We start from the raw sequence: 57671 nt of genomic DNA, 5'->3' as shown, positions 1-57671 counted from the left end.
TGACGAGCAGTGCGAGCGTGTAGCCCAGCAAGTCGGCTGCAGCGAGCGAGAACTTGTTCGCAAGTACAGGGAAAGGACGTACGCCCAGTCTGGGTAATAGCGGATACCCAATGCTAATGGTGGAGTTCACTTGGCATGTCCTCGTATGAAGTGCCGCTGACTTTTTTATATGAGCCTGCAAAACCGTTGCATCGTCGTGTTCGTTCGTGCGGGAAGGCCCGCTCCGTCGTTCAGGTGCGCGCTAGACAGATTGCATATCGATCTCTTCAAGGGTGCCGGACGCAGGCACATGATGCGCAGGCTGCATAAGCGACAGCCGGATCTTCTGCCACACCGGCAACTGCTGTCGCCCTTCCGCCGCCTTAAGCACCGCCGCCATGAAGCCCGCGCGGAAAGCGGCCTTCGAAAACCGTTCCGCGTTGGCCCGACAGTGTTCAGGCAGGAAGCGCTGCGCACGTTCCTCGAAATGTCTGACGGCGGCCTGCACCGCCTCGACGGTCTGCTCTTCGAAAAAGACGCCGGTCGGCATGGGTCGCGATGCGTCGATGACGGTCTCGAGCGCGCCACCCTTGCCGAATGCAATCACCGGTGTGCCGCACGCCTGCGCTTCGACAACCGAGATGCCGAAATCTTCCTCGGCGGCAAATACGAATGCCTGCGCGCGCTGCAGATAGTCCTTCAACACAGCGAAGGGTTGATGTCCCATGATCTTCACGTTCGCGCCAGCTTTGGCTTGCACCTTCGCCATATCCGGGCCGTCGCCGATCACAACCAGTGTGCGATCCGGCATGCCGGCGAATGCTTCGACAAGCAGATCCATCTTCTTGTACGGCACCATGCGCGAGACCGTGACGTAGAACGATTCCTTCTCCGTGCACAGCTGGAACGCTTCGATGTCGACCGGCGGATAAACGACAGTTGCCTCGCGCCGGTATACGCGCTGAACCCGACGGGCAATGAAATCCGAATTGACGACAAACGCGTCGACGCCGTTCGATGTGCGTGTGTCCCACGTACGCAGGTAGTGCAGCACAGCGCGCGCAAGCGTGGCGCGCACGCCCTTTGTCAGACCCGCTTCCTTCAGGTACTGATGCTGAAGATCCCACGCATAGCGGATCGGCGAGTGCACATAACTCACATGCAACTGGTCGGGGCCCACGATCACACCTTTTGCCACGGCATGCGAGCTTGAGATGATCAGATCGTAGGCCGACAGATCGAACTGCTCGATCGCGAACGGGAATAACGGCAGATAACCGCGATACCGCTTTTTCGCAAATGGAAGCTTCTGCACCAGCGAAGTGGTTGCCGTCTTTCCCTTAAGAAAAGTGCGATCCGACAGGAAATCGACAAGGCAGAAGATGTCCGCGTCAGGAAAGCATTCGACAATTTCTTCGAGCACTTTCTCGGACCCGCCGTAGGTAACAAGCCAGTCATGAACAAGTGCAACCTTCATCGAAAATCTCCCTGATCGGACAGATGCACCGCGGCTGGATATGATTGCCGCGCTGCGACATTAGTAACGATCCTAGGCGGGTGTTATCCCTGGTTCGGTTCGGATTCGCACAGAAGGCCGGCCGGGTGACGCGCGACCGGACGCCTCTTGCACGGGGTTATGCGGGGACGGCGAACGCCTCTTCGCTGGGCCACGTCACCCGGTCGGAGAGAAGGCTCAGAAGGTACTTTCCATAAGCATTTTTAGTGAGCGGTCCTGCGAGCATCTGCAATTGCTCCGCATCGATCCAGCCCTTGCGAAAAGCGATTTCCTCCGGGCACGCAACCATCATTCCCTGACGCTTCTGAAGCGTCGCAATGAAGCTTGCCGCGTCGATCAGCGAATCATGCGTGCCGGTATCGAACCAGGCATGGCCTCGCCCCATGATCTCGACGTGAAGCTGCTCGCGGTCCAGATAGCACGTGTTGACGTCGGTGATTTCCAGTTCGCCGCGTGCGGACGGACGGATATCGGCCGCGATATCGCAAACCTGTCTGTCGTAGAAGTAGAGACCCGTCACCGCATAATTCGAGCGTGGATTCGATGGCTTCTCCTGGATTGAAAGTGCCCTGAATCGCGGATCGAACTCGACGACGCCGTAGCGCTCCGGATCCTGCACGTGATACGCGAACACAGTCGCACCTTCGGCGCGCTGGTTCGCGCGCTCCAGCAGCGCAGCCTGATCGTGGCCATAAAAAATGTTGTCGCCGAGAATCAGTGCGCTCGGGCTATGGCCCACGAACGAGCGCCCGATCACGAATGCCTGCGCAAGTCCGTCCGGCGAAGGTTGCACCGCATACTGCAGGTTCATGCCCCAGCGGCTGCCATCGCCGAACAGCGCGACAAAACCGGGCAGGTCGCGCGGCGTCGAGACGATGAGCACGTCACGGATACCCGCCACCATCAGTGTCGAAAGCGGGTAGTAAACCATCGGCTTGTCATACACCGGCAGCAGCTGCTTTGAAACCGAATGCGTGATCGGATAGAGCCGGGTGCCGGAGCCTCCGGCCAGGATGATGCCTTTGCGCGTCATGATCGCCTCTTCGAAGGACGGTTTGTCTGCCTGGTGTTGTGTCTATGCTGCTGTGTCTGCCATTCGCACGCGCTAACAGCGTCGGCCCGACCCCTGTCAGGCGAGGCGCATCCCCGCCACGATTCCGCGTATCACGCTTTTGCGCCCGGCCGGCGTGAAACGCGGGCATTTCGCAAGCATGGCGATCAGCGAGTACCCCGCGGCAATCACGGAGTATGGAAAGCCCAGGTTCTTGCGGCTGAAATAGATACGATTGCGGGTGCAATAGAAGAGGCTGAAAGGCGTCTCGTCACCACCCGTCGAAAAACTGACCTTGTGCCCTACCTGCGACACGGGGACATAAAGCAGATGAATGTCGGCGTGGTTCATTCGCCAGACAAAGTCGGTGTCGTCGTAATAGACGAAATATTTTTCGTCCATCATGCCGACGCGCTCGAACACACTTCGATCAAGCATCATGAAGCAGGTCGGCGCGTACTCGGAGAACAGTTCATCATCGAACTGCCCGGTATCTTCATCGCCGTCACCGACATGCGCGGTGATTGCCTTCAGGCGGGAGATCGAACCGCCCGCGCACCAGATACGATTGGTGCCGTGGTACATGATCTTCGGGAATGTGGCCAGCGTCGTGCCGGCGGCAACGGGGGCGAGTAGTTTCGCGATCGTCATCGGGTCCCGAAACTCGACGTCGTTGTTAGCCAGCAGCACATAATCGCAGCCGTCCGCCAGCGCCATTTTGATGCCCTGGTTATTGCCCCGGGCGACACCGACATTCGCGTTGTTAAACACGATCTGGGTATCGATGCCGGCCTGATCGGCCATCCGGCGCGACGTGATGCTGCCGCTTTCAGTTGCGCTGTTGTCGATCACATACACCTTGAGATTGACGTGCTGCTGCACTTCAAGACTGGCGAAAAAATCTTCCAGCACACCATCGGACTGGTAAAGGACCGTCACGACGCCGATCAAGGGTCGCGCATACCCGGCATTGGCGTTCATATTCAGGCTCCCGTTCGTCACGCCGCTGCTTCCTGACTCGCCTGGTACAGTCCACGCGATTTCATTTCGACGATGCTCTGCTCGTAGTGATCCGGCTGCACTTCCTGCCCTTCTACCCATGCGGCGAAGCGCTCGATACCTTCGGCGAAACTCACCTTGGGTTCGAAGTCGAGCAGTTCGCGTGCCCGCGTGAGGTCCGCGTAGTTGTGCCGGATGTCGCCAAGGCGGAACGCGCCGGTCACCGCGATCGACACGTCACTTCGATACAGCGCCCGCAGTTTCCTTGCAACATCGATCACCGCCGTTCTCTGGCCCGAACCGATGCCGAACACGCGATCATCCGAATTCGCATTGAAGAGCGCCGCTTCTGTTGCATCGACAACGTCATCGATAAACACGAAATCGCGGCTTTCGAGTCCGTCTTCAAACACGCTGATGTCATTGCCGTTCTTGATGCGTGTCGAGAAGATAGACAGGATGCCCGTGTAGGGATTGGACAGCGACTGCCCCGGACCGTAGACGTTCTGGTATCGCAATGCGCTGGCGCCGATACCGATCGAACGGCACACGGTCATCACCATCATTTCCTGATCGTATTTCGTAATGCCATATACCGACGATGGATGGATCTTCGAGTCTTCGTCCGTCGGCAGGCATTCCATCGGCTCACCGGACTGCGGACACAGATAGTCGAATCGTCCCGCGCGCAAGTCCTTTTCTTCACGTGCATCGGGATAGACGACGCCAAGCGCGGGAGATCGATACTTGCCCTCGCCGTAAATCGCGCGCGACGACGCGACGACCACCTTGCGAACCGTTTTACTTTTGCTCTTCACAAGAATGTCGAGCATCAGCGCGGAACCGCCCACGTTGACATCCACGTAGCGGCTGACTTCATACATCGACTGACCTGTGCCTGTCTCCGCTGCAAGGTGGACGATCGCGTCCTGCCCCTCCATGGCACGCTCAAGCACAGCGCGATCGGCGACCGAACCCTCGATAAAGTGGACCTTTGGGTCGAGCGACAGGAATAGCGCCGACTTGTTATAGGGATCGTCTCCGTGAATCTGCGGAGAGAGATTGTCGAGCACGGTCACCGTCGCGTTAGCGGCCACCAGCTTTTTCGCAAGGTTCGAGCCAATGAAACCCGCACCTCCAGTGATGAGTACTTTCATGATTCGCACCGCTCCCAAGTTTGCGTTTGCCAGCTGTAGCGCTTGATTACCCTCGCCGGATTGCCAGCGACGACACAGTGATCGGGCACATCACGCGTAACGACGGAATGACTGCCCACCACCGAATGACGTCCAATCACGACATTCGGCAAAATCATCGAGCCGAAGCCGATAAAGCTGCCTGCGCCAATCACCACGCGGTTACCCTTCGTGCGGATACGCCGCCCGATCCGAACGGGGTCGTACACATCCTCATAGGGATGCTCGACATCGACGATTGCGCAGTTGCCGATGATGGTGACGTTGTCGTGGATCTCGATAGACGAGCCGCACACGATGTGAACGTTCTGCTCGATATTCACGTCGTTGCCGATCGTCAGCGAAGGCAGCCGATCCGGGTCGGTGACGATCAGTTCGATACGCGCGCCCTGCCTGATCAGCACGCGACTTCCGATCGAGGCATGGCGCACGTTCGAGAGCAGCATCGGCCGATAGATCGCCGTCTTCTCGCCGACCGAGGCGAATTCGTGCGCGTACCAGACGCGGGCCTTGATCCGGTACCAGGCAAGTTGCAGCAGATTCCATCGGTCAAGCCACTGCAGCCTGCCTATCCGCGTAAAGGTATCGGTGAGGACGCTCATACGCGCACCGTCGGAGTTCGGCCGAACATCTGCTTCGCGAAGGTGTACGAACGGCGCAGCGTGCGCGGCCAGTGCCGCATCGCATGCAATCCCGCCTGTTTCGAACTGATCCTGCCGAAGCGCATGCTGGTCGCGATGCAACGCTCGAATTCCGGGTAGTGGCCGGTTTCCAGATACATGATTGCCGAGCCGAGATAGAGGCGGGCCCGTCCGCGATCCACAACGCCCTTGTCCATGCCGAGGTCTTCAGCCATGCGGTACGTCTTCATCATGTCGCTGATATTGGTCTCGTGTCGCGCCGGATTCTTGATGACCGTCGACGTAAATCCTTGAGGATTGACACGGTAAAGCCCCATTTCCTCATCGAGATAGCGGGCGCGCGTTCCATAGAAGGACTGCATCAGGTTCGCCACATCGGCAACCGCCTTGAGATCCAGATTGACCGGATAGCGCCTGCGTAACTCGCCGCGAAACATCGCGGAGCTGGTAAAAAAGAACGGGCCGCGTTCGATCAGGTACTCGGCGTCGAAAACCGCTGGTTTCGCCCTGGGCAACGGGAAATCTACGGGCTCTTCCGTCTTTGAATTGATCGTGCGCATCTTGTGCACGACCATGCCGAAGTCCCGCTGGGTTTCGAGGAAATCGAGTTGTCGCGCGAGTTTTCCCGGCAGCATCATGTCGTCGCCGTCGATGCACGCGATGTATTCACCTGATGTTTCGGCAATCACATCTGCAAAGTTGCGCGAGTAGCCCACGTTACTTTCGTGCCGCACCAGTTTGATGATCCCCGGATAGCGTGCGCGGAACGACTCGATCACCTCGACAGAGCCATCTTTCGATCCGTCGTCGCCGATTACCACCTCGAACGGCACGTCGACCTTCTGGGTCAGAACACTCTGCAGACACGCGCCGATATAGTCTTCCTGGTTGTAACAGAGGACTACTATGGACAGAACCGGATTCGTCACGTGGGGTACGGAATTCGAAGCCATGTCTAGCTCTCAGTTGAAGACAAGTCGCCCCGCAAAATCGCGGGCCTTGCGTTGTGCGATTGGCGAAACCGCGACCGTCGCGGTCACCATGGCGAGCCACATGAAAAAGAGGAAAAAGAACAACACGATCCGTGGCGGATCCGACAGGTCGACGAAGTGAAAGGCATAGGCGACCAGCGCGGCAGCCGCGACCCGTGCGGCCATTCCCTTGTACCAGCTCAGATTGATACCCGGCAGGAACTGCCGGTGCACGATGCCAACCCAGACAAGCAGCTGAAAGACGTTCATCGCGAGCCATGCGTAGGCAACGCCACGCGCACCGCCGTGGAACGCCCCATACAGGATTGCGGGCACCAGCATGACGAGGAATATCAGGTTTCCCTTGATATGCAGCGACAGGTTTCCCTTTGCGTACTGCAGGAGAAACGACAGGCCGGCAATCGCCGAACAGGCGTTGCCGATCGCATAGCACTGCAGGATGCGCCATGCCTCCGGGGTCGACGGCGCAGACAGCGACCATAGCCGCAGGACAAGTTCAGGTACGGCCGCAAAAATGACGGCGACTGGAATCACGGCGATCATCGTGATCTCGCTCGCAAGGAAATAGCTCACGATCGCGCGCTCGCCATCGCCGATGCTATCGGCAGTAAAGCGTGGAATGAACGACTGCTGGATCGGATTGGCCAGCAGCAGGATGCCACCCGCCAGCAACGTCGCCATGCTGAACACGCCAAACGCGGGCAGCGTCAGCATCTTTGACAGAATCACCTTGTCGATCTGCGTCGTCGTCGCCCATACGAGCGCCGAGAATGCAATCGACAGCGAAAGTTTCGCGCGTGACATCAGGAGCGCGCGGGAGAACGTCGAGACCAGCATCGGGGCGTGGATGACGCGCCCCAGCAGGAGCCGCATCGTGAGCCCTTCGCCCACGATCGCGCCGAGCTGCCACAGGAAGAAGACCTCGACCCGCGGCCATATCATGATCACGGGCACGACCAGCACGGCCCGAACGATCGCGAAGGTCACGACGACGACGTTCAATGTCGCCTGCCGGTCGATGCCGACGAGCCCGCCTCTGTAGAGCGAAGACAGCCAGCGTGCCGAGACGGTCAGCACCATCAGCATGAATGCGATCTGTATCTCGCGATCGGGCAGCGCCTTCGCCTTGAGCCAGTCCTGCGCAAAGAACGGCGCCGCGAACAGGGACAGTACGATGAGCAGCACGCACATGCCGGCGACAAACTTTTCCAGCGACTGCAACAGCACCCGCACCTCTGCTCTCGCTGCATCGTCGCGCATCCGGGCGAGCTCACGGCACAGCGTTGGCGAGAGGCCCAGATCCAGCACCTGGACCCACGCAAGCAGCACCGCATTCAGCGCAATCAGCCCATACGCCTCGACGCCAAGATGGCGCACATACACCGGCACCATGACCATACCGAGCGCGACGGTGACAGTTTGCCCTGCGTAGTTGGCGAGTAAGCTGCGTTTTAGCATCGTCGTGGGTATGGAGGCTGAAAGTTTCGGGCCGCGCTGGCATAAATAAATCGACGGACCGCCGTGAAGCTGCTGCAAAGCAGCATTCCAATCAATTGCTAGGCGTTTTTCGTGCTGCTGCAGCTCACTACCCAACTTGTCGTCGTACCTGACGTCACCTTTCCGGCACACCTTGGTCCGCGCGCCGCCTGCCAGTCGCACAGGGCCACTCAGGCATTCGTCATACGGAACAGGTCTGGCGATTTTCGACGTACAGCGGTCCTGCCGGTGCACTGCGGCACGACGTGTTGCAATGCATCCATCAGGATCACTGTAGTCGGCACTAAACATGAGCAATGTACGGAGCCGAACACACACCCCGCCCAGCAAGCGCTGCGTTCGCGGTATCCTTGCCGTCGAGACCGGCGAAACGGGATAGGGAACGGCCACTTTCACCTGACCGCTCCCGTCGAAAGTGGGCTGACGGACGTCCGCATCACGGGAGCGCCCGCCCTCCAATTCGCCGAATAGAACCGCGCGCTGACTACTGTTCGGCGAATCGCGAGACAACGCATTGCGTCAGACTCCAGATGCAGGCCTGTCCCCGCTTCCGAACCGTGACTTCTTGCGAAAACCATGTACCTGTTGATCACCTTTGCCATCCTCGAAGTCATCGCTGTCGTCGTCGTCGCGTCGCTGTGCATCGCTGCGCGCCGCGCCGATGAAAGGACGGAGCGCGCTCTGACCCCTGACGAAATCAGCGCAAGGCGAGATGCCGCCGATGTGCCGCGACTTGCGACACTGGCCTCCGCGCGCGGGCGCGCGATCGGCCGGTGGTTCAACGCACTGGTGCGCGACAGCCGGCACGACGGCAGTAGAAGCTGATTCCATCCGCGCCCCTCATCTGCCTCTCTCGCGCCCTTCTTTTCCACTCGCATCCTCTCGACGAATTCATCTCTCGTCGCACAGTCCGCGCAACCGCTTCACCGACGGTCTTCATCACGTCAGTTGAGCGCACCGGCGGGCCGACCCTGTCCACTTCGCGACGAACCCCCTTTGGGAAAGCCAAAAACTTTCTCCAGCTGAAGTTTCTGCACGACAAGGTACAGAACGAGCGGAACCGCCAGACCGCAGATCACACCGGCAAACAGTTGCACGTAAAGATTGTCGACGTGCAGATGCATCAGCACGATGCGTGCCCCTGAGCCCGCGAGAATGTGCACAAGATAGATCGGCATCGAGGCCTGGCCTAGCGTCGTGAGTACGACCGATTCGCCAAAGCGATCCATCCATAATGCGAACTCGAATACCAGCAGAATGCCCAGCGCGGTGGCTGGCAACGCCCAGACGCTGTTGTATTCGCCGTGCGGACGGGCAAGATAAATGGCGACGCCGAGCGCGACTGCTGTCGCCAGCATCCCGGGCACCGTTGCCAAAGGCGACACCATTGCACGCACATGGCCTGCCAGCAGGACGCCCGCCGCAAAGAAGAGAAAGAACTTCAGTGACAACGCGAGAATCCCGATATCGAAGATGCTTCCGATTGCGTAAGCGACGAGGGCCGCACAAACAAGCCTGATGCGATGGGTCGTCGTCAGAACGATCAGGATGTGACACAGAAATAGTGCGTAGAGAAACCAGAACTGGCTGAAGGGATCCCAGAACATCCTCACGAGATCCGATGGATAGAACGGGTGATTTGTTTCGCCCGATGCGAACAGCAGCACCAGTCCCTGCACAAGCGACCACAGGAAATACGGATACACGATCGTCTGCAGCTTCGATGCCAGATACCCTGCCGCGCCGCGGCGCAAGCTGCGCTCCACGTGCAGGCCGGAGAGCACAAAGAAGAGCGGCATGTGGAACGTGTAGATCGCGTAATCGGACTGAAGGATCCAGTGATGCGACGGCACCAGGCCCGCACTCACCAGTCCGCGCAGTACATGCCCATACACGACCAGGACGATCCCGGCCGCTCTCGCATAGTCCTCGTAACCTTCTCTCAAGCTGACCTCTCCGGTATTGACGGGCGACGCGTGGCACGCCCGCCCGCCAGGGCCGCATCGCGCACGCGCCCGAGTCCGTCGTTACGCTGCCATGTGGTTATGATTCGAATACGCCGACAGGTAGCTATAGCTGCGTCGTTCGCTGCGGCGCAGTGGAACGGCGTTGAAGACTACGCCCACGACCCAGGCGCCTGCGCGCTCCAGCTTCGTGATCGTCTCGGTGATTTCTTCCTCCGTCTGCATGCCGGAGCGCAGGATCAGCACGGTTTTCCCTGCGCCATTCGCGATGATCGCCGCGTCGCTGACAGCGAGCAGCGGCGGCGTATCGATGATCACCAGATCGAAGCGATGGTTGAGGTGTTCGAGCAACTGCCTGAAACGCGGCATCATCAGCAGTTCGGACGGATTGGCGGGATACGCCCCGCACGAAATGAACGACAGCCCCGGTATGCCAACGTCGCGAATCGCATGCTCAAGATCGACCTTGCCCATCAGCAGTTCGGCGAGTCCACCTGAATTCGGCTGGTTAAAGAGCGGCGCAAGGCGCCCGCATCGCATGTCTGCGTCGATCAGCAACACCCGTTTGGTGGTTTCAGCCTCAAGCACGGCAAGATTGGCTGCGACAAAACTCTTGCCCGAACCCGGCGTGGGTCCGGTCAGCACAACCGTCTTGTCCGATGCCTCGCCGACGTTGAACTGGAGCGCCGTGCGAACGCCGCGCAACGCTTCGACCGATGAGTCGTGCGGCCCGCGTCGTGCAAGCAGGTAGTGCGCTTCAGGCGGCAATATCGAGTTCGCGCCGGCGTGGGTTGGATTGGCGCCTGCAAGCAGCATGCCCTCGCCGATATTGCCGGCAAAATTGCGGCGCGGAACCTGCCGGTCCAGCTGCGCCTGATGCGCGCTGTACAACACCGATCCGAGTACCGGCACGCTCATTTCGCGCTCGATGAAATGCGGATCGCTAACGCCCGTCAGCAACCGGCTGCGCGTAAAGACAAGCAGCGCGCCCAGCATGAGCCCCACACCGACGCTCGCGCCCATCACGAGGGGCACATTCGGCGACACAGGATCCGCGGGACGGATCGCGCTATCCACGATCTGCACATTGCCCGTCGTGCCCGCGCGGCGAACCGTCAATTCCTCGGCCTTGTTCACCATCGCCACATAGATCGATTCCGCCACTTTCGCGTTACGCGTGAGATCGACGTTCTTGCGTTCGGACACGGGCATGTTATTGAACCGCGCATCGAACTTGCTCTTTGCGTCATTCAGCTGGGCCAGCTGCTGGTCGATGTTCGCAACCGGCGGACTGGTCGGCGTGAAATGCTGGAGCAGTTGCGTGCGCTGCAACTGCAACGCGGCAATCTGCCTCTGGAAGTCGATACCGCCCTGCAAATACGACTGCGCTTCGACAGTCGGCTGCAGCGAACCCGCTTCCGACTGGTAGCTGGTCAGCTTTGCCTCCGTCTGGCGAAGTTCTTCGCGCAGACGCGGCAGTTCCTGATTGATGAAGTCGAGCGTCTTGCTATCGTTCATCCGATGGTTCGTGATCGTCGCCGCGACATAACCTTCCGCGATCCCGTTAGCGACATTGGCCGCGAGCATGGGATTGCTGCTGTCGAACGAGATCTGCACGACGCCCGTTTCCTTACCCTTTTCGAGCACCTTCACGTCGTGCGAAAACCGCTTGAGCGCATTGACCTTGTTCCAGGGCGTAACCTCGAATTCGGTACCCGGCCGCGCGACCAGCCGCGACACCAGCATCGATACATTACCCTCGGACGCCATTACACCGGTCTTGCCCGTCAGCAGCGTCTCTCCATCAGGATCGATCACCTCGTAGCGGTTGCCTTCCAGCGCACGCAGACGTAGTACTACGTTTTCCAGATCGGGCGGCACGTTCAACGTATCGACATGAATCTGCTCGCCGCCCCATGCATAGGTTTTCAGCCCGAACCAGGCGCGCGACGGACTGCCCGCCTTCGCGAACTTGCTTGAGATCAGACCAAGCAGCGGGATCGAGCGAGGCTTGACCGTCAGGTCGTAACCATACTTGTGCAGTACCGGCTCAAGCACCGTGCGACTTTGCATCATTGCCACTTCGGCGGCCGTGGGTGGCGCCGCCTTCTGCATCAGAACCTGTCCCTGCGGAGCAATGCCCAGCGCGTTTGGATCGGGCGCGTCTACACGCACGAGCGCATCCGCCGTATAGACGGGCGTCACGAGGAACACGTATGCCGCTGTGAGCGCCACGACCACCAGGGTCGTGGCGACGATGGTCCATACGTGATCCGACAACATGCGGATCACGTCCCGCGCGTGAAGCGCGCCGTCGTTCGTGGGGCTTAGAAATCTTGCGTCGAGGTTCGGCGTAGTCACGTTGGTGTCCCTATGAAGATGGACCGTAAAAAGTAACTGAGTGCGCGTCTGGTGTATTAGTGACCGACGGAATAGGCGAGGTACAGGCTCGTCACCGTAGGCAGCAACTGTTCGAGCAGACGGTTCAGACGCGCAATTTCCTTCGTGCCCACATAGACCACATCGAGCGGCTGCAGGTCGAACTGGGTCGAAAGCAGAATCGCGTCGACCTGCGTCATGTCGAGCCGGTAAATCAGCGGGCGGGTCGGGTCGTCGGGCGATCGTCGAATGACCAGCACCTGTCGCGGGTCCGCGCTACGCGAATCGAGACTGCTTGCCCCTGATATCGCATCGGCAAGCGTCAGCCTTCCCCTGTCCATGAAGAGCGACTGGGGTTTCCCGATCTCGCCCAGCACAAAAACGCGGCTTGCGTTGTGATCCGGAACGTAGACGATGTCCTCGCTGCGCAGATCGACGTTCTGCGTGATATCACCCCGATCGAGCGCACGCTGCACATCGAGCACATACGATTTGCCGCCACGTGTCAGTTGAACGCGCTGCAGATCGGCGTCGGCGAGCGTGCCGCCCGAGCGCGTAATTGCATCCACCACCGTGAGCCTCATATCGGTGACAGGCAGTGCGCCAGGATTCTTCACCTGCCCGGCCATGTGAACCTGCTGGCTGCGGAACTGCTGGACGCGTACTTCGAGTTGCGGCTTGACGGCATAGGAACTCAGGCCCTGCATCAGCAGACGACCGATGCTGGCGGTCGTCATGCCTGCCACGCGGACACGTCCCAGCACGGGAAAGTAGATCGTGCCGTCAGCGGCGACCTGCAGGCCGTTCGGATCGACCTGTGAGCCCGCACCGCCGGCGAGGGTCTGCGGATTCGCATCCGCGCCCCCGGGTAGCGGCGCTGGCCCGGCGGCGTTGACGGTCAACTCTGGATGTCCCCACACGGTAATGCCCAGAATGTCGCCGGGCCCGACCTTGTAGTCCTCGTATCCCTTCGCCGATTGCTGGGGCAACGGTCGGTTGGTCGCATCGCTCACTCGAACCTGGCTAGCGACAACCTTCGCATTGATCATGTGGACCGGGTATGCCGTTGCCTGCGAATTGTCGACCGGCTCCTCCTGCATTCTCGCCGGATCCAGATAGGGCCCTGGCGCGATCGCGCAGCCGGCAAAACCCGAAAACAGCAGCAAAGCGACTAACCTGCTTTTGATTGTCATGATGTCTCTTCCGGTATCGTTGCCCGCGATGAAACAGGGAGTGCGGTCGAGATCGACGATGTCGACGACCTGCTTCGGGCGGGGTGAAACCTGAGGGCGCGTTAGTCAAATGGGCGTGCCGGCCTGCTGGCCGCCCGTCTCACCGACGCTCTGGTTCAGCACTCGAGCACGCGCGTATGTCGCACCATTCCGCTCTCCCTCGAGTACGCGGACGAGGATCCCAGGTAGCGCCCTGTGCTGCTTTTTTCTACGGCGCTGGCACCAAGAAGCCGTTCGAATTCCCGCTTGACGATCCCATAGCATTCGCATGCGCGTGCTTCGAGACCTTCGCGGTCCAGGATCGTGATGTGGCCACGACGCTGGCCAATGAGACCTGCTTCCTGCAGCTTGCCCGCAGCCTCCGTCACGCCTTCGCGGCGAACGCCGAGCATCGTGGCGATCAGTTGCTGCGTGACAGCCAGTTCTTCGGACTTCAAACGATCCTGGGTGAGGAGCAACCAGCTGCACACCTGCTTGACGACGTGATGATGCCGGTTGCACAACGCGCTTTGCGCGATCTGCGTCAGGAGGGTCTGGATGTAAAGCAGCATGAGTTGATGGACGAACTGGCTGCGCTCGAACTCGTGCTTGAAGAGCTGCGCGTTCATGGCGTACGCGTAGCCGCCGCTGCGCACTTCGATGCGATTAGGCATCGTCGCGCCGCCCATCAGGATGGGTACGCCGATCACGCCTTCGTTGCCCACTGCCGCGACCTCGGCTGTCGCGCCGTCGGCCATCAGGTAGATCATCGAGATGATGGCGGTGGTTGGAAAATAGACGTTCTTGATGGATTCGCCCGAATCGGACAACAACTGCCCGGGCCTAAGCCGCTGGAGTTTGAGATTCGGTGCGAGCGCTGCCAGTTCCGGAACGGGGAAGGCAGCTAGCAAATGATTTTCGAGTTGATCGTTTGTCGCGTCGAGCATGATTGTTTCCGCCAGGGTCACCTCGGATACCGGACCGGTAAGCGAGGGGCATCGAAGCTGCAGGCCAGTTTTCAGAACACCTGCCGCGCTGCAGCAGGCCCGATTCTTTCTAGTTCCTGGGACGTAGCTTAAGACGTCCTTCATGCGATGCCCCTCTTAAGCGACTTCTGTGCCATGGACCTCAAACGTTTGATTTACATGACCTTTTGCTTCATATGGTTAACCCTGCAATGATTCAGGTGCGCAGAATGTCTCAGTTATGAACGGTTTATCGAGGAGGAAAAGATTTCGCCGCCGCGGCACGCAAAATGCTGCATCGCACGCTTAGCCTTGCTGAATATAGCCCTTAGGTAATTTCCCACGAACGAGTGAGGTTCGACTCCGGTTGAAGCACACGCCCGAGGCCGTCGGCGACCCCGCTCAACAGGCCGAAACTGTCTCATTTCTGATAAACGGCCGGTGCCGGCACTGATCGTTCGCGCGCGCGTCCATACACGCTTTCATTCCTTAAGCGACGCATTTCGATGTCGATGAACGTCGCGCCGCGACGTCTCATTGCTTCATCGCGATGGTCTCGATGCGCTTGATTGCAACTGTCAATCGGGCAACGCTTAAGCGCGTCTCCGAACAGAGCCGCTTAAAACGCGCACGTACGGTGAACCCATTTCCATTGCCCAATCGAAATGGAGTCGATCAATGCCCACCACACTCGTGCCGTATTCCAAGCACCCATCCTCCAGCGCCGATTCGACACTCGCCATTCAGCCCGTCATCCTTGCAGGCGGCGCCGGAACACGACTATGGCCTCTATCGCGTGAGCAATACCCGAAACAGCTCATCGAACTGCTCGGCGAGGAATCATTGCTGGCCGCTACGGCACGTCGACTCGACGGCCTCGAAAACGCGTGGCCTTTGACGGACGACCTGCTGCTTGTTTGCGGAGACAACCATCGATACATGAGCGCGGAACAGTTGCGGCAGTGCGGCAAGCCCGCCCGCATCGTGCTCGAACCGTGCGCGCGCAACACTGCGCCCGCGTTGACAGCGGCCGCGCTTGTGACGGTCGCGGACCGCAACGATGCGGTCCTCGTCGTGATGCCGGCAGATCACGCTGTGCCGGATAGCGATGCCTTTCAGGCGGCTGTGCTGCGCGCCGCACGCTATGCGGCGAACGGCGCCGTGGTCACGATCGGCATCGTGCCGCGACGTGCGGAACCGGGATACGGATACATCCGTGTCGGCATGCCGATCGGTCTGGACGGCGGCTTCACGATCGACCGGTTCGTCGAAAAGCCGCATCGCGAACTCGCCGAACAATACGTGCAGTCCGGCGAATACTGGTGGAACAGCGGGATCTTCGTGATGCGTGCATCCGTGTGGCTATCCGTCGTCAACACGCTCCGACCGGAAATCCACGCAGCCTGCGTCGCCGCGCATCACGACGGCACCACAGCTGACATGTTCATTCGCCTCGACCCGCACGCGTTCGCACTGTGCCCGGACGACTCCATCGACTACTCCGTGATGGAACGCCTCGGCGAATGCGGCAATGTGCCGGGCGTCGTCGTGCCGATGGACGCGTCATGGTCGGACGTCGGCTCGTGGGACGCCATCTGGGAAATCATGCCGAAGGACGCAGGCGGCAACGTTGCGCGCGGCAGAGTCATGTTCGAGGACACGACGAACACCTTCGCACATTCGCAGGGCAGGCTCATTGCGTGCGTCGGACTGCGCGACGTAGTGGTGGTCGAGACGCCGGACGCCATCCTTGTCGCTGATCGGCAGAACGCGCAGCAGATCAAGGCGATCGTATCGCGCATTCGCGCGGAACGCGGGCCGGAAGCGGACAACCATCGCAAGGTGCATCGCCCCTGGGGCTACTACGACTCGATCGATTCCGGGGAGCGCTTTCAGGTGAAGCGGATCGTCGTTAAACCGGGCGAGAGCCTGTCGCTACAGATGCATCATCACCGGGCAGAACACTGGGTCGTCGTACGCGGTACTGCACAGGTAACACGCGGAGAAGAGACCTTCCTGCTAAGCGAGAACCAGTCGACCTACATTCCAATTGGAACCGTGCACCGGCTTAAAAATCCGGGGAAGACGTCGCTCGAAATCATCGAGGTGCAATCGGGTGCCTATCTCGGCGAAGACGATATTGTCCGCTTCGAGGACAACTACGGCCGCATGGTTTAGGAGAACGTGGTGCACGACCCGCTTCGCGCCTTCGTCAGCGTCCGCTGCCCCGTCTTAGAACGGGACCGGCAAACTCTGTCTCATCGCGCGCGGGTGGCCCGACTGCAGGTGAGCGGCCACCCACCCGCCCCGCGGCGGACGGTAAGTCGACCGCAGACGTGTCGTTCGACCCGGGGCGGTCACGCAACCCGTAATACGCAATCAGCCGGTACAGCGTCGCCCGTGAAATACCGAGTTCGCGGGCTGCGAGATTGGGGCGATCGCAATGTCGCATAAGCGCCATCTCGATCGCATCGCGCTCCGCGGCCTCTCGCACCTGCATGAGTGTGCTGTCCTTCGGAAGCATGTAGAAATCCAGCTCGAGATCGGCCGTGCTCAATACCCGTCCTTCCGCGAGCACGATTGCCCTCCGTATGCGGTTCGAAAGCTCCCGCACATTGCCGGGCCAGGAATGCATGTACATCGCCTTGATCGCGCCGTCGGAAAAGCCGCGTATCTGACGAAAACCTTCCGTTCTGTAGCGGTCGAGGATGTAGTGCGCGAGCAGTTCGATATCCGTGCCGCGATCCCGGAGCGGCGGTTCCACGATACGAAGAACGCAGAGCCGGTGATAGAGATCGGAGCGGAACCGGCCCTCGTCCACCGCCCGTTCGAGCGAGACGTTGGTGGCGGAAATGATGCGGACATCGACATCGATAAACTCGTTCGAACCCAGACGCTGGATTTTTTTCTCTTCGAGAAAGCGCAACAGGATGGTCTGACTCTCGAGCGGCAGATCACCGACTTCGTCGAGAAAGAGCGTTCCGCCATGCGCCGCCTCGATGCGCCCTATCCTGCGCTCATCTGCGCCGGTGAATGCACCGCGTTCGTAGCCGAAGAGTCCGGACTGTTCGAGGTTGTGTGGCAGCGCACCGCAGTTGATCGCGACAAACGGACCGTGACGTCGTATCGAACGCCTGTGAATGGCGGCCGCGGTCAGTTCCTTGCCTGTGCCGGATTCGCCGGAGATCAGCACCGGTGCTTCGCTGTTCGCCACCTTGCTGATCGAGCGGAACAGATCCTTCATCGCCGGGCACGCGCCCACGATTTCGTCCAGCGCGGCAGAAGCTGCGGGCGCATCGTGCAGCGCGACCATACCGTGTTCGTGGCCGACGGCTTCGACGACACGGTCCAGCACACACGGCACGGTAAGAAAGCGGGAAAAATAGTTACGGATGACGGTGCGCAGGCCGTCGTTATCGATCTGATGGCCGGCAAGCATCCCAACCCAGCCAATATCTTTCGAGTTGAAGCACGGCCTGAACGTAGCGATTTCACGCGCCGTGAAGCCGCTGGCGAAATCGAAGATTCCCACGGTCAGTGCATTCTTCAGAAGATGACGCCGCACCGCGTGTGCGGTCTCAAGCATCACGACCTCCCAGTCGTGACTCTCAAGCATTTTTCGCAACTGCTGCTCAGGCCTGTGCGAAATATAAACAAGCGATCTGCCAGTTTTTCGGTCCATACGAGCGCCTCATATGGTTAACGTCAAGCCCCTTTAACACGGCGATATTTTGAGCACGTATCAAGTGCGGACTGTGACAAAGTTACCGATGTCGTCCGCCTGGAACGACGGCGCCTGAGCGCCGAAGCAGGTGAAACCGGCCACGACCGACGTCGCTGCCCGGGGAAGCGCGAACCCCGGTCGGGTGGCTCACGGTGATGCTGACTGAATTGTCGCATCATGATGTGCAAAAAAATAAGCATTTCTATGTAAGAAATCGTTTGTGTGTTTCCGCACATACGCCATTAAGAATGCGTGAAAAAAACGAAAAAGTGAATGCCCGCCTGCTTGCCGCGACGCCGCATCATCCAGCGTCATTCGTTCCATGTTGCATTCGCCTGAACATTAGTTGGCACAGCAAAGGGATTTCGATGACGCCCAATGATCAGACAAAAACCGAGTACGGGGCGCCCCCAGAAACAGCATCAACCCGCAACAGATATGCGTCCTTTGGCAGACCGCGCCCGTCGGCAGCACGGCCCGGCAAACCGCGCGACGGCCGCGATAGCGGCGCGTTCAGAGACCGCCGGCAGACGCCGGCGCGCATACCGACAGTCAGACGCCGCAACGCGCTGATTTATGTTGTGTGCGCGGTGGCCATGATGCTGGGCGTCGTCGTCAAGTCCGCGTTCGACCGTCTGTCGATGCCCGACCTCAACATGGCCAGCTTGACCACAACAATGGAGGCCCCGTTTAAGCTTGCCTTCAACGAACCGCACATTGCGCCGCCAGTCGCGGTACCCAGAAAAACCTCGGCGCTTAAACAACCCATCCCGCCCACTCCGGCCATCCGCAAGGATGGTGCCAGTGCTGACGCAGTCCGCAAGACACCCGTACGCAAGGATTCGCTTGTTACCGATACGGTTCATCATACGAATTCATGCCACACCAGCAGCAGGCGGCACGGATGCCAGAATGCTGGCGCCAGCGACGCAAAGCGTCGCCCACAAGCGAAGCCCGCTGCGTCGCGTGCGGCGCCGGCGCACGCTCCCCGACAGGCCACGCGCGAACCCGCAACAGTTGCGAGCCGTTCAACCTACCCAGAGGAAGAGTACGTACCTCCCGCCGTTCCGCACAAACCTGCGCCAGAGGCCAACGAAGTGGAGATCGTTCACAGCCACCATTGAAACAACCCTATGTCACCGCAAGCGCGTGTGCACTCGCGCCAGATGCACCGCGTTCGCAATGTGAAACCGGTATGGGCGCGAAACGTGCTGCGACGTACCGGACTGTATCCAACACGCCTTGACACCCTGGAACCACGCACCTGAACACGACCTATGATGAGACTTTTGCTCTATCTGACCAATTTTGGTGATCCTTACGTCACCGCGCCGCTTGCCGTGATCGTCGTGGTCTGGCTTGGCACGACGCGTTCATGGCGCCTCCTGCTGACCTGGGTTGCATGCTTTAGCGCAGGCGTATTTGTTGTAGCCGCATGCCGCTTCGCACACCGCGGCTGGGGCATGCAGTTGTCCGCATTACACATCACGATGGTGAGCGGACACACCATGCTGGCGAGCGCGGTGTATCCCACCATTTTCGTTATCTGCGGAAGTCACGCAACGCGCCGCACGACAGCACGTGCGTTTCTCTTTGGCCTTGCGGTCGCACTGGCGATCGGCGTGTCACGCAGACTGATCGGCTTTCATTCGACCGCCGAAGTCGCGACAGGCTGGCTGATCGGGTCACTGATCGCTGGCATGACGTGCTGGCCATTGATGGCGACGCGAAGCAGCGCGCCGCATACCACGCTCAGGCGTTACGATCCGACTCCGTTTGCGGCTATCGCGCTCGCCCTGATCGTGGTGTGTCACGGCAAGATTGCGCCCGTATCGATCTGGATCGATCGCACGGCGCCTGAGTTATCGGAATGGACGAAAGCCCAGGCGGATGAAATGCACTAGACGATGCCACGCGTCGCGCGTGGCATCACACTGACTTCCTCGCGCGGCGCAAGCCCGCCCGCAGACCGGCATCGAAATGCCGCGCACTGTCTCCTGCGTTCACGCCGGTCGAGGTCGTCACACCTTGCCCTTGCGTCGCCCCGGCTGGCGCCTCGTTCATTGCAGTGGTGAAGAACGCCTCATGCAGAAAGGAGTGACACACCGCGATGACATGGTCACGCGCCACCCGGTCGAGCACTTCGTGATCCATGTTGCGAAACACAAGCGCACGTACGCGGGCGAGCTTCCTCAAACGATGCCCGCTGACGCCGAAGTGCAGATGCAGCTCGTCGAGACTGTGATCCCGTGGACTGAACAGCATGCGGATATGGACACCGCTTGCGTCCAGCCGCCGGATTGCCTGACGCACGTGATAGCTTTGTGTCGCCGTATCGAAAGCTTCATTGGTCCATGCCGCGATCAGGGCCCGCGCATGCGCGCGCGCGTGACGCCACATGGTGCGCAGCACCGGCGCAAGCCGGACCTGCCCGCGCATGACCTGCGCCCACTTTCCGGCCCGCACCATCGAGCGCAGATGCGCACGCGGCGAGCCCGACTGCAGGTTCGCGGCAGCCCGCATCGAGCAGCCGTCGGGAAATAGAAAGCCGACAGGATTGACGAGGATGAGCGCGCGGATTGTTGGGTTCGATTGCGCCGCACGCAGTGCCGCATAGCCGCCCGCGCAGATACCGAATACCGCAACGTCACGATAGCCGTGCCCGGCGAGCCAGTCGGCCGCTCGCGACAGGTCCGCCGCGATGCCGTCCAGCGGCAGCGATCCTATCGAACGCGGAACAGCCGCGCCCTGGCTGTCGCCGATTCCGTCCGCGTCCATCCGTAGCGACGCGTATCCAAGCAGCGCAAGCTGCCGCGCGAGCTCCACGCTGAAGCGGCCGTCACCGACATGATGCGTGCCCGCCGTGTTGGCGATCAGCAGCACCGGCGTGGTGTTGCGCGGCATCCCTTTCAAGGTGGGTTCACACAGCACGCCGAACAGGCGGCCGTCATCGAACTGAACAGGGCGTTCAATCGCGCTGGAGGTCACGATGGACGGGCTGACGTCGTCGTCCAGCGTCCCCGCATGAGGAAGAAGCGCCGTATCGGCGGCGAGCCAGTCCGTAGCGCTCTTCAGCACCGTTTTCGGCAACTCCGTCTGCCATCCGGGCTGAAAGGTCTCCAGAAAGTCTTCAAAGGGCGCGGCGTCAACCCGTGCGCCGCACGCTTCGAAATGCGCCGCCAGTGCGTCGCAGCCGTCACGCTGGCCGCTGTGAACCAGCAGGACACGGGATGCCGGCGCGTGCCGGCTCTGACGCAGATCGAGCTTCCCCAGCGTTTCCATGGCCTCCGCACTGTAACGGTGGCCCAGCAGATCGAATGCGTCCGCCGGCGTATGAAGATCAGCCGCGGTTATCTGGGCTTTCTGCAGCCACGTCTGATGCAGGATGCTCATTTCACGCATGAACCCACGCATCGACACTACCGGTGCGATCATGGCGACCGATTCGATCTCGCTTCGCTCCGCCGCCAGCGCCGCAACGAGGGCCCCGAACCGGAATCCCGCGAGCGAAACCCGTTCGACACCGGTCACGCTTTTGACGTACGCCACCGCCTGAAGCACCTCGCCTGCCCAGTCGTCGGGACGCAACAGGCCATCGAGGTCTGCCGAGTCGCCGGTGCCGAGGTAATCGAAACGCAATGTCGTTACGCCCCGTTCCGACAGCTTTTCCGCGAGCTGACGGATCGTCTGATGCAACCACATTGCCTCATGCCCCAGCGGATTACACAGCACGACCGCTCTGTCTCCGTGGCCAGGATGTAACCAGCCGAAATGCCCACCAAAAACGACAGGTTTCATTGCTCAACGCCCTTTTGTTGGTTAGCGCTCTTCGGGTCAGCCTTGCTTCTCGGCCCAAGACCTCGCTATGGGCCGTGTATCTACTATTAAGTAAGCGATATAGGCAAGGCGACCGTCGGTTCGCTTTCACACACTTGGTCAGGGGGCGATGAGTGGGATAAGGCGCGCCAACGCGGTGTGCAGGGGATTCGACCGGCCGCGCTATTTTTCTTGTATTGCGCGGCCAGGCGTTTTAAGTCCGCAGATCGGGATGGTTCCGCGCGATTTCGATCACCCAGTCGGTGAACGCGCGAACCCGCGAACTCAGATTACGCCGATGCGGGTAAACAAGCGAAAGCGGCGTCGACGGGCTCTTATATGAGGTCAGGATTTCACGCAGCTCGCCACGTTCGAGCAGATCCGCGACCATGAAGCGCGAAGGCTGGATGATGCCGAAACCGCGCACGCCTGCGGAGACATAGACGGTGCCGTCATTCACCGAGAGCGGTCCGTCGAGCGAAATCTTGACGATCTCTCCGTCCACCTCGAACTCGAACGGAAACGTCTTTCCCGAGCGCGCGGACACATAATTCACGGCCCGATGTGCGCGCAGATCCTCGAGCGTGGCAGGCGTGCCATATTCTTCCAGATACGCAGGCGACGCACATGTCGTAATACGCGCGTTGCCGATACGCCGCGCGACGAGGCTCGACTCTTCCAGCGCGCCCATGCGTATCACACAGTCCACGCCATCCTGAACGATGTCGATATTCCGGTCAGCAAGACCAAGCCGCACGTCGATCTGCGGATAACGGCGATAGAAATCGTCAAGCAGAGGGAGCAGCAGGGTTCTGGCAAGCGTGCCCGACGTATCGACGCGGATCGTGCCTGACGGATTCTGTATCTTGTTCGACAGCGACGAATCGGCGTCGGCGAGTTCGGCGAGAATGCGCACGCATCGCTCGTAATAGAGCGCGCCGTCGTCGGTTACGCTGACCGAGCGCGTCGTGCGATTCAGGAGCCGCACGCCGACGTGCTCCTCGAGCCCCTGGATCAGGTTGCTGACCGATCCGCGTGGCAGGTCAAGCAGCTCTGCCGCTTTGGAGAAACTGTTAGTCTCGACCACCCGGGTAAAGACTTCGATTGCCTGGAGACGATCCATACCGACGCTCCTCGAAATTAGCGGTTAAAAGGGAGAAAGGTGAAACATACGTGAACGGCGGGCACAGGCGCCCGCTACATCTTCAACCGGTAGCCGGTCTTGAAGATCCACGCCACGATCACCAGAAACACCGCTAGAAAAACGCCCGTCATCGCAAGACTGACGCCAACGCTCACGTCGGCGAGCCCGTAAAAACTCCAGCGGAATCCGCTCACCAGATAGACGATCGGATTGAACAGCGTGACCACTTTCCACACGGGCGGCAGCATGCTGACGGAGTAAAAACTGCCGCCGAGAAACGTCAGCGGCGTGATGATCAACAGCGGCACCAGTTGCAGCTTTTCGAAACTGTTGGCCCAGATGCCAATGATAAAACCTAGCAGACTGAACGTCACCGCGGTCAGCACCAGAAACAGGATCATCCAGAACGGGTGCTGAACCTGAATCGGCACGAAGAGGCCTGCGGTCGCGAGAATGATCAGACCAAGCGCAATCGACTTGGTCGCGGCCGCGCCCACATAGCTCACCACGATCTCAAGATAGGACACCGGCGCGGACAGCAGCTCGAAGATCGTGCCCGTGAACCTCGGAAAGTAGATGCCGAACGACGCGTTGGAAATGCTCTGCGACAGGAGCGACAGCATGATGAGTCCAGGCACAATGAACGCGCCATAACTGATGCCGTCGACTTCCTTGATCCGCGAGCCGATCGCCGCGCCGAACACAACAAAATAAAGCGAAGTCGAAATCACCGGCGCAATGATGCTCTGCATGAGCGTGCGCCACGTGCGGGCCATCTCGAAGCGATAGATCGCGCGGATTGCGTTGATGTTCATTGCTCACCTCGCACGAGGCTCACGAAGATATCCTCAAGGGAACTCTGCGTCGTCTGAAGATCCCTAAAGCGGATGCCTGCATCGTTAAGGTCTTTGAGCAGCGCAAGAATGCTGCCGCGTTCGCCCTGCGTATCGTAGGTGTAAGTCAATTCGTTTCCGTCGCTGGCCAGTTCAAGATTCCATCCGATGAGTGTTGCCGGAATGCTGTCGAGCGGGCTTTCCAGTTGCAGCCCCAACTGCTTCTTGCCCAGCTTGTGCATCAACTCGGTCTTGTCCTCAACCAGCATGATCTCGCCAGCATTGATCACGCCAATGCGGTCAGCCATCTCTTCGGCTTCGTCGATGTAGTGCGTGGTCAGAATGATCGTGACGCCACTTTCGCGTAGCGAACGGACCAGCTTCCACATGTCGCGTCGCAGTTCGACGTCGACGCCTGCGGTCGGCTCATCGAGAAACAGCACCTGCGGTTCATGCGATAGCGCCTTGGCGATCAGCACACGCCGTTTCATCCCGCCGGAAAGCGTGATGATCTTGCTGTTCCGCTTGTCCCATAGCGAGAGGTCGCGAAGCACCTTTTCGATGTGGGCGGGATTCGCTGGCTTGCCGAACAGGCCGCGGCTGAACGACACCGTCGCCCACACGGTTTCGAACGAATCAGTGGTCAGTTCCTGCGGCACGAGACCGATCATCGAGCGCGCGGCGCGGTAATCAGTCGCGATGTCGTGGCCGTCGACGACGACAGTGCCTTCGCTCGCCCTGACGATGCCGCAGATGATGCTGATGAGTGTCGTCTTGCCCGCGCCGTTCGGCCCCAGCAATGCAAAGATCTCGCCCTTGCGTATCGCAAGGTTGATGTTCTTTAGCGCGTGAAGCCCCGTGGCGTAGGTTTTCGAAAGACTGGATATGGACAGGATAGGTTGCATGACCGCGACGATAGCAGAAGCCGGGCTTTCGCTGTTTTTCCCCAACATGCGAACCGCTCAGCCATCGCTCAGCCACCATTGTCGCAGGCGCCCATCCGGTAGACCGAGATGCCTTCCATCGGATCGGGCGCTTCGCGCCACGGCGCGCATTGTAGCGCCCGCGCTGTGTCTTCATGGCCGGCCGCCCAGCGACGCGCGATGCCGTCCGATGAAAAATCGATGTCCTTGTTCAGGTCGTCGCCATCGAAACGCGGCGCGTCGAGTTCCAGAACCTGCATCGTCGTGCCGCAGCCCCAGTTGAGCAGTTCCTTCACCTCCGGCTTGTCGCGCGCCGCCTCGGGCAGGTGCTCCCCGAGTTCGCGGATCACGTGGCGCAGCCTGTGAATCTGTTTCTGCCGTTCAAGATGGCTTTCTGCGCGGCTCGAATACTGGATGTCGCGCTGGCGGCTCATCACCTGCCAGATCGATTGCGGCTCGGGGCCACTCCCGGGCCACAACTGCACTGCGAATATCACCGAACTGCGGCGTGGCCGGTCATCGAGCACCGCCTCGAGCGGCGTATTCGAATAGATGCCGCCATCCCAGTACGTCTCGCCGTCGATCCGTACCGAGGGAAAACCCGGCGGAAAGGCAGCGGATGCCATCACGTGGTTCACGTCCATGGGCGCATCGCGGTTCGTGAAATAGCGCATGCGTCCCGTGCGTACGTTGACGGTGCCGACCGTCAGGCGCGTCTGCTTGCTGTTCAGATGCTCAAAATTCACCAGCGCGGAAAGCGTCTCGCGCAGCGGCTCGGTCGAATAGAACGCCGCCTGATCGAGCCCGACTGGCGCATGCACGCCCATCCACGCATCCGGGCGCGGCGTGAAGAATGATGCAATGCCTTGTGTCACGGTCGCGAGGTCGCGCGACCATTGGTCGAGTGCCGGCAGCCAGCCCGCAGTCGCGCTGCCATGATGCGCGACGCCGTCCCAGAAGCTTTTGAGCCGTGCGAGCCTGTCCTGTGGCGGATTACCCGCGATGATCGCGCCGTTGATCGCACCGATCGACGTGCCGATCACCCAGTCCGGCTCGACGTTCGCATCGTGAAGCGCCTGATACACGCCCGCCTGATAGGCACCCAGCGCCCCGCCGCCCTGCAGCACGAGAACGACCTGCCCGGCGATACCGGACGCTTCGGACGCTTCGGACGCTTCGGACGCTCCGGGCTTTGCGTCGGGCGGCGAATCGACTTGCACAGTGGTTGCCTTTCTGGCCATCGTTCTTCTCCTTCGGCAGACAGACCGCACCGGTCCGGCCCGGAAGAACACCCGGTCGGACCCGATCTGCGGATGCAAACGAGCGTAGATGACCGCCGCTCCGGGCGCGCCCGTCAACGGTCACCGCACGGCTAAAGGTCTGCTCAGCGCTTACCTGAGCGCTCGCCTCTAGAGAATACTCTCCGGCGCGTTCACAAATGTTACACAGGTCACTGGTTATCCTTCGACGTCGTCAAACACCCCTCCACAGGATTTTCGTACCGTTCGAGGCTTCCATGAATGCCTGGTCAACGCATTGCCGTGCGTCGCGCGGCAAACGTTTGCTCTCTGCCATCGCGATGCTGCTATTGGCGTCGCTGTGCGTATCCATCAGCGCATGCAGCGACGACGAAAAGCCTGCAACGAGCGTGCACCCCGACGCGCCGTCGATCACAGCGACGGATACGCCGCCCGCCGCAACACTCACGATCCAGACACCCGCGCAGGCCGGCGCTCCCGCATCGGAGAGTCTCGTCACACTTGCGACACCCGTGATTCACACCGCCGATTGAAGTCCCCAGCGCCACGCGTCGGTGCAATGATGTTGGCACCCAGGCGCGGCACGTTCCCTCTTCCATACATCGACACCCACATGACATCGAAGAACCGCCGTGACTTTCTGCGTTCCGCCGCCCAGGTAGCCGGCTCCGCGACTGCCCTGAGCATGCTGCCGGCCGGCATCCGCAACGCGCTTGCGATTCCCGCGAACAACGCGACGGGCAGCATCCGCGACGTCGAACATATCGTCGTGCTGATGCAGGAGAACCGTTCCTTCGACCACTACTTCGGCTCGCTCAGAGGCGTGCGAGGCTTTGGCGACACGCGCGCCATCGCGCTGCCGAACGGCAAGCCGGTCTGGTATCAGCCGCTCGCCGGCGATGCTGGCTACGTCTTGCCGTTCCACCCCACCGCGCCGAACCTCGGCCTGCAGTTCCTGCAGGATCTCGCGCACGACTGGACCACCACGCACCTCGCGTGGAATGGCGGCCGCTACGACCAGTGGGTGCCGACCAAAGGCGCGACGACGATGGCCTACCTGACGCGCGACGACATCCCGTTCCACTACCAGCTCGCCGACGCGTTCACCATCTGCGACGCCTATCACTGCTCGCTGATGGGCCCAACCGACCCGAACCGCTATTACATGTGGAGCGGCTGGGTCGGCAATGACGGCGCCGGCGGCGGCCCGGTGATCGATAACTCCGAACTCGGCTACGGCTGGTCGACGTATCCGGAAGTGCTGCAAAAAGCGGGTATTTCGTGGAAGGTCTATCAGGATGCCGGCACCGGTCTCGACGCGAAAGGCTCCTGGGGCTGGACGCAAAATCCGTACATCGGCAATTACGGCGATAACTCGCTGCTCTATTTCAACCAGTACCGCAACGCGCAGCCGGGCAATCCGCTGTACGACAACGCCCGCACCGGCACGAACGTCGCCGCTGGCGGCACGTACTTCGACATCCTGAAGCGCGACGTGCAGAACAACGCGTTGCCGCAGGTCTCGTGGATCGTCGCCCCCGAAGCGTATTCGGAACACCCGAACTGGCCGTCGAATTACGGCGCGTGGTACGTCGATCAGGTGCTGCAGATCCTCACGTCGAATCCCGAGGTGTGGAGCAAGACCGTGCTGCTCATCAACTACGATGAGAACGACGGCTTCTTCGATCACATGTCGCCGCCATTCGCCGCGGCATCGGGCGCGAACGGTCTCTCGACCGTCGATACCAGCAACGAAAACTACGCCGGCGACCCAAAGAATCCGGCGGGCCCTTACGGGCTCGGACCGCGCGTGCCGATGCTGGTCGTGTCGCCGTGGTCGAAGGGCGGCTGGGTGTGCTCGGAGGTGTTCGATCACACCTCCGTGATCCGCTTCATCGAGAAGCGCTTCGGCCAGCATCACGATCTCGGCGAGTCGAACATCACGCCGTGGCGTCGTGCCGTGTGCGGCGACCTCACATCCGCGTTCAACTTCGCGAATCCCAACGACGCGTTGCCTTCGCTACCGCCGACCACGGGCTACGTGCCGCCGGACCAGCTGCGCCATGACGACTATGTGCCGTTGCCGCCCGCCGTACAGGCCGTACCGAAGCAGGAGCCAGGCGTGCGGCCGGCGCGCGCGCTGCCGTATGAACTGTTCGTGCGGATTCGCGCGGAAGGCGGGCATGACAAGGTGACGATCCGCTTCGTCAACACGGGCCAGGGCGGCGCAGTGTTCCTCGTGTACACCGCGAACAGCACCGATGCGCCGCGCAGCTATACGGTCGAAGCGCGCAAACGTCTCGAAGACCAGTTGCCGCTGAATGCCGATGGCACCTACGACTTCACCGTGCACGGGCCGAACGGCTTCCTGCGACGCTTTGCGGGTAAACCGGCGTCGACCCGCTGGTGGGGCGAGGAAAAGGCCCGGCCGGAAGTGGCCGAAGGCTATGACGTCGCGAACGGCAACCTGCAGCTGCGACTGGAGAATCCTGGCACCGCGCGCTGCCAGTTCACGATCACGAACGCCTACGATCCAGGCGCTACGATCAAACACGTCGTGCGCGGCGGCGATACGGATCAGGTCTACCTCGATCTGCGCAAGGCGTATGGATGGTACGACCTGTCGGTGTCGGTCGATGCGGACGCAACCTTTGCACGGCGGTTTGCCGGGCACGTCGAAACCGGCCGTAGCAGCATGAGCGACCCGGCACTCGGCGGCTGAAACTGAAGCGGGGAACGCGCGCCAGCAAATGCTGACGATGAACTACCGGTGAGCAGGCGGGCCGCTGGCCGCCTGCTCCCGGATCAGTTCGATCAGCGCGCGCAGTCCGGCCGGCACATGACGACGGCCTGGATAGTAGAGACACAGGCCGTCGAACACAGGCATCCAGTCTTTAAGCACGCGCCGGAGGCTGCCAGCTGCCAGTTCCGGCGCGACCCGCCATTCGTTCATGTACGCGAGGCCGAAGCCCTCGCGTACCGCGGCAAGCATCAGGCCTGGGTCGTCGAGCGTGATATCGCCCTTCACGTCGACGCTAAACGCTTCGCCGTGACGCTGGAACTCCCAGTGATAGATCACGCCGCTCGGCATACGGATGCGGATGCAACGATGTGCGCTGAGATCAGCTGGCGTGCGTGGAGCGGGATAACGCCGAAGGTAATCCGGGCTGCCCACCACAGCGAAGCGTTGCGTATCGCCGAACGGCACCGCGATCATGTCCTGCGGAACGGTTTCGGCGAGGCGGATGCCTGCATCGAATCCTTCAACGACGATATCCACCAGACGCCCCTCCGTGACGAGATCCAGTTTCATCTCCGGATAGCGCTTCAGAAAGGTCATCAGGAGCGGCATCACCCGCTCCGCAGCGCCCGCTGACGTATTGATGCGCAGCGTGCCGGAAGGCGTGTCGCGAAAGCTGCCGGCCTGCTCGATCGCCGCGCGGATCGTCGAAAGCGCGGGGGCGACACTGTCGACGAACTGCGCGCCGGCTTCGGAGAGCGACACGCTGCGCGTGGTGCGATTGAAGAACCGCACGCCGATGCGCGCTTCCAGCGCCGCCACGGCGTGGCTCAGCGCGGACGTCGATACGCCCAGTTCGGTGGCCGCCGCGCGGAAGCTTCGATGACGCGCCACCGCCAGCACCGCTTCCAGTTCGCCCAGTCCGGATGTCTTCATTATCCTGGATCGTTCAACATAACATCCTGAATTATATGGCTAGTCAGATCAATGAGCCGCCGCTATCTTCGGTTCACTGAAGCAGATCTTGCGGAGCACGAATGCAGCACATTGATCAGATTTACATTGACGGCGTGTTCGTCACGCCACATGGCACCGAGTGGTTCGACCTCTACAACCCTTCGACTGAGCAGGTGATTGGCCGTGTGCGCCTGGCCGACGAACACGATGCGCGCGACGCCATCGCCGCCGCAACCCGGGCTTTTCCAGCGTTTTCGCGCACCAGCAAGGCGGAGCGCATCGCCCTGCTGCATCGGATGGCGGACGCCGTCGAGGCACGTCAACCGGTGCTGCTGGATGCAATCGTCGAGGAATACGGTGCACCGGTTTCGCGTGCGGGCTGGATGGCTGCGCATGCTTCGAGTGTGCTGCGCGAGGCTGCAAAGGTGCTGCACGACTACGCGTTCGTGCGGCAGATGGGTACCGCGCAGGTCGTGATGCAACCGCTCGGCGTCGCCGGTCTGATTACGCCGTGGAACAGCGATGCGGGATTCATCTGCGGAAAACTCGCCGCTGCGATTGCTGCCGGGTGCACCGCCGTGATCAAGCCGAGCGAGATGAGCGCGATCCAGACGAGCATCGTCACCCAGGCGCTTCACGAAGCCGGTTTGCCCGCAGGCGTGTTCAACATCGTCACGGGCAGAGGCGAAACCGTGGGTGCGGAGATCAGCACGCATCCGGGCGTCGCGAAGATTTCGTTCACGGGATCGACCGCTGTTGGCAAAACGATCCTGCGCGCGGGCGCCGGAACGTTGAAGCGCGTGACCCTTGAACTGGGCGGCAAATCGCCGATGCTGATCCTCGATGACGCGGACTTCGCCACAGCGGTACCGCTCGCGATCCAGGCCGGCTTTATGAACAGCGGCCAGGCCTGCATTGCCGGCACGCGCATTCTTGTACCGGAAGCGCGGCTCGACGAATTCGAGCGGCGCGTGAAAATCGAAGTCGGGCGCACGAAAGCGGGCGATCCGCGCGATCCGGAGATCGCCATCGGTCCGATGGTCAGCCAGAAGCAATGGGATCGCGTGCAACGCTATATCCGCATCGGCATCGACGAAGGCGCGCGGCTTATTGCCGGCGGCGAGGGTCGCCCAGAAGGAATCGAAGCCGGCTGGTTCGTGCGGCCGACGGTTTTTAGTGGCGTGCACAACGACATGACCGTCGCGCGCGAGGAAATCTTCGGACCGGTGCTGTCGATCATCACGTATCGCGATACCGAAGAGGCCATCGCAATCGCGAACGATACAGCGTATGGGTTGCAGGCTTACGTCGTATCCGCCGATGCGCAACGCGCCCATGCCGTCGCGGCGCGCCTCGATGCAGGCCGCGTGCTGGTCAATACGCTGGCGCACGAGCCCGCTGCGCCGTTCGGCGGCTTCAAGCAGTCGGGTATCGGCCGCGAATACGGTACGTTCGGGCTCGAAGCGTTTCTGGAGCCGAAGGCGATACTGGGCGTGAGTTGATCGTGCCGGGGGCGCGCCTTGCTGTCAACTTTCAGCCCAGCGCGCCGAACCGTTCATGCACATAGGCCAGAAACTGTTCGAGCCGGTGTTCGATAGATGGCCCGAAGCTCACATATTTGACGCGCCGGTCATGCTCCGCGCTCTCCTCGACCAGCCAGCCGTCATCAATTAACGCCTGCACGTAACGCACCGCCGTGCGCCGGCTGACGCCGGGCATGAAGTCGTAGAGCACCGTCTTGGCGAAATGGCGCTGGTCGTCCATCCACATCCCGCAGAACAGGTCGCTGTAGTTCAGGTCGTTCAGCCCGATATCGCCGAAATGCACGGCCCACTGCGAGTCCATATCAAGAATCGCGCTCGCGACGGCTTTTCCTTTGCTGCGGGAGATTTTTCGAATCATCGTTTCACCAGTTGGAAGACGCTCGCACAGTTTATGGGCAAAGCATGCACAAAGTCGAGCACCCCAGGCTCGTGATCGGGCTTCCCCTCCTGTACCCAACATCTTATTTTTTGCGCCATTTTATCATGTAATATTGCATACACTTTGGCATTCAAATGGAGTCGCGATGGACCTGAAACTGTTCAAGACCTTCTGGGGTTTCGATGGCGGCCCGCGCGATGCGGCGCCTCTCGTGCGCGCGGCCGGATTCGATGGCATCGAAGCGCCAGCGCCGGCGGGCGAAGCAGCGCGCGAGGATTTTGCCGCCGCGATTCGGGACGAGCAGCTCGATTTCATCGCTGAGATCACAACTGCCGGCAGTTATGTGCCGGAACGTTCGGCAACGCCTGCCGATCACCTGCGCGACTTCGAAGAGAAGATCGTCTGGGGCAAGCCGCTCAAGCCGCGCTTCTTCAACGTGATGGCTGGCTGCGATGCGTGGCCTGCCGCGACCCAGATCGATTTCTTCGCGCGCGCCGTGGATATCGCCGCGAAACACGAGGTGATCTGCAGCTTCGAGACACATCGCGGGCGCTCGTTCTTCAATCCGTGGATCACGCGTGACGTGGCGCGCGCCGTGCCCGGCCTGAAGCTGACGTGCGATTTCAGTCACTGGGTTTGCGTGTGCGAGCGGCTGCTTGAAAGCGAATGGGACACGGTGCTCGAACTGGCACCCCATGCGCATCATGTGCACGGACGGGTCGGCTATCCGCAAGGTCCGCAGGTGCCGCATCCGGCCGCACCGGAATACGCCGATTGCCTTCTGTCGCATCAGCGCATGTGGGAAGAACTGTGGACCGCGCAGATCGCCGGTGGCTACACGACCACGACGATGACGCCCGAGTTCGGCCCCGATGGCTATCTGCATACGCTGCCGTTCACGAATGCGCCGGTCGCGGACCTGTGGGAAATCAACACGTGGATGGGCCAGACGGAGCGCAAACATCTCACGGCGTTTCTCGCGCAGCGCGCGGATGCTCCGCTAGCGCGGGTCGCGTGACAGCGACCGCGATCCGTCCAACGCTCAACATTCACCCGGACTTTCGTCATGAACCTCACTCATACCGGCTTCGACCGGCTGCCGGTCGTCGATGTCAGCGGTCTCTATGGCGATGACTTCGAAGCACGTCTCGCGACGGCACGCACCCTCGATCGCGCTGCGCGTGACACGGGTTTTTTCTATGTCACGGGTCATCAGGTCACGCGCGAACAGCAGACAGCGCTTGTCGATCAGGCGAAGCGATTCTTCGCCGCTCCGAACGACTGGAAGATGCGCTACTACATCGGCAATTCGCGCGCGCATCGCGGCTACGTGCCCGAGGGCGAAGAGGTGTTCGCAGGCGGTAAGCGTGATCGCAAGGAGGCGTTCGATACCGGCGCCGATCTTCCGCTCGACGATCCGCTTGTTGCTGCCGGTACGCCGCTGCTCGGACCGAACGTATGGCCCGATCAGCCGGGCTTCGATCACGCCGTCACCGGGTATTACCGGGCAACCATGGCGCTCGGCCGCGTGCTGTTTCGTGGCTTTTCGCTCGCGCTCGGTTTGCCGGAAACGCATTTCGAGCAATATCTGAACACGCCACCGAGCCAGTTGCGTCTGATCCACTATCCCCACGACGCCACAGCCGCCGACGCGCCCGGCATCGGCGCGCACACCGACTATGAGTGCTTCACGATCCTCATGCCAACCGCGCCAGGGCTCGAAGTGATGAACGGCAATGGCGAATGGATCGACGCGCCGCCAGTCGACAACGCGTTCGTCGTCAACATCGGCGACATGCTCGAAGTGTGGACTGGCGGCACCTACGTCGCGACCTCGCACCGCGTGCGCAAGGTCAGCGAAGAGCGCTACTCGTTTCCGCTCTTCTTTGCCTGCGACTACTCGACCGTGGTTGCGCCGCTGCCGGAGTTTGCAACACCGGAAGCACGCGAAAAGTACCCGCCCGTGGCCGCCGGCGACCATCTTTTCGCGCAGACCGCACAGAGCTTCATGTATCTGAAGCAGCGGATCGCGCGCGGTGATCTCGTCTTGCCCGACGGCTCGAAGGCGCTCGCGAGTTTTGGACAGCAGGCCCGTTACGCCGCCGTCGAAGAATAAAGCCGTGAAGCAAAAAAGCGGCTCGCGCGCCGCTTCGCTTATGCCATAGATCAACCCACACGTCCTGGGCCGCTCCATGGGCGGATAGCCCGCGCCGCGCCTGCAAAGCCACAAAAGCAGCAACGCCCTTCACGTCAGATCGTAAACACCGTCCGAGCAGCAGCATCACTCGTCCATGCGCGTTCGACATCGGTCAACGGCACCGCTTCGGCTTCGATCGAAAAGCCGCCACTCACGACTGCCTTCAACAATCCGCCAATCGCTCCGACCAGCCCCGCGTTTGACACGCTGCCAAGCCCGCTTCCCATCATCTCCAGCCCGGAGCTCCGCAGCGCCGAGGCCGGAAGGGTGATCGTGTTTCCGGTGATCGACCCGATCTGCACGAAGCGGATACGCGGTTCAGCCTCGTCGCTGCCGTGCCCGCCCACAGCGCCCAGCAGACTTTCCGCCGACGGTCCCCACAGGTAATCCAGAATCACATTCACGCGGTGGCTGCGAATCGTGTCACGGAACGTTTCCGTCAACTGGGCGGCGGGCGCATCGAGCGGAATCAGCACGTCGGCGCAGAGTGCGGCGAGGCCTTCGACGCTCTTCGCGTTGCGCCCGGTCACGATCACCTTGTTTGCGCCGAGGTGTCGCGCGATCTGGATCGCGAGGCGGCCCGCCACGCCGGTCGCGCCGTTGATCAATACGTTCTCGCCGCGCTGGAAGTGCGCGCGCTCCGTCAACGCAGCCCATGACGACATGCCCGGGTTGCCGATTCCCGCCGCTGTCACATCGTCGAGATCGTCAGGCACCGGCACGCAGTATTCCGTCTTCACAACCGTCGTTTGCGCCATCGCGCCGAATGGCCCGCGCGGAAACGCGAAGTACACACGGCGACCATCCGCGAGCAGACCCACGCCATCGACACCAGGCACGAGCGGCAGCGTCGTCGCGCTGCTGTAATGCCGGCCGGCCGCCTGGCTTTTCACGAGCTGGCTGAGCGCAGCCGCGCGCACCTGCACGAGCGTCTCGCCCGCTCCGGCAACGGGCGCCTCGAAATCGCCGTAGCGCGGCGGCGCATTGAAATCGTGGACAACAGCAGCTTTCATCGCGGGCTCCCTGATTCGAATAACGACCATGCCGGCCGTCCACCTTGCATGGATCGAGTTTGCATTCTACGTAGGTTGACCGACACGCTTCAGCTACGCGGCCATCCCAGGCTCGATTCAGGAATCCGGATCTGCTGGCCGACCGCCGGGTGCGTGACATGCAGTTCGCGTGCGGCCAGCGTGCGTGATGCCGCCGGGCCGCGCAGCGGCTTCGAAGCATCGGAGGGCAGTCAGCGGAGGAACGGTCGTCATGTAAGAAAAATTGATGTTGATCCGTTTGCATTCGTCGCTTTTCAGCGGCGGAGCAACACCGTAATCTAGCGCAGACGCGTTCATTGTGGCTGCCCGAGCGCTCGACGCCTCGGTGCAGCCTCATTTTTTTACATGATAGAAATTCTAACGGGAACATCATGAAACTGATTGGAATGCTGGATTCGCCCTACGTCCGCCGAGTCGCGATCGGCATGAAGCTGCTCGGCCTCGACTTCGAACATCAGTCGCTGTCCGTCTTCCGCGGCTTCGATGAATTCCTGAAGATCAATCCGACCGTCAAGGCGCCGACGCTCATGCTCGACGATGGCCAGATACTGATCGAGTCGACGCTGATTCTCGACTACGTCGAGACACTCGCGGCGCCGGAAAAGTCGCTGATTCCGCGCGATCCGGCGAAGCGCGTGCGCGCAACCCGACTGAACGGCTTCGCGCTCGCCGCGTGCGACAAGACTGCGCAGATCGTCTATGAACGTAACCTGCGCCCCGCGGAGAAACAGTACGAGCCGTGGGTCGAGCGGGTACGCACGCAGTTGCTCGGCGCGTATGCGGTACTCGAAGCCGATCTGGCGGCCGCGCCGCTGCCGCAGCAGGCCGACGCGCTGGATCAGGCCGGCATGACAGTCGCTGTTGCCTGGCGGTTCACACAGATGATGCTGCCGGAGATCGTCGTTGCGGGTGCGTATCCGCAGTTGCGGTCGTATTCGGCTTTCGCCGAACAACTGCCGGTGTTTCTCGATACGCCTCCGGACTAACCCCAAAAATCACGAGAATCCTGCTGGTTGAAGACGACCTGCAGATCGGCCACGGCCAGCAGCCATGCAGGTTCCCGTCACAACGGGAACCTGCTTCCAGACATCGCTCACTTCGCGGGCTGGATTTTCGGCGAGACCCACTGGTTTTTCAGCAGTTCAGGCTTCGGCCAGTAGTAGCGCATCGCCACCATGAATCGCCCTTGCGGCGCGGGCAGCCAGTTGGCTTCCTTGTCATGTCCGGGCGATTCATGCTGGATGTAGATCGTGCATCCACCGTCCGGATCGGTCTTGAGATCGGGTAGCATCGGCGAATTGATCAGGTAGCGGTTGATCGGATTCTTGACCAGCAACTGGTCCGGCACGCTGTACATCGTCATGGACCAGAACGCATTGACCGGCGGCAACTGGCCCTTCGCGAAATGCAGCGTGTAGTGCTTGCTGCCGTCGAGCGGCTGACCGTCGACGTCCTTCTCCAGAATCGGATACAGCGCTTCGTCGCGCGAGTTGGCGCCGATGCCGACCTGCGTGCCCGTTGCGCGCGCCACGTAGTCGTTCTTCAGATACTTGCGCGAGCCGAACAGCGTGTCGCTCTTGCCGCCCATGGACGCGCGGCGCGCATCGATTGCCTTCTGCCCGTCTTCCATGCCGGCCTTCAGCGCGGCCTGCATGTCGGCGGGAAGCGCGGACGCGTCGAATGGCTTGCCCGGGACGATTCCGATCTTCTCGAAGCGATGCCGTAACGCCATTTCGGTCGGGTTCACCGGCGCGAACTGCAGCAGGAACGCAAGCTGGTTGAAGAATTCAAGCGACGAGCGTTCCGTGCCCGGCGGCAACGGCTTGATCCAACCGATGGCAGGCGCCGGCGGCGGTGCCGGTTCACCCTCGAAGGCGGACAGCGGCTCGACCTTGTAGCCAGCCTGGATCTTCTTCACGTTGTCGAGATCGGCGGGATTGAACAGCTGCGTTCGCCCCACTACGTTCACCATGTCAGTTTCCGACCGGATAACCTTCGTGATGCCCTTTGGCGTCCTGCCCTTCCAGTGCGGCCCCGCGATCAGGTAATGACCGCCCTGATTTCCCGTTGTACGGCTGCCGATGTAATCGAAGTTGAAGGTGTACATATCCATCAACTGGAATACGAAATACCGGTTCTTTTCCATCGGCGGGATCGTGATCACCACGGGCTCCGCGCGCAGATCCAGACCAGCGAACGAGTAAGGCGTATCGGAATTGGGTGTGACGAAGGCAGTGTCTTCCGGCGTGAAGACGCGGGCGATATTCAGGATCGTATTGAACGGCCCCTTGTACTGCGGACCGGCTTTATCGACGGAGAATGCGTACATTGTCTTGTACATATCCACCATCGGCGTGCCGAAAATATAGGCTTCCTTCGCAATTGCCTCTGCCTGTACCGGGTTCACTGCGGTGATTTCTGCCGATGACTTCGCCGCGCCGCCATTCGTTGCGGCCGTTGCCCCGGCCATGGATGCTATCGCAACGGGCAACAACATCGAGAGACATAAGATCTTCTGTTTGAGCATAGTGAACCCTCTATGAGCCTGGACGTGGCCGCGATACGGCATTCGCGGGTCAACGGCATTCTAGCGCGCGACTCCGTATCTGCAATTATTGAGATCACTTTATAGCCATTCGGCATAGACATCGCGCAGGAATGGCGCGTTGCCTCGCTGTTTGATGAGACTGGATCTGACAACTACTTTTTACATCGCACCAGCATTGCCAGCACTGGTCGGTGGCATCGGGATCGTCAGAAGCTCGTGCGCAATCCTATGCGCGCGAGTGTCTGCGATCGATTGCTCGCCGCGCCATCAGGCTGCAACAGGCCGTTAATCCACGCCCGTGTCACTGACGCGTCGCCGCCCGCGCGCTGATAGATCGCTTCCACATAGCCAGTGGTGCGCTTCGAGAAGGAATACTGCAACGCAGTCGTGATCTGCTGCGCCTTGTTGTTAAGCAGTACATCGTTGCCCTTCATGTAGGCATAGTCGAAACCAAGGGTCCAGACACTGGAGAGGGTCCACGTCGCGCCACCCTTGTAGACATCGATATTGGCGCCGCTAAAGGTGTTCTTCGTGTCCGTGTACAACAGCATCGCCAGCACGCTGCCAAAGTTGTAATGCGCGCCAAAGCCGAAGTTGCGGATGCCGTCGTGACCATTGCCCAGCTGCGGATACTTGACTTCGACATACGCGGCGCCGACTCCCAACGGACCATTCGCGTAGTTCGCGCCGAAGCTCATCGTCGAGTCCTCGGAGAACGAGCCGGGCACACCGCCGAAGCCGTAAAGCGCGCCGAACGTGAAACCGGAAATCTCCGGGCTACGATACTTGACCGAGTTTGCCACGCGGGTCGCGCCCGCCATCCGGTCGAAATCGAACGAACCGGTCGGATTGGCCGGCACGCCGAGCGCGGAAAACGGCCCCTGTCGAAAGTCGTAGATGCCGCCGAACAGGAACGCGCCGTCGTAGAGTCCGAGCGTCAGCGTCTCGAACATGAAGTCGTACTGGTTGCCGAACGTGAGCGAGCCGAAGCGGTCGTTGGCGAGTCCGACCAGGGCGGTGCGGTTGAAAATCTGTCCCGCGCCTGGAATCGTCGCGCCGCTGCCCAGATCGAACTGTGACGTGAGTTCGAAAATCGCCTTGTTGCCGCCGCCCAGGTCTTCGCTGCCTTTGAAGGTCAGCAGGTCCGGCGACAGCACACCGCTATCGAATAGCGTCGCGGTGCCGCCATGCTGGTTGTTCACCCAGGTGACGCCCGCATCGATCACGCCTTGCAGCGTCACGCTGCCTTGCGCGCTGGCGATGCCCGGCATCATCAATGCAAATGTGCAGCCTGCTATCGAAAGACGATCTGACTTCGTTTTCTTCACCCCTGTCTCCTTCAGTCGTTGTTGAATATCTGTCGTTGCTCGATGCGGATGGCGACCGCCGTGAGCGCCGCGCCCTGACATGGGCCGTCGACGCACAGGCCGTCTTCGAAACGGAACATCGCGCTGTGATGCGCGCACATCAGCAGTTCGGCGTCGTAGGCCCAGAACGTGTTCGGTTCGTAGTTCAGCGGAATCGAAAAGTGCGGGCACATGTTGCGATAGGCCCATGCGTCGTCACCACGGCGCAGCACGACGATGCCTGGCGCGCCGGCTTGCCCGGCGTCTATTTCAAGCGCGCCTCCGTCGGGAATGTCGTCGAGCGTGCACAGGAAGCCCGCTCGATGTTCGGGATTCGCCACGTTCATCGCTCTCCTCCTCACGCACGCCGCTTGCTCAGCACGAAATCGCGCCGGACTTCGAAGAAGGGACTCGGCAAGTCCCACTCCTTCGCGGCGGCCGGGTTGTGATTCGGCACGTAGTCGATCACCAGCGAAGGCTTCGCGCCGAACACCGCGTCTGACTCGACATACGGATCACCCGCGGAATACAGCGCGGTTGTGAGCGTGTCGTAACCCGGCGCCTCGATCAGAAAGTGGATGTGGCCCGGACGCATCGGATGACGTCCTGTCGCGAGCAGCATCTGCCCGACCGGGCCATCGGTCGGAATCGGATAGCTGGTCGGTTTGATGGTTCTGAACGCATACTCGCCGTTCGGCCCTGAGCGGAATTTGCCGCGCAGATTGCTCTCGGGCTGGTCGGGGTCCTGCCCTTCATACATGCCGTTGTTCGCCGTTTCCCACACCTCGATCAGTGCGCCGGCAACCGGTGCACCGCGCCCGTCGACGAGGCGACCGTGAATCAGCGCCGGCTCACCTTCGGTGCGCGCGATGTTGGCGCCGAAGGCTTCATCCTTTGCGCCCTCTCGATAGAACGGGCCGAGCAGGCTGCTTTCGGTGGTATCGCCTTCGCGTTCGTGATTGATCGCATCGACCATGATCGACAGGCCGAGCGTGTCCGACAGCAGGATGAACTCCTGACGGATGCCGCTGCACTGCCTGCCGGTGGCGGTCAGGAATTCGATGCCGCGGCGCCATTCTTCGCCGGTCAGTTCAACCTCGGCGGCAAACGCGTGCAGATGCCTGACCAGCGCGGTCATGATCTGCTGCAGACGCGGATCGGTGCAGCCGGCAAACGTCTTGAGCACGCTCTGCGTCAGCGGATGGATGGTTGCGTCGTTCATTGTCGACCTCACGCGCGATGGGGAGCCGGGCGCGGCTCGACGGAATCGGTCGAAGCGCCGCCAGGCGAAGGTTGTTGTGACTGACCGGCATCGAGAAATACGACGCGGCGGCCCACGGGAAACAGTTGCAGGCCATAGCGCCGCGATACGAAGCCCCACAGGCCTTGCGGGAAGAACATCGTCACGACGATCGCGAGCGCGCCGAGACCGATCAGATACCAGGTGCCGAAGTCAGACAGGAACTGGTTCAGCACGAAGAAAATCAGGGCGCCGACGATCGGTCCTTCCAGGGTACCGAGGCCGCCGATCATCACAATAAAAATGCCGAACGCCGTCCAGTTCACCGAGAATGCGGCGTCGGGCGAGATGCGCAGGTTGCCCACGAAGTACAGGCCGCCCGCCAGCGCTGTGCCGCACGCGGACACCAGATAGACGATCAACCGTGCGCGCTTCACGTCGACACCCTGACTGCTCGCCGCCACCGCGTTGTCGCGCATCGCTGTTAGCGCGAGACCTGCTTTGGAACGCAGGAACAGATACAGCAGCCCGATCGCCGCCGCGACGATGGCGAGCGCGAGCCACAGCGTCAGCGATTCGCGCAGCGCACGCGGCACATCCTGGAGCGCGGTGAGGCTGGTACCGGAACCTCCACCGAGCCCGGAGACATTAGCCACCGTCAGCCGGAACACTTCCGCGATCACCCATGTGCCGATCGCGAAATAGCCGCCTTCCAGACGGAACGCCACCAGCGATACGGGAATCGCCACGATCGTCGCAATCACAGCGGCGAGCGGCACAGCAACGAACGGTGAGATCCCGCACCAGTTCGCGAGAATCAGCATCCCGTAGCCGCCGATACCGAAGAACGCCTGCTGCCCGATCGACACCATCCCGCCATAGCCCGCCAGCAGGTTCCACATCAGCGCGAACACCAGATAGGAAGCGAGCTGCACGAAATCGCGCATCGCATCGCGCCCGGCCCACCATGGCGCGCTGGCCACCGCCAGCGCGACGATCAGCAGCACGATCACCGCCACCCGGCTCGCGCGCGTTGCGCGCCGCACTTCGAAGCCCACTGCGGGCGTATTCAAATGCATCGTCATGTCGAACCTCTATGCGGTTTTGGGCAGCAAGCCCTGCGGCCGGGCCACCAGCACGCCGAGAAACACCACGTGTCCGAGCCAGATGCCCCAGCCGGGATCGAAATAAAAGCCCACCTGCTGCGCAATGCCGAGCGCCATGCCGCCGACGAAGGTGCCCCAGAACGAACCCATCCCGCCAATGATCACTGCCTCGAACGCGTACAGCAGCAAGGCCGGGCCATCGGTCGGAGAAACGGCGGTGCGCATCGAATAGAGTGCGGCGGCGACCGCGATCAGCACGAATGCGATGCCCATCGCCAACGCATAGGTGCGGCGGTACGAGACGCCCATCAGCTGCACGATCTCGCGGTCGTCCGAGGTGGCGCGAAATGCGCGGCCGAGCGGCGTGCGGCCGAACAGCCACTGCATCGCGAAAGCAAGCGCGACGGTCGCAACCAGCGTGACGAGCGGCAGATAGCCGAGCGTGATGCCGCCCGCGAGTGTGATGCTCTGCGACTCGAAGCTGCCTGTGGCGACTGAGCGCGGATCCGCGGAGAACACCTGCTGCAGCACGTTCTGGATCACGATCGACAGTCCGAACGTGACGATCAGCGAAGGCAGCGGATCGCGGCTGCTGACCCGGTTGAGGATCGCGTACTGCAGCGCATAACCCGACCCGAACGCGATCACGAGCAGCAACACCAGCGCGACGGCAAGCGGCAGATGCGCGAAGCCCGTTAGCGCGAACAGTACGAACACCAGCAGCACGATGAAGTCGCCGTGCGCGGTGTTGGTCAGCCGCATCACGCCGAACACCAGCGACTGGCCCATTGCGAAGAGTCCATACAGCGCGCCAAGCAGCACGCCCTGCACGACAATATTGATGAACGTATTCATGCGACCGCTCCAAAGTACGCTTGCGTAATCGCCTCGTCCGACACCTCGGCCGATACGCCCGCCAGCGAAACGCGCCCTTCCTGGAAGCAATAAAAACGCGACGACACGCGACGCGCCAGCTGCACGTCCTGCTCGACGACGATCGCACTCATGCCATCCGCGACAATCGCGGGCAACGCGGCGTAGATCTCGCGCACGATCACCGGCGCGAGCCCGAGCGAGAGCTCGTCGCACATCAGCAGGTCGGGGTTGCTCATCAGCGCCCGGCCGATTGCTACCATCTGCTGCTGGCCGCCTGACAACGCAGTCGCTGCGTGGTGACGGCGCTCCTGCAACACCGGAAACAATGCATAGACGCTTTGCAGATTCCAGCGTCCCGGCCGCTTGCTGTATGCGCCCAGCAACAGGTTCTCTTCGACGGTCAAGCTCGCGAACAGGCGTCGCCCTTCTGGCACCAGCGCAATGCCCTTGCCGGTGATGTGCGCCGGAGCCGCGCCGCCAACCGGCTCGCCGCGATACAGGATCTGCGCGGCAGCATGCGGGCGCAGCAGACCCGCCACCGATTTCAGAAAGGTCGACTTGCCCGCGCCGTTCGAGCCGATCAGCGCGATCACCTCGCCCGGCGCCACGGTCACGTCGATGCCGAACAGCGCCTGGAAGTCACCGTAGAACGCGCTCAGCGCGCGGGTCTCGAGTAGTGTCGACATGCTCATGCCTCCAGTCCGAGGTATACGCGCCGCACTTCGGGGTCGTCCATCACGGCAGCGGGCAGGCCCTCGGCCAGGCGCTTGCCGAAGTTGATGACGAGCAGCCGGTCGGCTACCGCGAGCAGCGCATGCACGACATGCTCGATCCAGACGATCGTCACGCCACCCTCCTTGACACGGCGAATCTCGTCGACGAGTTCGTGCGTTTCAGGTTCGGTGAGGCCGCCTGCGATCTCATCGAGCAGCAGCAGTTGCGGCTGTGTCGCGAGCGCGCGGGCCAGTTCGAGGCGCTTGCGGTCCAGCAGCCCCAGCGTGCCGGCCAACTGGTTGGCGCGGGCCTTGAGGCCGGTGCGTTCGAGTACGTCGATGCAGACGTCGTACGCGGCGTGCTCGGCCAGTTCCCCTCCGAAGGTCGCGCCAACCAGCAGGTTTTCGAATACCGTCATGCCGCCGAACGGCCGCGGCACCTGATACGAGCGGCCAATCCCGGCGGCGCAGCGACGATGCGGCGGCAGGTGGTTCACATCCGCGCCGTCGAATTCGACGCTCCCCTGATCGGGGCGCACGTCACCGCTAACGAGGTTAAACAGGGTGGTCTTTCCAGCGCCATTCGGACCGAGGATGCCGTAAGTCTCACCGCGCTCGACCGCGAAGCTGATGTCGTCGGTCACCTGCAGCGCGCCATAGCGCTTCGACACGCCGGTCAGTCTGAGGACAGGGTTCATCGCCGCTCTCCGCTTTCAGTTCACGCGATCAGCTTGAGCGGGCCGGACAGCGGCACGCTCGGCGCGAGCTGGTTGTTGACGATCGCGAGATCGAAGCGATGCTTCTGCCCCGATCCTTGTCCACTGCGCCATTGCCCGCCCACCAACGGCGTCTTCGCGACATTCTTCACCGGACCGCTGCCCCACGCGACATGGCCCACCAGCGTATCGAGCTTTGTCGACGCCACCGCATCGCGGATCGCCTCATTCGAATCGACGTCTTTCGCGCGCTTCAGTGAATCAACGGCGATTTCGAACAGCGCATGCGCGAAGCCGATTGGCTGGGTCCATTGCTTCGACGTGACGCGCTCGTAGTCGTCGGCGAGCTGCCGCGCGCTTTGACCCGTCAACGAAGATTTGAACGGATGCGACGGCGACCACCACACTTCGGTGGAGAGTCCCTCGCCGAGATCGCCGAGTGCTTCGATCGAAGTCGGAAACAGCAGCGCCTTGCCGATCGAAATGACTTTGGGTTTCAGACCTTGCTGACGCGCCTGAACGAGAAAATTCTTCGCATCGGGCGGGATCACAACGCCGGTGACGATCTGCGAATTCGCCTGCTTGAATGCCGCAATCTGCGCGGAGAAGTCCTGCGTCATGCTCTGAAAGCGGCCCGGATCTTTCAGCGTGAAGCCCTTTTGCGCGAGCACCGGCGGAAAACCGAGCTTCGCGTCGCCCCATGCGTTGCCGTCGCCGTCGTTAGGGAAGAGGCCGCCGACACTGTGATTGGTCTGTACCGATTGCCACATGCCGGTGTAGACAGCGATCACGTCCTCCAGTCCCCAGAAAAAGTGGTAAGTGAAGCGGAAGCCCTTCTTCGGATCGCCCTTTCTGCCGAAGAACCATGGCTGCCAGGGCACTACCGTCGACACGCACGGCATCTCGTTCAGTTCGCACGCGTCGCTGACCGGGTTGGCGGTTTCCGGTGTTCCGGATACCAGCATGATGTCGACCTTGTCCTTCAGGATCAGGTCGTTGGCGACTTCGCCAGCGCGATTCGGATTCGACTGGCTGTCCTTGACGACGATCGACACCGGATACGTTTTGCCGCCGATCACGATGCCGTTTTTCAGCACCGTCTGCATCTGCTGGATCGTGAAGCGGTCCGCTTCGCCGAACGGTGCGAGCGGCCCGGTTTGCGGCGACACGTAGCCAATTTTCAACGTGCGAGGGCCGGCAGCGAATACGAGCGGCGAGAACGCGGAGGTCGTCGCGGCGAGCGCGCCGCCCGCGGCGAGGGTGACGAAGCGACGACGCTTCGCATCGAAGGAATGTGCGTCCATGTTTGTCTCCTGAATATTTTTGTATGAGTGGGTCGGGCGCTAGTCCGGTCGTCGCCCGTGAAAGGCAGCCTCGAGCAGTGCGCGCAGCGGTATCCGTTCGACGGGCCGCGGATTCCAGTACGGGTTCTGCAAGGCGAGATCGAGCGCGACGTCGAGATCGCTTACGGTGAGGCCGATGTCTTTTAGCGCGGTCGGTGCGCCGTGATCGCGTGCGAGATCGAACACGCCTTGCGCGGCATCGCCGGTACGCAACGCGCGGGCGATACGTTGCATCGCGTCAGGCGCCGCATCGCGGTTGTAGGCGAGTACATGCGGCAACACGATCGTGTGCGTCTCCGCGTGCGGCAGATTGAACGTGCCGCCGAGCGTATGACACAGCTTGTGATGCAACGCCATGCCGACGCTGCCAAGCACCGCGCCACACAGCCATGCGCCGTACAGGCAGTCGCCGCGTGCAGCGAGATCGCCAGGCTCGCGCATCACGCGCGGCAAACCCACGCCGAGCGCCCGAATGCCCTCTTCCGCCATCAGACTGGTGATCGGATTCGCGTCCTGCGCGTAGAGTCCTTCGGCTGCATGAGCGATCGCGTTGATCCCGCTCGTCAGCGACAACGCGGGCGGCAGCGAGCTCGTCAATATCGGGTCGTAGATCACCGTCTTCGGCAACACGCGCAGATCGCGGCCGGTCTTCTTGACGCCGCTCTCCGTGAGCCCGTAAATCGGCGTCATCTCGGAGCCTGCGTACGTGGTCGGTATCGCGATGATCGGCAGTGAGGTTTCGAGCGCGATCGCCTTGCCGAGGCCGGTCGTCGAACCGCCGCCTATCGCGATCGCGCAATCGGCCCCGACCTGTGCGGCAAAGTCACGTGCCGCGCGGGCGGTTTCGACCGGCACGTGCATCACGGCTTCGGCGTAGACGCCAGCGGCCCGCGAACCCAGGCGTGCAGCCAGCGCTTCGGCCTGCGCACGCTGTTGCGGCGTGGACAGCACGATCGCCCGCGTAGCGCCGAGCAAGCCAATCTCGCGATCGAGCTGGTCGAGACTGCCCGCGCCGAAGATCACGCGTGACGGCAGGCCGTTATAGATGAAGGGTTCCATGGCGGTTCAGCGCGGGTAGTAAGGCGGAATCTGCGCATCCACGTTGACCCAGACCGACTTGGGCTGCGTGTACTCGCGCATCGCTTCGAAACCCATCTCGCGGCCATAGCCGCTCGCGCCGACGCCACCGAATGGCGATGCGGGGCTCACGCGTTTGTAGCAGTTGATCCACACCATGCCGGCGCGAATCTCGCGGGCCACCCGATGCGCGCGTTGCAGATCACGTGTCCAGAGACCCGCGCCGAGACCGTACTCGGTGCCGTTCGCGATCGCGAGCGCTTCTTCGTCGGTGCGGAATTTCGTGACGGTCATGAACGGGCCGAACACCTCTTCCTGCGATACGCGATGCTCCGGCCTCGCTTCGACGATAGTCGGCTCGACATAGCAGCCATTTGCCAGCGCGGCCGCGTCCGGCGCCTTGCCGCCCGCGAGCACGCGGCCGCCCTGTTCACGGGCGACATCGACAAACGACAGCACGCGGTCGCGATGCTGGCGCGACGTGAGCGGACCCATTTCGGTTTGCGGATCGAGCGGATCGCCAATCCTGATCGTGTGGCTCAACGCGACGAACTTCTCGAGCACTTCATCGGCGATCGATTCGTGCACGATCATCCGCGAGCCGGCGATACACGCCTGCCCCTGGTTATGGAAGATCGCGAACGCCGACCCTTGCACGACGGCATCGATATCGGCGTCGCCGAACACGATATTCGCGCCCTTGCCGCCGAGTTCGAGCTGCACCTTCTTCAGATTGCCGCTCGACGCCTGCACGATCTTGCGGCCTACCGCCGTCGAACCGGTGAAGGCGATCTTGCTGATCTCCGGATGCTCAGCGATGTACTGGCCAGCCACGTGACCCAGACCAGGCAGAATATTGACGACACCTTCCGGGAATCCCACTTCGGCCATCAGCTCGGCAATCGCGAGGCTCGATAGCGGCGTGAGTTCAGCGGGCTTCATGATCACGCAGTTGCCCGCCGCGAGCGCCGGCGCCATCTTCCAGCTCGTGAACATCAGCGGGAAATTCCACGGCACCACCTGCCCGACGATGCCGACCGGCTCGCGCGTCAGGTAGTTCAGGAAGCCCTGCTCGACCGGAATCACCGAGCCTTCGAACTTGTCGGCCATCCCGCCGAAGTAGCGGAAGGTGGCCGCGGTGCGCGGCACATCGAGATTGCGCGTATCGCGGATCGGGTGACCGGTGTCGAGCGATTCGAGACGCGCCAGCCTGTCGGCGTTCGCTTCGATTGCGTCAGCGAGCTTGAGCAGCAAGCGTCCCCGCTCCATCGCGGCGAGATTGCTCCACTTTGGAAACGCCGCTTTCGCCGCCGCAACGGCGCGATCGACGTCGGCGGGTCCGGCCATCGCGACTTCGGCGATCACCGAGTTGTCGTGCGGATTCAGGGAGGCGAGCGTTTCGCCGTTTGCAGCCGGCACGAAGCGGCCGCCGATGAAGAGTTGCGTTTGCATGTCAGTCCTGCTCGAGTAAAACCTGGACGTGACATCCCCCGCGACGCCAGCGGTCTGGCGCCGTTCGATCGACGATCGGAGGGAATGCCGGAGAGTTAGATCTGGATCGGATACGGCGGCAGTTCACCGCTTTCGTAGCGCTTCGGCAGATCCGGTGTCGCGTTTTCCCAAACGAGCAGCATCGAACGCTTCTGCGAATAGCCCTTGTGACGGATGTCGGCCGGCATCGCGGCGATATCGCCCGCGTTCATCGTGATGCGGGCACGCGGCTCGCCGCTATCCTTGTCGGCGACGTCCCAGATGATCTGGTCGGACAGTTGCAGGAACCACTCGACGCGATCGTTGCCATGGAACACCGGCAGCACGAATTCCTCGGTGGTCGGACAAAACAGGCTTTGCTGGCAAACGGAGGTGACCGACGGATTCCACGTCACGTCCGAGCGCGACAGGTACTTGAAGAGACTGAACGCATGCAGCGTTTTCTCGAAACCGGGCTCCGCGTGGATCTCCGGTTCATCCTGGACGACGTCGGCGAACTGGCGGTTGACCGGCAGGTCGTCGCGCAACGGCGAATCGCCTTCGAGGCCCGGCATGCGTTTTGTAGCGATACGCGTGCGTTCGATCGCCGCGATGTTGTCGCCATGCTTCGTGCCGAACGCCGAGCCGGTTTCTTCGGGCGCAGCAAACGGATCGAAGCCTTCGTTGACCCAGTCCTTCAGGATTGCCTTGAAGGTCGCCATGATGAGCGGCGTGTCGAACTGCTGCATATGGTCGACGCCCGCTTCCTTGAGGTTCGCGTTGTACGCACCGGCGTACATGTCGACCTTGCCGTAGTGATTGCGCGTGCCGATCACTTCGTCGAAGTTGACCCAGCCGTAGAAGAAGCCCCACGCAACATCTCGCATCATGGCGCGCAGGAAATCGTCAGCATGCATCTGATGCGAGCGGGTCTGACCTTGGGCGGGCCATCGGACGGTGGCGAAATAGGCGTCGCGGCTGAACTCGAAGTCGCCGAGGCGGAATACACGATAGCCGGTGACCGGATCGGCCTCGCTCGCGGTAACGTTTTGCAGGGTGCTGGCTTTGTCCATGATGGGCTCCAGTAGAGGATCGATCGTGTCGAGGGGTTCAGTGGATGCAGATGTCGGCCCACTTCTCGACCGAAAAGCGTCCGAGGATCGTCTGCACGAGCAGCACGCCCTTCGTCACCGCTTCGAAGCGATAGGCGGCGCCCGCGGGCAGCAGCGCCTGGTGGCCGCGCCGCAGCCTCACATAACCCATCGACTGGCCCGACGGCTTGCCTTCCAGCCGTACGCTGCCTTCGGTCTGCGCGTCGACCAGCGGGCCGTCTGACGGCTTGATGAAATACACGTCGATCTCGCCGTCGAGCACGACTGCGAATTCATCGTGCGACGCAGCAAACCACGGCGACGAGCCTTCCGCGCGCAGCGTCTCGATGACGTACTTGAGATTCTTGCCTACGACGACTTTCTCGTAGGGCTCAGCGCGGCTCGCCACGTCGAACACGTTCGACATTGCGTAATGCTCCGGTTTGCCCTTGATGATTTCGATGGAGCCTTTCCGATAGTTGTCCAGGCTGCCGAACCAGGTCTGTTGCATGTCTGCCTCCAGTTAATCCACGAATGCGTTGCTTGCATCGAAGATTAAGTGGCGACAGGCGCAACAGCAATGTGTTGAGGGTCGGGAAACGCGAACGCTGGGTGCTTCGAAAACCCGCCAGGGAAACTACCTGGTGGAGAACCCGAACGAGCGTCTGGCGGGCCTCAGTCTTCGGCCAGTTCCTCACCGACAGTTCTCGTCTCGTCATCCGCTGGCGCAATGCCGAGCGCCTTGTCCCACTGCGGTTCGCGCAGATAGCGCGTGCGCAGGAAGTCGACGAATGCCTTGACTTTCGTGGTCGAGCGGTGCGATGCGGGATAGACCGCCGACAGCCACAATGGCGGCGCCGCGTATTCCGGCAGCACGCGTTCGAGGCGGTGTTCGAGCAGATCGGCGGCGGCGACCATCGTCGGCAGATAGACGACGCCCGCACCGGCTCGCGCGAACTCCAGCAGCAGGTGGACGCTATTCGTCTTCAGGACCGGGTTCAGTGCGATTTCGAAGCACTCATTGCCGCGCATCAGCGGCCACTTGTCGCCCCACGGGTAGTACGAATAGCGGGCGAAATCGTGCCGCAGCAGGTCGAGCGGCGTCTCGATCACGGGCTCTTCCTTCAGGTAACCGGGCGCCGCACACAGCACGCCGCGCACCGGAAACAGGCGCCGCTCGACGAGCAGATTCGACGCCGGCGGATAGATCTGCAGCGCCAGATCGAAACCTTCCTGAACCGGGTCGATGACGCGGTCATTGACGGTCACGACGAACTCGACGCGGGGGTACGCGGCACGGAATTCGATCAGCGTCTGTGAAAAATGCCCTAGCGCAAAGCCAGGAAGGACATGGACGTTAAGGGTGCCGGCCAATGCCTGTGAATCGCCGCGCGAGCGTCCGGACAGGTCGTGGACTTTATTGACCAGTTCGGCGCACTCGCGGTAATACGTCTCACCGAGCTCCGACAGGCGCACGGCCCGCGTCGAACGGTGAAAGAGCGGCACGCCGAAATGTTCCTCGAGTTGTTTGACGCGCGAAGTCACCACCGATTTCGCGACGCCAAGCTGCCGCGCGGCGCCGGCAAAGCTTTGTGCTTCAGCGGCCCGCACGAATGCTTCCATCGACATTAAGAGGTCCATCCTGTCTCCTGTAGCCGCTGTGTCCGCGGCCTGTTGTGCCGCTTCAAGTTTAATCTGTTCCGCAAACGTGGCTGCGTCACGAGCGCAGGCATGGCCGTCTATATGATCCTCCTTTCGATGTTGCCCGTCGCGCTCGCGGCCATCAACCGGCGCCCGAGCCGCCGGCCCGCCGTTGTCGAATGAGTCCGCGAAGCGACGACTACGGATAAGTGCAACAATCAAAAACCGTCTGCGCCTTTTGAAACGGACCCCGTGACATGGAGGCGAACATGCTTGAGATCGCAAGGGAACGGATCGTTGAAACGGTGCGCGACATCCTCGGCGCCAGGCTGGCCCCCTCTGCAGTGCCTGCGCTCGTGAGCGCCGCGCTCGCCGTCGGTTCGGCGCACGCCCAGCCGCCGTCGTTCGACACTTTCGCGGTCCCAACCGGCAGCGCACCACATGACGTCGCGCCGGCGCCCGACGGCACCGTGTGGTACACCGCGCAGGCGCAAGGCATGGTCGGGCGGCTGGACCCGCAGAGCAGCAAGATCGACAGGATTCCGCTTGGGGACGGGTCGGCGCCGCACGGCGTGATCGTCGGTCCCGATCACGCGGCATGGATCACAGACGGCGGCCTGAACGCGATTGTGCGCGTCGATCCGAAGACGCTTGCCGTCACGCGTTTTCCGCTGCCGAAGGAGCGGCCGGACGCCAATCTGAACACCGCGGTCTTCGACAAGCAAGGGCATCTGTGGTTTACCGGCCAAAGCGGCATATATGGCGAGCTCGATCCGAAGCGCGCCAGCATGCGCGTCTTCGATGCGCCGCACGGGCGCGGACCCTACGGCATCTGTGTGACCCCAGACGGCAGCCTGTATTTCGCGTCACTGGCGGGAAGTTATCTCGGCCACATTGATCCCGTGAGCGGCGCAGCACAGGTCATCGAACCGCCCACCCCGAATCAGGGCGCGCGCCGCGTATGGTCCGATTCGAAGGGGCGCGTCTGGGTCAGCGAGTGGAATGCAGGAAAAGTCGGCGTATTCGATCCGGCGACGCGCCGATGGCGCGAATGGCGGCTGCCCGGCGACGATCCGCATGCTTACGCGATATTCGTAGACGAAGAGGACATCGTCTGGCTCACTGAGTGGAGCGCCAATGCACTCGTGCGCTTCGACCCGCGCAGCGAGCGGTTCGACGTGTTTGCACTGCCGCGCCCACACGCAAACGTGCGTCAGATGATGGGCCGTCCAGGGCAAGTCTGGCTGTCCGGATCCGGCATCGATCACCTGCTGCGTTACCGGTCCCGCGCAGTGAATGCGAACGGGGATTGACGAGCGAAGGCGCGTCTTGGGCCCGCTTCACCCGAGCTCGAACGAGGTCACGCCGAACACACGGTCGATCGGAATCGTGGGGGGCTTCTGCGTGTACATCCGTGCGGTTTCAAAGACGCTTGCCATGCCATGTCTTTTCGCTAGCGCGATGGCTGCGGCGTTGGGCTCCGGTACATCGAGGGTGATGATTTCGCCCGGTACGCGCGCGACCAGCGCATCAAACAGATCGCTGGCAATCCGGTCAGTATCGGCGAAGAGCGGTCCGATCTTGCATCCTGCCCTGCAATGGCGCAGCACGCCGTACCCGGCGACACGACCGTCGCGGACCGCCACCAGCGCCACGGCGCCCGGTTGTCCGATCCAGCCGGCGAGGAAGCGTGCGCGCGCAGCCGGAAAGCACTGGCGGTCGTAGTCGACCAGTTGCTCGAACGGCAGATCCGATGCATCCGAAACGGTTGAGCAGGCCGCACCTTGCGCGACACCCTGAAAGCGGATGTTGCGATAGGCAAGCTGAAAGCCGGACTTCCTGTAGTTCGCCTGCTGGGCGGCGACGCCGTCAAGACCCGCGTTGTGGTTTCGCAGATAGTCCATGCCGCGCTGCCAGATGCGCAGGCCGAAGCCTCTGCCGCGAAACGCCGGTTTCACGATATACAAACCGATAAAGCCGAAACTGTCGTCGTAGGCGACGGCGGACAGGCACGCGACCGGCTCGCCCCGCCACTCACCGATGAAAAAACCGTCCGGGTCGGCTGCCCAAAAGCACTGCGCGTCATGCAGACCAGGGTTCCATCCCTCCGATGCAGCCCACTCAACCGACAAATCAACCTCGCCGGCCAGCATGTTCCGCACGATAAAGTCGCTGCGCTCATCCATGTTTTGCCCCCTTCTGTACGTCCCAAGGACTACGGCTTGCGCGATAACGTGCCCCTTCATCGCCTTTCCCCAAACGACCCGAACGGCCCGCGCAGGAACCGGTCAAACGATCATGCGGTTTTTCGTGGAGGGGAAAGTGAAACATCCTGCAAAGCATATCGTGCTGATTGCGGTAACTGTTTGCAGCACTGCCTGCCTGGCCGCGCAGCCCGACTACGCGTACGAGACAACCGTACGTCTGCCCGATGGTAAAACGGCGCGGTGTGCCGTGAATGAGCCTGCGGATGCCGCGGGCGTCCCACGCACCACGCTTGCCCTCAGCGATCAGCGCAAGGCTGAGGTGCTAGCCACGCAGCGCCTGCGCCTGTTGAGCGGACCCAAATCGGAATACCCGTCACCCTATACGGCGCCCGTCGTGAGGTGCGAGCTTGTCGACTGAACATCGATCGAACCCCATCCGTACCTGCGCGTCCGTTTTCGATAATTCAACACGCCAGCCTTCTACCCGACTTCACCCGCTTCGCTCCGAAGATCGTCTGCGATGAAGTCGACGAACGCGCGAATCCGGTTGGACATCTGGTGCCGCGGCGAATAGACAGCGAAGATATCGGCGTTCGGCGTTTCATGCTCGGGCAGCACCAGGACTAGTGAACCGTCGGCGAGATACTGTTTGATGTCCCACTCGGCCCGCATCAGGATGCCATGTCCTTCGCGCGCCCACTTCACCGCAATTTCACCATCATTCGTCGTCAGCGAGCCTTTGATACGCACGGCCTCCGTTTTGCGCGACGCGCCCCTGCCCGACGTCAGACGCCACACGCCATAGGCTTCGTCGCCCTGACGGATGCCGATGCAGTTGTGCCGCATCAGGTCATGCGCGGTCATCGGCATTCCGCGTGCCGCAATGTACGAAGGCGCGGCACACAGCAACCGGCGATTAGCCGCCAGACGCCGCGCCACAATCCGCGTATCGGGTGGTTCGCCGAACCGGATACAGACGTCGAACGTGTCGTCCGTCAGCGGCGGAGGCGTGACCGATAGCTGAAGCTGAACCGATACCTGCGGATACCTCGCGACAAAGCGCGAGATTGCAGGCGCGACATGGCTGCGCCCGAAGCCGAGCGTCGCGTTCACCCGCAGCAATCCCTTCGGACTCTGCTTCGCCGTGCCCAGCAACTCGGCCAGCTCGTCAATCTCGTCGAGGATCCGGCGCGCGTGCTCGAGGTACAGCTCACCCTCCGGCGTAAGCATCATCCGACGCGTCGTGCGGTTGATCAGCGCCACGCCCGCCCGGCTCTCCATCTGCGTCAGGTGCTTGCTGACGGCCGCTGCCGTCAGCCCCAGTTCGCGTGCCGCCGCGCTCAGGCTGCCGGACGCGGCAAGGGTGGAGAAAAAGCTCAGATCGGACGGCTGGACGGTGTCGCGCATGACTTTCACTTGTGAATTCAAGTTAAAGATGCCTTGAGTTTAGCACCGGTTTTTGCGTCCAGATGTCGGTAAAGTTCAGTCAGACGTACAACACGTGAAAGGACGGAGACATGAACATCTATCGCATCGCAACCATCCCCGGCGACGGCATCGGCAAGGAAGTCGTACCTGCCGGTGCGCAGGTCCTCGAAGCACTCGCAAAGACCACGAAGTCGTTCGCATTCGAATTCGAAAACTTCGACTGGGGCGGCGACTACTACCGCAAGCATGGCGTCATGATGCCGTCGGACGGGCTCGACTCAATCCGTAACAAGGACGCGATCCTGTTCGGCTCGGCGGGCGACCCGGACATTCCTGATCACATTACGCTGTGGGGCCTTCGCCTCAAGATCTGCCAGGGCTTTGACCAGTACGCAAACGTCCGCCCCACCCGCATCCTGCCGGGCATCGATGCGCCGCTCAAGCGCTGCAGGCCGGAAGACCTGAACTGGGTCATCGTCCGGGAAAACTCGGAAGGTGAATATTCCGGCGTGGGCGGCCGTGTTCACCAGGGCCATCCGATCGAAGCCGCGACGGACGTGTCGATTCTGACCCGTGCCGGCGTCGAACGGATCATGCGTTTCGCGTTCCGCCTCGCGCAATCCCGTCCGCGCAAGTTGCTGACGGTCATTACGAAGAGCAACGCGCAGCGTCACGCGATGGTGATGTGGGACGAGATTGCGCTTGAAGTCTCGAAGGAATTTCCGGACGTCAAATGGGACAAGGAACTGGTGGATGCGTCGACCGCGCGCATGATCAACCGCCCCGCGACGCTCGACACGATCGTCGCCACTAACCTGCACGCCGACATCCTCAGTGACCTCGCCGCCGCACTCGCCGGCAGCCTGGGTATCGCGCCAACGGGCAACATCGATCCGGAGCACCGCTTTCCGTCGATGTTCGAGCCGATCCACGGTTCCGCGTTCGACATCATGGGCAAGGGTCTCGCCAATCCGGTCGGCACCTTCTGGTCGGTCGTCATGCTGCTCGAACACCTGGGCGAGTTCGACGCCGCGAAGCGCGTCATGCAGGCAGTCGAAGCTGTCACTGCGGACAAGTCGCTGCATACGGGCGACCTCGGCGGCACGGCAACGACCGCGCAGGTGACGGCAGCCGTTTGCGCGTTCATCGAGCGCGCTGCAGTGCCCACAGCCAACGCGGCTTAAGCGCTATCAGCGGCACCGCTCGCGCCTGGATTGCACGGGCTGCCATCCGGCGGCCGTGGCGCGGCGCGGCAAATATGAGGCAGGAGACAAGATGTTCATTTCCAGAAAGGAACCGCACTCCATTTCTGAATAGAGCACTGCTCAAGCCTCCAAGGAGGAGACAATGATTTCCGAACTCGAAAGCCGGGTTTCCCGCAAGCTCATGCTGCGGATCATCCCGTTTGTGATGCTGCTGTATTTCGTGAGTTTTCTCGACCGCGTCAACGTGGGCTTCGCCGCGCTGTCGATGAACAAGGCCATCGGCCTTTCGCCGACAGCATTCGGCCTCGGCGGCGGACTGTTCTTCATCGGCTACTTTCTGTTCGAAGTGCCGTCGAACCTGATCCTTCATAAGGTCGGTGCGCGTCGCTGGATTGCTCGCGTGATGGTGTCGTGGGGGATCGTGTCGCTGGCGTCCGCGTTTGTCGTCGGCCCGAACAGCTTCTACGCGCTGCGCTTCATCCTGGGCGTCGCCGAAGCGGGCTTCTTTCCTGGCATCATCCTGTACCTGAGCCTGTGGTTCCCATCGCGTCAGCGCGCGGTGGCTGCTGCGTGGTTCATGGCTGCCGCGCCGATCTCTACCGCGATAGGCTCGCCGCTGTCCGGCGCGATCATGAAGCTTCCTCCGGTCGCTGGTCTGGCCGACTGGCAAATGCTTTACATCCTCGAAGCGGTTCCCGCAATCATTCTCGGCTTTGTGGTGCTGAAGTACATGACGGACGCGCCGTCGAAAGCGCACTGGCTTCAGCCGGAAGAGCGTGAATGGCTGATCGCGAAGCTCAAGCTCGAAGCGGATGCCAGACAGTCGCAGGCGGGTCACACTGCGGGTGCACTCAGCGCGTTGTGCGACCCGCGCGTGCTTGCGCTGGCGCTGATCTACTTCGGCACGTCAGCCGGGCTGTACACGCTCGGTCTGTGGGCACCGCTGATCATTCACCAGTATGGGTTCGGCTCGTTCGAAACAGGCCTTCTTGCAGGCATACCGAGCATCCTCGCCGTGATCGCGATGATCCTGTGGGCGAAGCATTCGGACCGCACCGAAGAGCGCACATGGCACGTTGTCATTCCGTGTGTGGTTGCCTGTCTGGGGTTCGTCTTTGCCGGTAACGCCACCACGGCGTTGATGATTGTCCTGGCGCTCGTGATCGTGAACATTGGGATCAGCGCGGCCAAGGCGCCATTGTGGGCAATGCCGAGCATGTTCCTGTCAGGTGCCGGTGCGGCCGCGGGGATCGCGATGATCAATTCGATCGGCAATCTGGGCGGCTTCGTCGGTCCGTTCGCGATCGGCTGGCTCAAGAACGTGACGGGCGGATACTCGGCAGGGTTGTACGTGGTCGGCGCAACGTTGGCCGTATCGGCGGTGGTTACGTTGATGCTGAGCCGGCAGTCAAAGCAGGCGCCGGTTGCGGTCGGGGAGCGACACGGCCACTGAGCAGGGAGGTTCGTGGCTCGACGACACTGGGTGCGTGCACAGCAAGAGTGGTAAATGGAACACCGCAAGCGGTTACCGCGATAAACCCGCGTTAATACACTGCATTATTACGGCGAGCCGCACGATGTCTGGCATGCTCAAAGCGTCTTTGCGAGGCGGTCGCGATCCAGAGCCGCCCACAAGTTTGGCCGGCAACGGCTTAGCGATGGAAATGACTGAACTCCGCTAGAACCGGCTTTATCCGGTAGAAAGGATTGTAGCCTCCCTTCATGCAACACTCGGGCGGACGAAACGTCAGGCAGTAGAACAGCGCCAGCGCAAGCAACGGTATCGTATGCCGGGCCGACACTGTGCTGATTGCCGGTACCAGCGTATCCGTAAAGTAATCGCGCGTAACCTCGAGACTCGTGCGCCAACGCCGCGGCATGAAGCGGAGCAGTCGCGGTGGTTTGATAGAGCCCGTGCTGTCGGCGAACGACAGGAACAGATACGAAATGGCAACCGACGATAGCCAGCGAGCCCAGTCCGCGCCTAGCGCGTACATCGGCAGCGATGCCAGGAACAGGAACCATAGCTGTGAAAGATGTTGGCGCAGCCGTTCGGTCGCCAGGTTGTCCGCCTCGCCGCGTGCGCGGCGCAGTGACGTGACGAGCACGAGCACGGCGCCGACACCCACCGCTGCGAATCCCCAGATCCAGAATAGCGACGACATCACGATGTCCGCGACGACGATCAGATTCTTGACGAATGACCACCCGATGGCGGCGATGCCGCCGGTCGGCGTATCCGGCGCAGAGGGCGAAATTAGCATCCGGTCGGCTCCGCTCAACGAAGTCCAGAGCTGCTGGGCAACAGCCTCATTGCCACGGAATACGGCGCAGACCACCATCATCCCAAGCGATATGACAACCGCCGCGCCGGGCAACCAGCCGAACACGCGCCGTTGCGGCTGGAGAGCCGCGATCTGACGCGCGAGCAGCCAACTGGCCGGAAAGGATATGAACAAATATACCTCCTGGAACAGCGGAAACACGACAATCTGCGCCAGCAGCAATACGAAGAAAATCCACGAAAAAAGGCTTCGTTTTGCGTCGGTCGTCGCGTTCACAATCATCTGGTACAAGATGCAACTGATACCCAGCGCAACATGAAACACGATTTCCTTGCGATAGAAAATCTCGTTGCCAGCCGCCATCTGCACGGGGCCGTTCGGCAGCAACATTGCGAGAATGACTGCCCACGGCGTGCTTCGT

General features: G+C 61.5%; 52 protein-coding genes and 1 pseudogene (2 of these 53 cut by a window edge). 15 read left to right on the top strand and 38 right to left on the bottom strand.

Annotated elements, in window-relative coordinates; genetic code table 11:
- From wbaP to P3T16_RS16670, 4 genes and pseudogenes are all read right to left on the bottom strand, one after another.
- Positions 1-130, bottom strand: partial view of an undecaprenyl-phosphate galactose phosphotransferase WbaP gene (wbaP, locus tag P3T16_RS16685; protein ID WP_429343105.1) — the beginning only. It extends 1340 nt beyond the left edge of the window; 130 of the gene's 1470 nt are visible here — the first part of the coding sequence; the start codon lies at positions 128-130; the stop codon falls past the left edge of the window.
- Positions 131-358: 228 nt separating this feature from the next.
- Positions 359-1456: pseudogene (locus P3T16_RS16680) on the bottom strand (glycosyltransferase family 4 protein); the annotation flags it as partial.
- Positions 1457-1613: 157 nt separating this feature from the next.
- Positions 1614-2528, bottom strand: a complete 915-nt coding sequence (rfbA, locus tag P3T16_RS16675; RefSeq protein ID WP_429343104.1) for a glucose-1-phosphate thymidylyltransferase RfbA — start codon at positions 2526-2528, stop codon at positions 1614-1616.
- A gap of 96 nt (positions 2529-2624) precedes the next feature.
- Positions 2625-3485: a glycosyltransferase family 2 protein gene (locus tag P3T16_RS16670; RefSeq protein ID WP_429343189.1), complete on the bottom strand. Its 861-nt coding sequence runs from the start codon at positions 3483-3485 to the stop codon at positions 2625-2627.
- Between P3T16_RS16670 and P3T16_RS16665 the strand changes: the two genes are divergently transcribed.
- Positions 3417-3563: a hypothetical protein gene (locus P3T16_RS16665; RefSeq protein WP_429343193.1), complete on the top strand. Its 147-nt coding sequence runs from the start codon at positions 3417-3419 to the stop codon at positions 3561-3563. The two genes, P3T16_RS16670 and P3T16_RS16665, sit on opposite strands and share 69 nt — an antisense overlap.
- Here P3T16_RS16665 and P3T16_RS16660 read toward each other — a convergent pair.
- Genes P3T16_RS16660 through P3T16_RS16645 form a run of 4 tightly spaced genes read right to left on the bottom strand, consistent with a single transcriptional unit; the run spans position 3545 to position 7832 of the window.
- Complete coding sequence (locus P3T16_RS16660) at positions 3545-4702, bottom strand: NAD-dependent epimerase/dehydratase family protein (protein ID WP_429343103.1); 1158 nt, start codon at positions 4700-4702, stop codon at positions 3545-3547. The genes P3T16_RS16665 and P3T16_RS16660 overlap by 19 nt on opposite strands.
- On the bottom strand, positions 4699-5343 hold the full coding sequence (locus P3T16_RS16655; protein ID WP_429258451.1) for an acyltransferase: 645 nt from the start codon (positions 5341-5343) through the stop codon (positions 4699-4701). Before P3T16_RS16655 ends, P3T16_RS16660 begins: the two co-directional genes overlap by 4 nt.
- Positions 5340-6335: a glycosyltransferase family 2 protein gene (locus P3T16_RS16650; RefSeq protein WP_429343102.1), complete on the bottom strand. Its 996-nt coding sequence runs from the start codon at positions 6333-6335 to the stop codon at positions 5340-5342. The genes P3T16_RS16655 and P3T16_RS16650 overlap by 4 nt, the downstream gene beginning before the upstream one ends.
- Positions 6336-6344: 9 nt before the next feature.
- Positions 6345-7832 carry a lipopolysaccharide biosynthesis protein gene (locus P3T16_RS16645; protein ID WP_429343101.1) on the bottom strand — a complete coding sequence of 496 codons (1488 nt, stop codon included), beginning with the start codon at positions 7830-7832 and terminating at the stop codon, positions 6345-6347.
- A gap of 615 nt (positions 7833-8447) precedes the next feature.
- On the opposite strand from P3T16_RS16645, the gene P3T16_RS16640 reads away from it, so the two are divergent.
- Positions 8448-8696: a hypothetical protein gene (locus tag P3T16_RS16640; protein ID WP_429258454.1), complete on the top strand. Its 249-nt coding sequence runs from the start codon at positions 8448-8450 to the stop codon at positions 8694-8696.
- A 119-nt stretch (positions 8697-8815) separates the two neighbouring features.
- Here the strand turns inward: P3T16_RS16640 and P3T16_RS16635 are convergent, their stop codons facing one another.
- From P3T16_RS16635 to P3T16_RS16620, 4 genes are all read right to left on the bottom strand, one after another.
- The gene (locus tag P3T16_RS16635) at positions 8816-9817 is read right to left on the bottom strand and encodes an acyltransferase family protein (RefSeq protein ID WP_429343100.1); all 1002 of its coding nucleotides are present in this window, start codon (positions 9815-9817) and stop codon (positions 8816-8818) included.
- A gap of 81 nt (positions 9818-9898) precedes the next feature.
- A complete protein-coding gene (locus P3T16_RS16630) occupies positions 9899-12196 on the bottom strand; it encodes a polysaccharide biosynthesis tyrosine autokinase (protein ID WP_429343099.1) in 2298 nt (765 codons plus the stop codon).
- A 56-nt stretch (positions 12197-12252) separates the two neighbouring features.
- Positions 12253-13407 carry a polysaccharide biosynthesis/export family protein gene (locus P3T16_RS16625; RefSeq protein ID WP_429343098.1) on the bottom strand — a complete coding sequence of 385 codons (1155 nt, stop codon included), beginning with the start codon at positions 13405-13407 and terminating at the stop codon, positions 12253-12255.
- A 155-nt stretch (positions 13408-13562) separates the two neighbouring features.
- Positions 13563-14372, bottom strand: coding sequence for a Crp/Fnr family transcriptional regulator (locus P3T16_RS16620; RefSeq protein ID WP_429343097.1), 810 nt, complete (start codon positions 14370-14372; stop codon positions 13563-13565).
- 696 nt (positions 14373-15068) lie between these two features.
- Here P3T16_RS16620 and P3T16_RS16615 point away from each other — a divergent pair.
- Positions 15069-16568, top strand: coding sequence for a mannose-1-phosphate guanylyltransferase/mannose-6-phosphate isomerase (locus tag P3T16_RS16615; RefSeq protein WP_429343096.1), 1500 nt, complete (start codon positions 15069-15071; stop codon positions 16566-16568).
- Positions 16569-16602: 34 nt separating this feature from the next.
- On the opposite strand, the gene P3T16_RS16610 is transcribed toward P3T16_RS16615, so the two are convergent.
- Positions 16603-18072: a sigma 54-interacting transcriptional regulator gene (locus P3T16_RS16610; RefSeq protein ID WP_429343095.1), complete on the bottom strand. Its 1470-nt coding sequence runs from the start codon at positions 18070-18072 to the stop codon at positions 16603-16605.
- Between the two features lie 197 nt (positions 18073-18269).
- On the opposite strand from P3T16_RS16610, the gene P3T16_RS16605 reads away from it, so the two are divergent.
- Together P3T16_RS16605 and P3T16_RS16600 are read left to right on the top strand one after the other, a co-directional pair.
- Entirely contained in the window at positions 18270-19238 is a 969-nt protein-coding gene (locus P3T16_RS16605) for a hypothetical protein (RefSeq protein ID WP_429343094.1), read from the top strand.
- A gap of 153 nt (positions 19239-19391) precedes the next feature.
- Positions 19392-20018: a phosphatase PAP2 family protein gene (locus tag P3T16_RS16600; protein WP_429343093.1), complete on the top strand. Its 627-nt coding sequence runs from the start codon at positions 19392-19394 to the stop codon at positions 20016-20018.
- Positions 20019-20043: 25 nt separating this feature from the next.
- Here P3T16_RS16600 and P3T16_RS16595 read toward each other — a convergent pair whose 3' ends face one another.
- The 5 genes from P3T16_RS16595 to P3T16_RS16575 all read right to left on the bottom strand — a co-directional run bounded on the left by P3T16_RS16595 (position 20044) and on the right by P3T16_RS16575 (position 26071).
- A complete protein-coding gene (locus P3T16_RS16595) occupies positions 20044-21912 on the bottom strand; it encodes a serine aminopeptidase domain-containing protein (protein WP_429343092.1) in 1869 nt (622 codons plus the stop codon).
- Between the two features lie 232 nt (positions 21913-22144).
- Positions 22145-23053: a LysR substrate-binding domain-containing protein gene (locus tag P3T16_RS16590; RefSeq protein WP_429258464.1), complete on the bottom strand. Its 909-nt coding sequence runs from the start codon at positions 23051-23053 to the stop codon at positions 22145-22147.
- A gap of 74 nt (positions 23054-23127) precedes the next feature.
- Complete coding sequence (locus P3T16_RS16585; RefSeq protein ID WP_429258465.1) at positions 23128-23889, bottom strand: ABC transporter permease; 762 nt, start codon at positions 23887-23889, stop codon at positions 23128-23130.
- Positions 23886-24812: an ABC transporter ATP-binding protein gene (locus tag P3T16_RS16580; protein ID WP_429343188.1), complete on the bottom strand. Its 927-nt coding sequence runs from the start codon at positions 24810-24812 to the stop codon at positions 23886-23888. Before P3T16_RS16580 ends, P3T16_RS16585 begins: the two co-directional genes overlap by 4 nt.
- 68 nt (positions 24813-24880) lie before the next feature.
- Positions 24881-26071 (bottom strand): patatin-like phospholipase family protein, encoded by a 1191-nt coding sequence (locus P3T16_RS16575; RefSeq protein WP_429343091.1) that lies wholly within the window; start codon positions 26069-26071, stop codon positions 24881-24883.
- 275 nt (positions 26072-26346) lie between these two features.
- Between P3T16_RS16575 and P3T16_RS16570 the strand changes: the two genes are divergently transcribed.
- Positions 26347-26622 carry a hypothetical protein gene (locus tag P3T16_RS16570; protein ID WP_429343090.1) on the top strand — a complete coding sequence of 92 codons (276 nt, stop codon included), beginning with the start codon at positions 26347-26349 and terminating at the stop codon, positions 26620-26622.
- An 80-nt stretch (positions 26623-26702) separates the two neighbouring features.
- Positions 26703-28811 (top strand): phosphocholine-specific phospholipase C, encoded by a 2109-nt coding sequence (locus P3T16_RS16565; RefSeq protein WP_429343089.1) that lies wholly within the window; start codon positions 26703-26705, stop codon positions 28809-28811.
- A gap of 42 nt (positions 28812-28853) precedes the next feature.
- Here the strand turns inward: P3T16_RS16565 and P3T16_RS16560 are convergent, their stop codons facing one another.
- Positions 28854-29765: a LysR family transcriptional regulator gene (locus P3T16_RS16560; RefSeq protein WP_429258469.1), complete on the bottom strand. Its 912-nt coding sequence runs from the start codon at positions 29763-29765 to the stop codon at positions 28854-28856.
- Positions 29766-29866: 101 nt separating this feature from the next.
- On the opposite strand from P3T16_RS16560, the gene P3T16_RS16555 reads away from it, so the two are divergent.
- Positions 29867-31288 carry an aldehyde dehydrogenase family protein gene (locus P3T16_RS16555; protein ID WP_429343088.1) on the top strand — a complete coding sequence of 474 codons (1422 nt, stop codon included), beginning with the start codon at positions 29867-29869 and terminating at the stop codon, positions 31286-31288.
- Positions 31289-31319: 31 nt separating this feature from the next.
- Here the strand turns inward: P3T16_RS16555 and P3T16_RS16550 are convergent, their stop codons facing one another.
- On the bottom strand, positions 31320-31790 hold the full coding sequence (locus P3T16_RS16550) for a MarR family transcriptional regulator (protein WP_429343087.1): 471 nt from the start codon (positions 31788-31790) through the stop codon (positions 31320-31322).
- A gap of 64 nt (positions 31791-31854) precedes the next feature.
- Between P3T16_RS16550 and P3T16_RS16545 the strand changes: the two genes are divergently transcribed.
- Positions 31855-32727 carry a sugar phosphate isomerase/epimerase family protein gene (locus P3T16_RS16545; RefSeq protein ID WP_429343086.1) on the top strand — a complete coding sequence of 291 codons (873 nt, stop codon included), beginning with the start codon at positions 31855-31857 and terminating at the stop codon, positions 32725-32727.
- 48 nt (positions 32728-32775) lie between these two features.
- Complete coding sequence (locus tag P3T16_RS16540) at positions 32776-33825, top strand: isopenicillin N synthase family dioxygenase (RefSeq protein WP_429343085.1); 1050 nt, start codon at positions 32776-32778, stop codon at positions 33823-33825.
- Between the two features lie 134 nt (positions 33826-33959).
- Here P3T16_RS16540 and P3T16_RS16535 read toward each other — a convergent pair whose 3' ends face one another.
- A complete protein-coding gene (locus P3T16_RS16535; RefSeq protein WP_429343084.1) occupies positions 33960-34919 on the bottom strand; it encodes a quinone oxidoreductase family protein in 960 nt (319 codons plus the stop codon).
- 410 nt (positions 34920-35329) lie between these two features.
- On the opposite strand from P3T16_RS16535, the gene P3T16_RS16530 reads away from it, so the two are divergent.
- Positions 35330-35944, top strand: coding sequence for a glutathione S-transferase (locus tag P3T16_RS16530; RefSeq protein ID WP_429343083.1), 615 nt, complete (start codon positions 35330-35332; stop codon positions 35942-35944).
- A gap of 107 nt (positions 35945-36051) precedes the next feature.
- On the opposite strand, the gene P3T16_RS16525 is transcribed toward P3T16_RS16530, so the two are convergent.
- The 14 genes from P3T16_RS16525 to P3T16_RS16460 all read right to left on the bottom strand — a co-directional run bounded on the left by P3T16_RS16525 (position 36052) and on the right by P3T16_RS16460 (position 50125).
- On the bottom strand, positions 36052-37428 hold the full coding sequence (locus P3T16_RS16525; protein ID WP_429343082.1) for a DUF1254 domain-containing protein: 1377 nt from the start codon (positions 37426-37428) through the stop codon (positions 36052-36054).
- Positions 37429-37712: 284 nt separating this feature from the next.
- The gene (locus P3T16_RS16520) at positions 37713-38780 is read right to left on the bottom strand and encodes a porin (protein WP_429343187.1); all 1068 of its coding nucleotides are present in this window, start codon (positions 38778-38780) and stop codon (positions 37713-37715) included.
- A 65-nt stretch (positions 38781-38845) separates the two neighbouring features.
- A complete protein-coding gene (locus P3T16_RS16515; RefSeq protein WP_429258477.1) occupies positions 38846-39199 on the bottom strand; it encodes a Rieske (2Fe-2S) protein in 354 nt (117 codons plus the stop codon).
- Between the two features lie 11 nt (positions 39200-39210).
- Entirely contained in the window at positions 39211-40074 is an 864-nt protein-coding gene (locus P3T16_RS16510) for an intradiol ring-cleavage dioxygenase (RefSeq protein ID WP_429343081.1), read from the bottom strand.
- Between the two features lie 8 nt (positions 40075-40082).
- Positions 40083-41177, bottom strand: coding sequence for a branched-chain amino acid ABC transporter permease (locus tag P3T16_RS16505; protein ID WP_429343080.1), 1095 nt, complete (start codon positions 41175-41177; stop codon positions 40083-40085).
- A 9-nt stretch (positions 41178-41186) separates the two neighbouring features.
- On the bottom strand, positions 41187-42053 hold the full coding sequence (locus P3T16_RS16500; RefSeq protein WP_429258480.1) for a branched-chain amino acid ABC transporter permease: 867 nt from the start codon (positions 42051-42053) through the stop codon (positions 41187-41189).
- The gene (locus P3T16_RS16495) at positions 42050-42760 is read right to left on the bottom strand and encodes an ABC transporter ATP-binding protein (protein ID WP_429343079.1); all 711 of its coding nucleotides are present in this window, start codon (positions 42758-42760) and stop codon (positions 42050-42052) included. The genes P3T16_RS16500 and P3T16_RS16495 overlap by 4 nt, the downstream gene beginning before the upstream one ends.
- A 2-nt stretch (positions 42761-42762) precedes the next feature.
- Positions 42763-43485, bottom strand: a complete 723-nt coding sequence (locus P3T16_RS16490; RefSeq protein ID WP_429343078.1) for an ABC transporter ATP-binding protein — start codon at positions 43483-43485, stop codon at positions 42763-42765.
- A 20-nt stretch (positions 43486-43505) separates the two neighbouring features.
- A complete protein-coding gene (locus P3T16_RS16485; RefSeq protein ID WP_429258483.1) occupies positions 43506-44807 on the bottom strand; it encodes an ABC transporter substrate-binding protein in 1302 nt (433 codons plus the stop codon).
- 39 nt (positions 44808-44846) lie between these two features.
- Positions 44847-45905 carry a maleylacetate reductase gene (locus tag P3T16_RS16480; RefSeq protein ID WP_429343077.1) on the bottom strand — a complete coding sequence of 353 codons (1059 nt, stop codon included), beginning with the start codon at positions 45903-45905 and terminating at the stop codon, positions 44847-44849.
- A gap of 6 nt (positions 45906-45911) precedes the next feature.
- Positions 45912-47375, bottom strand: a complete 1464-nt coding sequence (locus tag P3T16_RS16475; protein WP_429343076.1) for an aldehyde dehydrogenase family protein — start codon at positions 47373-47375, stop codon at positions 45912-45914.
- 95 nt (positions 47376-47470) lie between these two features.
- Positions 47471-48466 carry a hydroxyquinol 1,2-dioxygenase gene (locus tag P3T16_RS16470; RefSeq protein ID WP_429258486.1) on the bottom strand — a complete coding sequence of 332 codons (996 nt, stop codon included), beginning with the start codon at positions 48464-48466 and terminating at the stop codon, positions 47471-47473.
- A gap of 37 nt (positions 48467-48503) precedes the next feature.
- Positions 48504-48995 carry a hydroxyquinol 1,2-dioxygenase gene (locus P3T16_RS16465; protein ID WP_429343075.1) on the bottom strand — a complete coding sequence of 164 codons (492 nt, stop codon included), beginning with the start codon at positions 48993-48995 and terminating at the stop codon, positions 48504-48506.
- A 164-nt stretch (positions 48996-49159) separates the two neighbouring features.
- Positions 49160-50125, bottom strand: a complete 966-nt coding sequence (locus tag P3T16_RS16460; protein ID WP_429258488.1) for a LysR family transcriptional regulator — start codon at positions 50123-50125, stop codon at positions 49160-49162.
- Positions 50126-50394: 269 nt separating this feature from the next.
- Here P3T16_RS16460 and P3T16_RS16455 point away from each other — a divergent pair, with 269 nt between their 5' ends.
- A complete protein-coding gene (locus P3T16_RS16455; RefSeq protein WP_429343074.1) occupies positions 50395-51438 on the top strand; it encodes a virginiamycin B lyase family protein in 1044 nt (347 codons plus the stop codon).
- A 27-nt stretch (positions 51439-51465) separates the two neighbouring features.
- Here P3T16_RS16455 and P3T16_RS16450 read toward each other — a convergent pair whose 3' ends face one another.
- Positions 51466-52311, bottom strand: coding sequence for a GNAT family N-acetyltransferase (locus P3T16_RS16450; RefSeq protein WP_429343073.1), 846 nt, complete (start codon positions 52309-52311; stop codon positions 51466-51468).
- A 136-nt stretch (positions 52312-52447) separates the two neighbouring features.
- Here P3T16_RS16450 and P3T16_RS16445 point away from each other — a divergent pair, with 136 nt between their 5' ends.
- Positions 52448-52750 (top strand): hypothetical protein, encoded by a 303-nt coding sequence (locus P3T16_RS16445; RefSeq protein ID WP_429343072.1) that lies wholly within the window; start codon positions 52448-52450, stop codon positions 52748-52750.
- A 62-nt stretch (positions 52751-52812) separates the two neighbouring features.
- Here the strand turns inward: P3T16_RS16445 and P3T16_RS16440 are convergent, their stop codons facing one another.
- Positions 52813-53739 carry a LysR substrate-binding domain-containing protein gene (locus tag P3T16_RS16440; RefSeq protein WP_429343071.1) on the bottom strand — a complete coding sequence of 309 codons (927 nt, stop codon included), beginning with the start codon at positions 53737-53739 and terminating at the stop codon, positions 52813-52815.
- Positions 53740-53849: 110 nt separating this feature from the next.
- On the opposite strand from P3T16_RS16440, the gene P3T16_RS16435 reads away from it, so the two are divergent.
- Complete coding sequence (locus P3T16_RS16435; protein WP_429343070.1) at positions 53850-54944, top strand: tartrate dehydrogenase; 1095 nt, start codon at positions 53850-53852, stop codon at positions 54942-54944.
- A 163-nt stretch (positions 54945-55107) separates the two neighbouring features.
- A complete protein-coding gene (locus P3T16_RS16430; RefSeq protein ID WP_429343069.1) occupies positions 55108-56418 on the top strand; it encodes an MFS transporter in 1311 nt (436 codons plus the stop codon).
- Positions 56419-56617: 199 nt separating this feature from the next.
- Here P3T16_RS16430 and P3T16_RS16425 read toward each other — a convergent pair whose 3' ends face one another.
- Positions 56618-57671 carry the 3' portion of a hypothetical protein gene (locus tag P3T16_RS16425; protein WP_429343068.1) on the bottom strand. The gene runs 371 nt beyond the window's last position, so 1054 of the gene's 1425 nt are visible here — the last part of the coding sequence; the start codon falls outside the window, past its right edge; it ends in the stop codon at positions 56618-56620.

The organism is Paraburkholderia sp. GAS42 (assembly GCF_050436565.1).
In the GTDB taxonomy this organism is placed as follows: Bacteria; Pseudomonadota; Gammaproteobacteria; order Burkholderiales; family Burkholderiaceae; genus Paraburkholderia.
Note: the sequence above shows the minus strand (reverse complement) of the source record. Positions and strands in the feature narration are given on the sequence as shown.

Bases quoted from the DNA above. Each gene is read 5' to 3' on its own strand.
- rfbA (WP_429343104.1), bottom strand. From the start codon at position 2,528: ATGACGCGCAAAGGCATCATCCTGGCCGGAGGCTCCGGCACCCGGCTC.
- P3T16_RS16660 (WP_429343103.1), bottom strand. From the start codon at position 4,702: ATGAAAGTACTCATCACTGGAGGTGCGGGTTTCATTGGCTCGAACCTT.
- P3T16_RS16655 (WP_429258451.1), bottom strand. From the start codon at position 5,343: ATGAGCGTCCTCACCGATACCTTTACGCGGATAGGCAGGCTGCAGTGG.
- P3T16_RS16650 (WP_429343102.1), bottom strand. From the start codon at position 6,335: ATGGCTTCGAATTCCGTACCCCACGTGACGAATCCGGTTCTGTCCATA.
- P3T16_RS16645 (WP_429343101.1), bottom strand. From the start codon at position 7,832: ATGCTAAAACGCAGCTTACTCGCCAACTACGCAGGGCAAACTGTCACC.
- P3T16_RS16640 (WP_429258454.1), top strand. From the start codon at position 8,448: ATGTACCTGTTGATCACCTTTGCCATCCTCGAAGTCATCGCTGTCGTC.
- P3T16_RS16625 (WP_429343098.1), bottom strand. From the start codon at position 13,407: ATGACAATCAAAAGCAGGTTAGTCGCTTTGCTGCTGTTTTCGGGTTTT.
- P3T16_RS16620 (WP_429343097.1), bottom strand. From the start codon at position 14,372: ATGCTCGACGCGACAAACGATCAACTCGAAAATCATTTGCTAGCTGCC.
- P3T16_RS16615 (WP_429343096.1), top strand. From the start codon at position 15,069: ATGCCCACCACACTCGTGCCGTATTCCAAGCACCCATCCTCCAGCGCC.
- P3T16_RS16610 (WP_429343095.1), bottom strand. From the start codon at position 18,072: ATGGACCGAAAAACTGGCAGATCGCTTGTTTATATTTCGCACAGGCCT.
- P3T16_RS16605 (WP_429343094.1), top strand. From the start codon at position 18,270: ATGCTGACTGAATTGTCGCATCATGATGTGCAAAAAAATAAGCATTTC.
- P3T16_RS16600 (WP_429343093.1), top strand. From the start codon at position 19,392: ATGATGAGACTTTTGCTCTATCTGACCAATTTTGGTGATCCTTACGTC.
- P3T16_RS16595 (WP_429343092.1), bottom strand. From the start codon at position 21,912: ATGAAACCTGTCGTTTTTGGTGGGCATTTCGGCTGGTTACATCCTGGC.
- P3T16_RS16590 (WP_429258464.1), bottom strand. From the start codon at position 23,053: ATGGATCGTCTCCAGGCAATCGAAGTCTTTACCCGGGTGGTCGAGACT.
- P3T16_RS16585 (WP_429258465.1), bottom strand. From the start codon at position 23,889: ATGAACATCAACGCAATCCGCGCGATCTATCGCTTCGAGATGGCCCGC.
- P3T16_RS16580 (WP_429343188.1), bottom strand. From the start codon at position 24,812: ATGCAACCTATCCTGTCCATATCCAGTCTTTCGAAAACCTACGCCACG.
- P3T16_RS16575 (WP_429343091.1), bottom strand. From the start codon at position 26,071: ATGGCCAGAAAGGCAACCACTGTGCAAGTCGATTCGCCGCCCGACGCA.
- P3T16_RS16570 (WP_429343090.1), top strand. From the start codon at position 26,347: ATGAATGCCTGGTCAACGCATTGCCGTGCGTCGCGCGGCAAACGTTTG.
- P3T16_RS16565 (WP_429343089.1), top strand. From the start codon at position 26,703: ATGACATCGAAGAACCGCCGTGACTTTCTGCGTTCCGCCGCCCAGGTA.
- P3T16_RS16560 (WP_429258469.1), bottom strand. From the start codon at position 29,765: ATGAAGACATCCGGACTGGGCGAACTGGAAGCGGTGCTGGCGGTGGCG.
- P3T16_RS16555 (WP_429343088.1), top strand. From the start codon at position 29,867: ATGCAGCACATTGATCAGATTTACATTGACGGCGTGTTCGTCACGCCA.
- P3T16_RS16550 (WP_429343087.1), bottom strand. From the start codon at position 31,790: ATGTTGGGTACAGGAGGGGAAGCCCGATCACGAGCCTGGGGTGCTCGA.
- P3T16_RS16545 (WP_429343086.1), top strand. From the start codon at position 31,855: ATGGACCTGAAACTGTTCAAGACCTTCTGGGGTTTCGATGGCGGCCCG.
- P3T16_RS16540 (WP_429343085.1), top strand. From the start codon at position 32,776: ATGAACCTCACTCATACCGGCTTCGACCGGCTGCCGGTCGTCGATGTC.
- P3T16_RS16535 (WP_429343084.1), bottom strand. From the start codon at position 34,919: ATGAAAGCTGCTGTTGTCCACGATTTCAATGCGCCGCCGCGCTACGGC.
- P3T16_RS16530 (WP_429343083.1), top strand. From the start codon at position 35,330: ATGAAACTGATTGGAATGCTGGATTCGCCCTACGTCCGCCGAGTCGCG.
- P3T16_RS16525 (WP_429343082.1), bottom strand. From the start codon at position 37,428: ATGGCCGGGGCAACGGCCGCAACGAATGGCGGCGCGGCGAAGTCATCG.
- P3T16_RS16520 (WP_429343187.1), bottom strand. From the start codon at position 38,780: ATGATGCCGGGCATCGCCAGCGCGCAAGGCAGCGTGACGCTGCAAGGC.
- P3T16_RS16515 (WP_429258477.1), bottom strand. From the start codon at position 39,199: ATGAACGTGGCGAATCCCGAACATCGAGCGGGCTTCCTGTGCACGCTC.
- P3T16_RS16510 (WP_429343081.1), bottom strand. From the start codon at position 40,074: ATGAACGACGCAACCATCCATCCGCTGACGCAGAGCGTGCTCAAGACG.
- P3T16_RS16505 (WP_429343080.1), bottom strand. From the start codon at position 41,177: ATGACGATGCATTTGAATACGCCCGCAGTGGGCTTCGAAGTGCGGCGC.
- P3T16_RS16500 (WP_429258480.1), bottom strand. From the start codon at position 42,053: ATGAATACGTTCATCAATATTGTCGTGCAGGGCGTGCTGCTTGGCGCG.
- P3T16_RS16495 (WP_429343079.1), bottom strand. From the start codon at position 42,760: ATGTCGACACTACTCGAGACCCGCGCGCTGAGCGCGTTCTACGGTGAC.
- P3T16_RS16490 (WP_429343078.1), bottom strand. From the start codon at position 43,485: ATGAACCCTGTCCTCAGACTGACCGGCGTGTCGAAGCGCTATGGCGCG.
- P3T16_RS16485 (WP_429258483.1), bottom strand. From the start codon at position 44,807: ATGGACGCACATTCCTTCGATGCGAAGCGTCGTCGCTTCGTCACCCTC.
- P3T16_RS16480 (WP_429343077.1), bottom strand. From the start codon at position 45,905: ATGGAACCCTTCATCTATAACGGCCTGCCGTCACGCGTGATCTTCGGC.
- P3T16_RS16475 (WP_429343076.1), bottom strand. From the start codon at position 47,375: ATGCAAACGCAACTCTTCATCGGCGGCCGCTTCGTGCCGGCTGCAAAC.
- P3T16_RS16470 (WP_429258486.1), bottom strand. From the start codon at position 48,466: ATGGACAAAGCCAGCACCCTGCAAAACGTTACCGCGAGCGAGGCCGAT.
- P3T16_RS16465 (WP_429343075.1), bottom strand. From the start codon at position 48,995: ATGCAACAGACCTGGTTCGGCAGCCTGGACAACTATCGGAAAGGCTCC.
- P3T16_RS16460 (WP_429258488.1), bottom strand. From the start codon at position 50,125: ATGGACCTCTTAATGTCGATGGAAGCATTCGTGCGGGCCGCTGAAGCA.
- P3T16_RS16455 (WP_429343074.1), top strand. From the start codon at position 50,395: ATGCTTGAGATCGCAAGGGAACGGATCGTTGAAACGGTGCGCGACATC.
- P3T16_RS16450 (WP_429343073.1), bottom strand. From the start codon at position 52,311: ATGGATGAGCGCAGCGACTTTATCGTGCGGAACATGCTGGCCGGCGAG.
- P3T16_RS16440 (WP_429343071.1), bottom strand. From the start codon at position 53,739: ATGCGCGACACCGTCCAGCCGTCCGATCTGAGCTTTTTCTCCACCCTT.
- P3T16_RS16435 (WP_429343070.1), top strand. From the start codon at position 53,850: ATGAACATCTATCGCATCGCAACCATCCCCGGCGACGGCATCGGCAAG.
- P3T16_RS16430 (WP_429343069.1), top strand. From the start codon at position 55,108: ATGATTTCCGAACTCGAAAGCCGGGTTTCCCGCAAGCTCATGCTGCGG.